This window comes from Kitasatospora sp. UYEF31, from assembly GCF_057291755.1.
This window is the reverse complement of record NZ_JBXAWK010000001.1, coordinates 114748-171706: the sequence shown is the minus strand read 5'-3', so window position 1 is coordinate 171706 and position 56959 is coordinate 114748. Positions and strand designations below refer to the sequence as shown.

Here is a 56959-nt window from a genome sequence, read left to right as displayed (position 1 = left end):
CGGGTTGATCTCGTTGATCGTCGCCTGGAGCGTCGCGAAGGGGCCGTCCACGACGGTGACCGAGTCGCCGACCTCGAAGTCGAGGACCTTGACCTCGGTGCGGGACTTGCCCGAACCGTCCGCGGAGGTCGCCTGCTCCTCCTCCGGCGCGAGGATCTTGAAGACCTCGTCGTGGGTGAGCGGGAAGGGCTCGTGCGCGTTGCCGACGAAGCCGGTGACACCCGGGGTGTTGCGCACGGCGCCCCACGACTGGTTCGTGAGGTCCATGCGGACCAGCACGTAGCCGGGGAACTTGTTGCGCTTGACGGTCTTGCGCTGACCGTTCTTGATCTCGACGACCTCTTCCATCGGAACCTCGACCTGGAAGATGTACTCCTCCACGTTGAGGGAGGTCGTGCGGGACTCGAGGTTGGCCTTGACCCTGTTCTCGTAACCGGCGTACGAGTGGATGACGTACCAGTCGCCCGGGGCGCGGCGCAGCGCCTCCCGGAAGTCCTCCAGCGTCTCCACCTGCTCGGCGTCGGGGTCGACCTCGGCCTCAACGGCGGCTTCGACCTCAGCCTCGACGGCCGGCTCCTGGGACTCAGCGTCCGCGTCGTCGCCCGTGGCATCGGAGGGCTTGTCATCCGCAGCGGCGACGATGTCGTCCTGCTCGGCGGCCTCGTCGGCCACAACGGCCTCGGCGACGGTCTCCTCGGGGGCGACCTCCGCCTGCTCGGACAGGGTCCCCGGCTCCTCGACGTCAGTTGCGTCGGGAGTCAGGTTCGGGTCTGACACGGTGGCTGCTTCTTCCTGGATGGAGTGCTGGATCTTGCCGCTCGAAGACACACGGCCGTCGACTTCGCCGGGCGTTAGCCGAAGACGGCGAGTGCCGCCTTGGCGAATCCGAAGTCGAGGAAGTACACGATCGCAATCATGACCAGACAGAAAATGATCACGACGTACGTGTAGGTGAGGAGCTGCTCGCGTGTGGGCCAGACCACCTTGCGCAGCTCGGCGATCACCTGCCGGTAGAACAGGGCCAGTCGCGCGAACGGGCCCTTCTTCTGCTCGGGCTTACCTGAACCGCCGACTGTCCGACGTGTCCGCCCGTTACCCGGGGGGACGCCGTCGGAATCGTCCTGCTCAGGCGTGGCCGTGGAGCCGTAGGCCTCCGTCACTCGTCCTCACCTGATCCGCTCCGGCGGGTCGCCGACAAGGCCGACGCCGCGCTAGCTGCCACTGGATTTCACGCGTGGAACTGCACACAGACCCCGGGGGCCCTGAGGGCCTTACCGAGGTCCGTGTATCGCAGGGCACGAGGGACTTGAACCCCCAACCCCCGGTTTTGGAGACCGGTGCTCTACCAATTGAGCTAGTACCCTTCGGTGGTTCCAACCTAGCCCACAGGCCGGGCGGTTTCCCACCGTGTTTCACCGACAGTCTATAAGAGCCACCATGTTGAGTGGTTGCTCGCCTGGCTGCCAGTGGATGAGTGTACGGGCTGTAGGGCCCCAGGTCGAACACGAGGTCCTGGTTGCCACACGTACGTGAAACCCGGCTGCTTCCTCGCGGGGTCGGGTGGGACGATGCTGCCCATGACGGCTCCTTCCTCCCCCTCCCCCGACAGTTCCCCTACGGCACGGCGTGTCTCCGCCCGGATCGGCGCTATCGCGGAGTCCGCGACGCTCGCGGTCGACGCCAAGGCCAAGGCCCTGAAGGCGGCCGGTCGGCCGGTGATCGGCTTCGGCGCCGGTGAGCCGGACTTCCCGACGCCGGGCTACATCGTCGACGCCGCGGTGGAGGCCTGCCGCGACCCGAAGAACCACCGGTACACCCCCGCCGGGGGCCTGCCCGAGCTGAAGGCCGCGATCGCCTCGAAGACGCTGCGCGACTCGGGCCTTGAGGTCGACGCCTCGCAGGTGCTGGTGACCAACGGCGGCAAGCAGGCCATCTACGAAGCGTTCGCCGCGATCCTCGACCCGGGGGACGAGGTCATCGTCCCCGCGCCGTACTGGACCACCTACCCCGAGTCGATCAGGCTCGCGGGCGGTGTGGCGGTCGATGTCGTCGCCGATGAGACCACCGGCTACCTGGTGTCCCTTGAGCAGCTCGAAGCGGCCCGTACGGAGCGCACGAAGGTCCTGCTGTTCGTCTCCCCGTCGAACCCGACCGGCGCGGTGTACTCCGCGGCGCAGGTCGAGGCCATCGGCAAGTGGGCTGTCGAACACGGCCTGTGGGTGCTGACCGACGAGATCTACGAGCACCTGGTGTACGGCGACGCGAAGTTCGTATCGATGCCGGCCGTGGTGCCGGAGATCCGCGACCGCTGCATCATCGTCAACGGCGTCGCCAAGACGTACGCGATGACCGGCTGGCGGGTCGGCTGGCTCATCGGTCCGAAAGACGTCGTGAAGGCCGCGACCAACCTGCAGTCGCACGCCACCTCCAACGTCTCCAACGTGGCCCAGGTGGCCGCGCTGGCCGCCGTCACGGGCGATCTGTCGGCGGTGCACGAGATGCGCACCGCGTTCGACCGGCGCCGCCACACGATGGTGCGGATGCTCAACGAGATCCCCGGGGTGTTCTGCCCCGAGCCTGAGGGCGCGTTCTACGCGTACCCGTCGGTCAAGGAGGTCCTGGGCAAGGAGATCCGCGGCAAGCGTCCGGCGACCTCCGCCGAGCTGGCCGCTCTGATCCTGGACGAGGTCGAGGTCGCCGTGGTGCCTGGTGAGGCCTTCGGCACTCCCGGCTACCTGCGGCTGTCGTACGCCCTGGGCGACGACGACCTCTCCGATGGTGTCTCGCGCATCGCGCAGCTGCTTTCCGAAGCGAAGTAGCCCTTCCACGCTGAAGGCCCGGTCCCTGGAACCCGGGAGGGCGGACCGGGCCTTCGGCGTACCGCCCACTGGACGAATTGCCTGCTTAGAACCCGATTGTCATCACCGGTTCGGGTTACGGATGCCCAACGCCCCCGGCTCGCCGGCCCGATCGGTCATCATCGGGGGATGGATCAGCGCGTGCGTGACGTGTCCCTACTCCCCAAGGCCCATCTCCACCTGCACTTCACCGGTTCGATGAGACCGTCGACGCTGCTCGACCTGGCCGACCGGTACGGCGTGCACCTGCCCGACGTGCTGACCTCGGGCACTCCGCCGAAGCTGCGGGCGACCGACGAACGCGGCTGGTTCCGCTTCCAGCGGCTGTACGACATCGCCCGGTCGTGTGTCCGCACTGCCGGCGATGTGCACCGGCTGGTCCTGGAGGCCGCCGAGGACGACCGGGCGGAGGGCTCAGGATGGCTGGAGATCCAGGTCGACCCCACGTCGTACGCCCCCCGGCTCGGCGGTCTGACACCGGCCGTGGAGACCATCCTGGACGCGGTTGAGGCCGCGACCCGGGAGACCGGTGTCGGGATCGCCGTCGTCATCGCGGCGAACCGGACGAAACACCAGATGGAAGCGCGCACCCTCGCCCGCCTCGCAGCCCAGTACACGGGCCGGGGTGTTGTGGGGTTCGGCCTGTCCAACGACGAGCGGCGGGGCCGGGCGGGCAGCTTCGAGAAGGCTTTTGAGATCGCCCGGCACGCCGGTCTGTTCGCCGATCCGCACGGCGGCGAGCTGGACGGACCGCGCAGCATCCGGGAGTGCGTGAACCTGCTCGGCGCCCGGCGGCTCGGGCACGGGGTGCGGGTGGCCGAGGACACGGAGCTGCTCGCCGAGGTCGTCCGCAAGCGCATCGTGTGCGAGGTGTGCCCCGCCTCGAATGTGGCACTCGGCGTCTACGACAACCCCGGAGAGGTGCCGCTGCGGACCCTCTTCGACGCCGGAGTGCAGATCGCTCTCGGTGCGGACGACCCGCTCCTGTTCGGTTCCCGGCTCGTGGCGCAGTACGAGACCGCCCGTACGGTCCACGGCTTCACGGACGCCGAACTCGCCACGCTGGCCCGGCAGTCGATCCTGGGATCGGTGGCGCCGTTCGAGGTCCAGCGGAAGCTGCTCGACGGTGTGGACGACTGGCTCGACTGAGGGAACGGAAGAGCCGGTGGGCCACCCTCAAGGTGAGAGCGGCCCACCGGCTCTGCGCACAGGGCCGTCAGACGGTCACCTTCACCGAGGCCTCAACTGGGGCCGCAACCGGGGTCTCAACCAGGGTCGCAACCGGGGTCACCGCAGCTGTGCCGACCCGGCTCACCTGCCGGGGCAGCAGCAGCGCGAACCCGGCGGCCAGCGCAGTGGCGGTCGCGCCCACCCACAGGGCCGGGGTCAGCCCGTCCAGGAAGGCCTCCGGTGAGGTGAAGCCGCCGTAGCTGGAGAACACCGAGGCCAGTACGGCGATCCCGAGCACCCCGCCGAGCTCGCGCAGGGCGTTGTTCGCGCCGGAGGCGATGCCCCGCTCGGCCGGACGGACGGCGCCCATCAGCAGGTTCGCGGTAGGTGCGAAGTACAGCGCCATGCCGGCGCCGGAGAGCACCAGGGCGGGCACCTGGGCGGCGTAGGACACGCTCGGGCTGGCGATCAGTGCGTACCAGGCCAGTCCGGTCGCGGACATCGTCAGGCCGGCGACGACCAGGGTCCTGCCGCCGAAGCGGGCCGACAGGAACCCGGTGAGCGGCGCGATCAGGACCGGCATCGCCGTCCACGGCAGGGTCCGGACGCCGGCTTCGAGCGGCGAGTAGCCCTGGACGCCCTGGAAGAACTGGGTGAGCAGGAAGATCGAGCCGAACACCCCGGCGAACATCAGCAGGCCCGAGGCGTTCACAGCCACCACCGCGCGGTTGCGGAAGAAGTGCATCGGCAGCATCGGCTGGGCCACCCGGCGCTCCCAGACCACGAAGGCCCCCACGAGGACGGCTCCGGCCACGATCGGGCCGGCGACATGGGCGCTGGTCCAGCCGTCGCCGTGGCCGCGCACCAGGCCGAATACGATGCCGAGCAGGCCCAGGCTGATCAGTCCTGTGCCGACAAGGTCGAGCCGCGGGTTCGCACCCTTGCTCTCGGCCAGTTTTGTCCAGGCGAGCGGCAGCAGTGCCAGGCCGATCGGTACGTTCAGCCAGAAGATCCACTGCCAGGAGCCGTGCTCCACGATCGCGCCACCGACCAGCGGGCCGACCGCGATGGACAGACCGTTGATGCCGCCCCAGACGCCCAGGGCGACCGCACGCTTCTCCGCTGACACGGCGGCAGTGAGTAGGGTCAGGCTGAGCGGCAGCAGGGCGGCGGCACCGACGCCCTGGACGGCGCGGGCGGCGATCAGCGCGCCGCTGCCCGGCGCGATCGCGGCGAGGGCCGAGGCCGCGGTGAACACCGCGAGGCCGAAGGTGAACATCTTGCGGCGGCCGAACCTGTCCCCCAGGGCCGCGCCGAGCATCAGGAGGACCGCGAAGGTGAGGGTGTAGCCGTTGACCGTCCATTCGAGCTCTTCGATGCCCGCGCCGAAGTCCGCCTTGATGGACGGCAGAGCGGTCGTGACGACCAGGTTGTCCAGGCCGGCCATGAAGACGGCCGCACCGGTGATTATCAGCGTCCACATGGCTTTGCGCGGCGCCTGGGTCTTGGTGCCTGCTCCGGTCGTGGTCACGACTCCCCCTTGCTAGTTATTGGTAACTAACTTGTCTTCTCGGACGAAAGCTCTGCTCAGGCAGTGCGATCGGATCGTTCAGTGCCGCTGCATGCACATCGGGCAGTGCGGGTGTTCACCGTGCGCCTTGGGGCCCAGGTCGTAGCGCTCGGCGGGCAGGTCGAGCGCGGCGACCACATTGCACATCATGCCCATGGCCATGAAGCCGACGGCCTCGTCGTCGTCGGCACCGGACAGTTCCTGGACGGTGCCGCGCATCCGCTCCCAGCTGACCCGGGCGATCGCCTGGATCTCCGGGTCCTGCGCGGAGGCGACGTACTGCTGCATCTGCATCAGGAGCGTTTCGCGGTCCGCGGCGAGAAGCTGCCCGTACGCCCGGCCCATGGCGTGCATGGCCTCGTGGCCGCGCAGCCCTTCGGCTGCCTTGGTGAAACAGTCCTCAACCCTCGCCGTGCACAGCTCGATCGCGGCGAGGAACAGTGCCTTCTTGGTCGGGAACAGCCGGAACAGGTACGGCTGAGACACCCCGACCCGGTTGGCGATGGTGGTGGTGGACGTGCCGTGCAAACCACCGACGGCGAACTCGGACAGTGCGGCACGGACGACGTCGACACGTCGTTCGTCTGCGCTCATCCGGATGGCGCCAGCTTTAGGTGCGGGGCTCATATCCAGTAAGTTAGCGGTCACTAACTTGACGTGTCAACGGGTCTTCCGTACGGAATTCCCGATCGTTGAACCGGCCTAGAGCTCGACGCCGACGAAGACCGGCTCGTTGACCAGTTCGACGCCGAAGGCGTCGCGGACGCCGTCACGGACCTCACGGGCCAGGGCGAGCAGGTCTTCGGTCTTGGCCGCGCCGCGGTTGGTCAACGCCAGGGTGTGCTTGGTGGAGATCCGCGCCGGTCCGGTGCCGTGGCCCTTGGTGAAGCCGGCCTTGTCGATGAGCCACGCGGCCGAGGTCTTGACCCTGCCGTCAGCAGCGGGGTGCTGTGGGACACGGACGTCCGTGCCGAGTTTTCCCTGTGCCCGGACTACGAGTTCGGCGAACTGATCCACAGTCAGGATCGGGTTCGTGAAGAACGACCCGGCACTCCAGGTGTCGTGGTCGTCGGCGTCCAGGACCATGCCCTTGCCGCGACGGAGCTCCAGAACGGCCTCGCGGGCGGCGGCGACCGGCACCCGCCCGCCCGTCTCAACTCCGAGTGTGGCGGCCAGCTCGCCGTATTTCACCGGGGCGGACAGACCACCCTGGTCAGTCAGCTGGAAGTGCACCCGCAGGACGACATAGCGGCTGTTGTTCTTGAAGATGCTGTGCCGGTAGGTGAAGCCGCACTCCGACGGGTCGAGCATGACCATCGACTTGCGTTCGCGGTCGTACGCCTCGACCAGCACGATCGTCTCCGCGACCTCTTGGCCGTACGCGCCGACGTTCTGCACCGGGGTCGCCCCCGTGCGGCCCGGAATGCCGGCCAGGCACTCGATCCCGGCCAGTCCCGCGTCGACGGCCTTGGTCACCACGTCGTCCCAGACCACACCGGCGTCGACGCTGAGCATGCCGTCGGCGTCTATCGTCAGGCCCGCGGTGGCGATCCGCACGACGACACCGTCGAAGCCGTCGTCGCCGATCACCAGGTTGCTGCCGCCGCCCAGGATCAGCAACGGCGTGCCGTGGTCGTCGGCGTCGCGCACCACGGACACGACCTCGGCCGTAGTGGCGGCCTTGTAGTAGCGCCGGGCCGGGCCGCCCAGACGCAGAGTGGTCAGGGGGGCCAGGGGCTCATCGTCATGGTGATGCACCCGCACAGAGTACGGGGGCATCAACGGTGACCGCTGTCAGACCAGCTGGACGACGGCGCGGGGTACTCCGAGGACCTTCGTGCCACCGCTGGTGACCGTCAGGTCGACCCGTACGCGACGGTCGTCGAGCTTCACCGCGACCTTGCCGGTGACCTCGATCAGCGCGCCGGGCTCATCAGTGCCCGTGGTGTCCGGAACGACGACCGGCTTGGTGAACTTGGTGCCGTACTCCACCACAGCGGCCGGGTCGCCGACCCAGTCGGTGACCACCCGGACCGCCTGGGCCATGGTGAACATGCCGTGCGCGATCACGTTCTCCAGGCCGACGCCCTTGGCGAAGGTCTCGTTCCAGTGGATCGGGTTCAGGTCGCCGGACGCGCCCGCGTAGCCGACCAGGCTCTTGCGGGTGACCGGGAAGGTCTGCGCGGGCAGCAGCGTGCCGACCTCGACGTCGTCGTACGAAATCTGTGCGGCCATGGCTTCAGACCTTCTCTGGGGCGCGGGCGACCAGCGTGGACCAGGCGCTGACGACATGCGAGCCGGCCGCGTCGGCGATGTCCGCGCGGATGGTGACGATGTCGTTGCCGGCCAGCGACTTGATGTTCTCGACCGTACTGACCACGGTCAGGCGGTCCCCCGCGACGATCGGCCGGGTGTACGCGAACTTCTGCTCGCCGTGCACCACCCGGGACCAGTCGAGGCCGAGTTCGGGGTCGGTGACGACCCGCTGGGCGGCGTCCAGGGAGACGATGACCACAAAGGTGGGCGGGGCGATCACGTCGCTGTGGCCGAGCTTCCGGGCTGCGGTCGGATCGCTGTACGCCGGGTTGGTGTCGCCCGCAGCTTCGGCGAACTCGCGGATCTTCTCCCGGCCGACCTCGTACGCCTCAGTGGGCGGGTAGGTCCGGCCGATGAACGTGGGGTCCAGCGGCATGCGCGGCTCTCCTTCACACGGGGGTGGGCACAGGTGGACTCTGGCACAGCGGCCCGGGACGCGGCGCGTGGGGCACCGGGTGCCAGGCAAAGCACGTGGTGCCCGGGGCACGGGGCCCGGGGCACGGGGCACGGAGCACGGAGCACGGAGCACGGAGCACGGAGCACGGAGCTGGATACGCGAACGAGGCCGCTCCCTGAAAACAGGGAGCGGCCTCGTCGTTGCTGTGGGACCTGCTAGGTCAGCGGGTCTCGCGGTGCGCGGTGTGCGAGTTGCACCAACGGCAGTGCTTCTTCATCTCAAGACGGTCCGGGTCGTTGCGCCGGTTCTTCTTGGTGATGTAGTTGCGTCGCTTGCACTCCACGCAGGCCAGCGTGATCTTAGGGCGAACATCAGTGGCAGCCACGGGAATGCCTTTCCTTGTTGATTGGTGATAACTCAGCAAGACAAACCGGTGCGAGGTTTCCCTCGACCGGCTTCCTTGGTAGCGGCGACCGGACTTGAACCGGTGACACAGCGATTATGAGCCGCTTGCTCTACCAACTGAGCTACGCCGCTGAGATGAACTGCGCCCTGCCCCACAGGCGGGACTGGAGCTTTTCACCAGAGCCCCCATGCGGAATCGAACCGCAGACCTTCTCCTTACCATGGAGACGCTCTACCGACTGAGCTATAGGGGCGAACGGGGAAAACCTTACACGGCCACCCGCCCGCAACGGAAATCCATTGCGGAACAGCTGCCAGCACGAGGTAGTACCCATGGTCTCACCTGCACAAACACCTGTTTCCGGCGGGGTTCGGCACCGGGCTCAGCGCAGGGCTGAGCGCAGAGCTGAGCGCAGGGCTCAGCGTGGAGTCCAGGAGCGGACGCACAGGTCCGCCGCAGCGGCCTGCGCGTAGAGCGCGGCAGCCAACCAGATCTTCGCCACAGCGTCCGGATCCGCGGCTGTCAACCGTCCGAAGACATCGCGCCCCCGGTCGGCGGCGGCCCGGAGCAGGGCGTCCAGGACCGCGGCCCCGGTGGGCAGACCGCTCCGGCGCAGCAGTGCGGCGTCGGCGCCCGCCGAGACGGCGGACAGGGCGAGGACCCGGCGCCCGCCGGCGACCGCCCGTTCCACGTGCCGGGTCAGCAGGTCCAGGCGCACGTCAGGGGCACTGTCTGCCGGGAGGTGCGGGAGGGGGCCCGGCTGGGGCAGATCGGCGTGCTGGAGGCGGTCCAGGCCGAGGTCGAGGTGGTCCTCTCCGTCGGGGAGGCGTACGGCGAGCACCCGCACGGCGGCTTTGCCCCCGGGCACCAGGCGGCCGATCAGCCGGAGGGGGAGTCCGGGCCGCGCGGCGAGCAGTCGCAGGTTGTCCCGGTAGGCCAGGACCGGGTGGTCGTGTGCGGCGAGCAGGTGGACGGTGGTGCCGCCGCAGTCGGCCAGCGTGGCGGCCCCCTCGGGTCCGAGGATGGTGACGTCGAGGAACAAGAGGTCGGAACCGGCCGGACGCTGGTCGGGTGCTTCCTGGAGGGCTGCGACGGCGCGGGCCGCCTGTTCGGCGACCGGGGTCTCCCACAGTCGCGTGAGCGGCGGTTCAGTCCAGGCCGCTCCCCCGGCCCGGACCCCGCGGACTCCGGCGCCCGCGCCGAGCCGGCCGGTGGGCGACACGGTGGCCCCGGAGAGGACAAGGCCCTGGCGGCCGAGGGACCGGTGGTCGATCGCGGTGTCGCCGAGCCGGACAGCCCGTCCTGCGGCACCGACGGCCCGGTCGGGACCGCCGGGGGCGACGTCGCCGACCGTGCGGACACGCCCGTCGGTGTCGGCGGTGTAGGTGACCGCTCCGGCGTAACCGCGGCTGGTCAGGACAGGTTCGGTGAACAGGCCGTAGAGGCGCAGGGATCCGCCGTTCGCGTAGGACTGCCTGGCGGTGCCCGCCGCAGCGGTGCCGGCGGCGTCCAGGAGGTCCCGGAGGGCGTCCACGAGGTCTGCGAGCCGGAAGCCGGGGTCCGCCTCCTGCGGCATCCGGGCAGTGTCGGCGCGGGCGGAGCGCAGTGCGGTGACCGTACGGACGGCTGCCGCCGAGCCGCGGTGCAGCCCGGCGAGGCGGGCGGTGTGCGCGGCGCGGAGGAGCCCCGCCTGGAGGACGGCCCCTGCGCCGGGGATTCCGGCGTCGAGCACGGCGGATCCGGCTGTCCACAGGCTGTGGACAGCCGGGTGCGTTTCAGCCGGCTCGGGCGGTACGGGGTCCGCCGGGCCTTCGGTCGTCACCAGCGGTTCAGCCGGCTCTGCGGATTTCGGCGACCCTGCGGATTCCGGCGGCTCCGCCGGCCCCGCGTGGGCGGGCGCGGCCGAGACTGCCGCAGCGCGGTGGACGCAGGCCGGTGCCAGCAGGCAGCCGCACACGACCGCGTCAGTCGTCCGTACGACCCCTTCTGTTGTCAGGAGCGTCAGTTCCGTCTCGTCGTCCACAGCGAGCCGGAAGGTCTGCCCGTCGGCGGTGACCGGCCTTCCGGCGAGTTTGACCACCGCCGCGTCGAGTCGTTTGCGCAGGCGTGGCGACAAGCCCTCAACGATCTCCGCCACCACTTCGAGGGCGACGGGAGGCAGCGTGGTCATCGGACCTTTTCTCCGATCCAGCGGGCGAGTTCGGTCGGGCTGAGCGCGGCCACCGGCATTCCGGCGGCGACCAGTTGCCCCGCGACCGCCGTCGAGTAGCGGGGTTTTCCGACGTCGTCCAGGCTCGCGCAGCCCAGGAGGTGGCAGCCGGAGCCGACGAGCGTGCGGACTTCGCTGAGCAGCCCGCCGAGCGGCCCGCCCTCCTCGAAGTCGCTGACCACCGCGATGAGCGTGCGGGACGGGACGGTGACCAGCTCGCGGGCGTGGCGCAGGCCAGCCGCGATGTGGGTGCCGCCGCCGACGCTGATTTCGAGCAGCAGCCCGAGGGGGTCGTGGACGTGGTCGGTGAAGTCGACGACCTCGGTCGAGAAGGCCAGGAAATGGGTTGTCAGGGCGGGCACTCCGGCCAGGATCGACGCGGTGAGCGCCGACCACACGGTGGAGGCCTCCATGGATCCGGAGACGTCCACCACGAGGATCAGCCGCCAGTCGGCGCTCCGCCGGGCCTTCGTCCGGAAGACCGGGCGTTCGGGTATGAGGGTGACGCTGCCGTCGGGTCGCGGGCGCGCGGTGGCGAGGTTGGCGCGGACCGTCCGGGCCAGGTCCAGGCCGCCGCCGGGCCGCCGGCTCGGCCGGGGCAGGGTGATGCCGGTGAGCGCGGGCCGGAGTTGCGTCGCGAGTTCGCGGGTGAGTTCGGCGACGATCCGGTCGACCAGCGGCCGGAGCCTGGCGATACGGCCTTCCGGCAGGCCGCCAGCGTGGGCGAGGATCATCCGCAGGAGGTCCACGGAGGGCCGGACCGCCGCCGGGTCGAGGCTGTCGAGCACGTCAGTACGCCCCGCTCCGACGGCTGCGGCGAGGACTTCCTCACGCACGTTCTCACCGAACAGGTCGGCGAGGTCCGTGGACCATTCGCGGACGCCCGGGTAGGAGCGTTCACGCGAGGCTCCGACGCCCAGGTCGCCCCGGGAGCCTTCCCCGCGCCCGGTGCCGTACAACTCGTCGAGGGCGGTGGCGAGTTGCCGGGCGGGGCCGTCGAGTTCGCGGCTCCGACGGCCGAGGATGAGACGCCAGCGGTCGGGCGGGGTTATCGAGTGACGCCCGTAGGGTTTTGTGGTCGGTTCGGGCTGAATCAGTTCTGATGTTTCATCAGGGAGCAGTCCGCGCGAGGAAAGCAGGGCCCGGGCGGCCTGGTCGGCACACGTCGCAGCGGCTAGCGCCGCCGGGTCGGTCTCCAGGCCGATGCGACCGCCGAGTTGCTCCTCTACCACCGCGCACAGGCGGTCCCGGGCGGCCGGGCTGAGCGCGTCGAATCCGCCACGTAGTGCCGGGAGTCGCGGCAGGAACTCCCCGTCGGGCAGTGCGCTGATCCGGTCGAGGAGGGGAGTGAGGGCGTCGGCTGCGGCGTCGAGCAGCGGGCCTGCCGCGATGAGCAGGCCGGTGAGGTTTCCGGTGAGCGCACGGCGGGCTTCCGGAGTGGTGGCGGTATCGACCCATGAGGCGATGCGGGTGCCGAAGACGGCGGCGTCCTCCTGCCCGAGGAGGGTTCGCACGGCTCCCGCCGCGCCGCGCATCAGCGGCGATCCGTCGGCGGACAGGCGGGCGAGGGCGTCGGCGAGGCGGACTCCGCCGGACACGTCGGCGCGGCGGGCGAGTTCGGCCAACGCACGGGCGTCGTCCAGGTCTTCGGAGCCGGTCAGCCCGTCGAGGGCGCGGACGGCTGCGGCAGCGAGGTCGTCGAGCACCGGGCCGGCTTCGGGCCGGGCCGCAAGCCCCGCGATGTGGCCGTTGCGCAGCCGGTCCACCAGGGCGGCCGCCTGGAGCAGTTCGGGGAGAGTGCCGGTTGCCGGGAGGGATTCCCGTACGTCATTGAGCAATTCGGCAGTCAGGCCGGGAAGTGCGCAGGAAGCCGCTTGTTCAAGGGCGTTGAGCAGCTGGCCCGCGGTCGGGCCACCGTCGGCGCGGGCCCGGTGGCGCTGCTCGCGGAGGACGCCTTCCGCTGCCTGTGCGGCGGTCACGCCGCGCATCCCCGCGAACTCCAGCATTGCGGCAGCCGTCGGGGTCCACGTCAGGGTCCAACGGCTGCCGAGGGCTTCGGTTCCCCCGACGCCTTGCACGTCGCGCCTTTCCCCGTACGGAATCCGACAGGTCGTCAGCTGTTGGAGCAGGACCTCGCGGCGCAGGTCCTGGCCACCGCGCAGCGGGTCGAGACGCAGTTCGCGGACTGTCGGGTCATGCGGACCCGGAAGGTTGAGGGCCCGCAGTTCGGCCTCGACGGCCGGAGCCAGGCCGCTGCGTGGCGCTTTTGCGGTGGGGCGGCCGACGCGCGTGCCGACGAGTACGCGCTCCAGCGCTTTGGCCACCGCCCTTCCCCGGCCCAGGGTTTCGCCGTGGGTGAGGACGGTTTCGACAGCTTCGACGAGCTCGCCGCGCCCCGGTGCGGGCAGGCCGCGCAGCCGGGCGAGGTCACCGGACACACGGACCAGTTCGCGGGCGTCCGGCGGCCCGGAGGGGTGGCCGAGGGCGCGCAGTTCGGCGCAGATACGCACCGCCGTACGGGTCAGTGCCTCATGGACGGCGGCAGGGTCGCCGGCAGCTTCGTAGACCTCCTGCTGCCACTCCGGGTCCCTGATGCCCGCCGGGTAGCCGGAGCGGCTGTCGAGGAGTGCGTGGGTGTACGGGATGAGGGAGGTGGTGACGTCTGCCTGCGCCGGTATCCGCGGTTGTTCGGATTCGGGGTCGGGTTCGGGGTCGGGTTCGGGGTCGGGTTCGGGGCGGGTGAGGTCGAGCAGCGCGGCGGCGTGGAACGATCCCACGACGGCGGCGACCCTGACCTCCCCGGCCTCCCGGACGCACTGCCGCATCCACGCTTCACGGCGCAGGTCCTGTCCGGTGGTCCGGCCGTCCTGCCGCAGCGCCCAGCCGACGGCGAGCGCGGCCCGGCGCAGCTGTTCCGGCGTCGAACCTGGAGCCGGGGCTTCGACGAGGCGGTCCCACAGATCGTCGTCCCGCCCGGACGCCCTCCTGCGCAGCGCCGCGTGGAGGGTCGACCGTACGACGTCCTGATGCGATGAGCCGGGGTGCGTTCGCCGGGAAAGCGCAGCTTCACCGGGGGGTTTTGGGGTTGTCCCCCGGGAAGGCGCAGTGTCTTCCGCCCGCAGGGCGAGCGGCAGGTCGCACGCGCGGGCGGGCACCCCGTGCCGGGCCGCCCAGCGCAGCGCCGCCAGCTCCGGGGAGAAGTCGGCGAAGGGATAGAAGCCGAGGCCGTACGGGCCGACCCCCGCCAGGGCGACGGGGGCCTTCGTATCCTCATGGGCCAGCCACTCCAGCCAGGGCTGCATCTCCACGGGGAGTTCGACCAGGAGCACGTCGGGTTGTGCGGCTTCGAGGATTGCCGGCATGGCGGCGGCGAGGGCCGGGGAGTGGTGGCGGACGCCGATCAGGTGGGGCGCCTCGCAGGCGACCAGCGTGTCGACGTCGCGGAGTTCCTCAGGCCAGGACATCGCGCAGGTCCCACAGCGTGCGCCAGGTCGCCGAACCCAGCTCGGCGCGGCGACGGACCGCACCGTCCCAGTAGCCCAGGAGCCGGGCCGCGTCGGCCGGGTCGTCCTTGCGGACGACTCCGAGGAGGTGGCCGGGCAGCAGCCCGAGCACGTCCCGGTCCGACGGGAAGTACGCGGAGGCGAGCCCCAGGGCGCCGGCCACCGCAACCGCTTCCGCGGTGCTGAGCACCGTGGACGGCCGCTCCACCTCCCAGCCCTCCGCCGAGCGTCCCGTACGGAGATCCCGGAACGCGGTGACCAGGGCCTCCAGGACAGCGTCGTCCACCGCGTAGGCCGCACCCGTGCGTTCGACCGTGATCGTCGCCTGGCGGCGGACCAGGTCGGTCTCGGCGTCCAGGTCGGCGATCGGGCCGACGGTCTCGAAGTTGAAGCGCCGTTTGAGCGCGGCCGACATCTCGCTGACGCCCTTGTCCCGCAGGTTGGCGGTGGCGATCAGCGCGAAGCCCGGGGCTGCGTACAGCTGCGCTTCGGCGGTTCCCGCGAGTTCCGGTACGGAGATGCGCCGTTCGGACAGCAGGGAAACCAGGGCGTCCTGGACTTCGGGCAGGCAGCGGGTGACCTCCTCGACCCGGGCCACCGCGCCGGTGGTCATCGCGGTGAGGACCGGCGACGGGACGAGGGCCGCCCGGCTGGGGCCCTGGGCGAGCAGCAGGGCGTAGTTCCAGCCGTACTTGAGCTGGTCCTCCGTGGTGCCCGCTGTCCCCTGGACGGTCAGCGAGCTGGTCCCGCAGACCGCTGCGGCAAGGAGCTCGGACAGCATCGACTTGGCCGTGCCCGGTTCGCCGACGATCAGCAGGCCGCGCTCCCCTGCGAGTGTCACGACGCAGCGTTCGACCAACGAGCGTTCGCCGACGAACTTCTGACTGATCGCCAGTTTTGTACGGCCGGCCGTCAAGGCTCCCTCGCTGCCCATCACGAAGATGACAACGGCCTGCGGGGTCAGCCGCCAGCCAGGCGGGCGCGGCCCTGTGTCGTACGCGGCGAGGAACTCCAGCTCCGCGGCGAACTTCTCCTCGGGCGGGACTATCTGCTGGGCGGGCTGTTGGGCTGTCTGCTTTGCGGTCTGCTGTGCCGTGCTCACTTGCGGCCCTTCCTGGGTGTCGTCTTCAGTTCTTCCAGACCGGGCGCGTCTCCGTCGTTGACCCGTTGCCAGGCCTGCCGGAACAGCTCCGCGACGGGCGTACGGACCAGGAGCGGCGTGTCGTTGAGCACCCGGCAATGGCCGTCCTTCCACGTCTCGACCGGCGGCGCGGGGTTCTTGTGCGCGTGCCAGCCGCCGGGCAGGAACAGGGTGCGCCCGGCACGGGCGCGCTTGGCCTCGACCACCAGGTCGGTGGCGGCGAGTTCGGTGCGGGACTTCTTGAGCCTGGCGGGCTTCCAACTGGTCCAGCGAGCCACGTTGCGGTCGCTCGGGTCCGGCAGGGTGAGCAGTTGGAGGTAAAGGGCCGCCGCGTCCGTAGTGATTCCGTACGCCGTCTCGACTTCCTGGACCAGCACGGGCACCGACAGTGTCGGGTCCTGTGGGTAGCCGGTGAACCCTCCGTCTTGTTCGAGAAGCCGGTCGAGGCCGTCGCCGAGCAGGGTGTGCACCACGTCGAGGTCGGTGCGGTCCGTGAGGCTCAGCAGCCGGGCCAGCTCCGGATCGTCAGGGCCACTGAAGGCGGCGGGACGGAAATGCAGGACCCGTGAGCCGTACCGGGCCCGGACCAGCAGCAGCGCGTCGCTGATGCGGACCAGGTCGTCGGCGCCCTCACCCCCGGTCTCCGGCAGCCCGGCGGCGAGCCGCAGCGACACCCAATCGTCTGTGGTCGTGCTGCCCGCGCACAGCCACAGACCGGGGTCGGCGATCCTGGTCCGCAGCGCCGTCACCGCATCGGCCAGCTTGGCCCGCAGCCCGTCACCGTAGGGCAGTCGGTAGGCCAGCCACCTGATCGTGTCGACGGCACCGCGCAGGTCGCCCGGGACCGTCGTGGGGTCTTCGGCGGTCAGCTCGCCGTCGGCGTCGGGGCGATGTTTGCTCGTCCCGGTGATCCACCGCTCGTGGGCCGGGTTGAGCAGCGCGTCGGCCGTGTGGACGCTGGGCTTCGTGCCGTAGTAGGAGCTGCCACCCGCCGCCTTCAGCTCCCGGGCCACCTCGTCGGACAGCCGGACGAGCCGCCCGAAGTGCTGCGTCCAGACCGCTGCCGCGGCGGCGATGTCGGGCCCTGCGGTCCACAGCTGTTCCGGCTCGGCGGGGACGAGCGCGTCGAGCGTTGCGTCCCGGTGCACACCGCTCCGCCGCGAAAGCAGGTTGCGGGCTATCTCGACTTCGACGGACTGGCAGCCGGTCGTCGCGCGGACGAGGTCGCAGCCGAAGTCGGTCTTGTCGTTGTACGAGTCGTGCGCCGGCAGTCCGGCGAGCAGCAGGGCGGCCTCGACTCGAGTGAGCCCCGTCGCTTCGGCGAACTCCGTGTCCAGCCCGGGGCGCCACGGGGAACCTCCGTGCTCGCGGGTCAGCCGGACGAGGGCCCGCACGTCCTCCGCCGGGGTCGTGTCCGCGCTCTGCCCGCCCGGGGGGCGCCCCCCGGACTCCCGGGTGAAACGTGTCTCGCTCTCGACGGTGAACCCGGCGACGCCCTCGAACTTCCCGGACGGGTCGTGGTCCAGCACCTCCCAGCGGCCCAGTTCCTGCTCGCGGTTCCAGCCGTAACGGGTTTGCGCCTTCCACAGGAAGACGATCGTGCGGTCGCCGTTGCGCAGCACCTGTCCGACGCGGTTCTTCGTACGGGGATCCTCGCTCAGGACGACCGTGCGGATCATTCCGTCGGGCCGGGCGAACACCCCTGAGTCGAATGCCTCCAGGACGGAGAGCAGCGCGTCACGGTGTTCGTCGGAGCAGCCCGGCAGGGCGGCCCGGACGGCCATCTGGCCTTGGATCCCGAGCATCGGCAGCCAGCCCTGGTCGCACTTCGGCACCGCCCCGACGGGGCCGTCCGCCCATCCCTCTGGCCATTCCCGGCCGTCGAGGAGCGCCTTGACCGCATAGATCTGCGGCAGGATCGTCCACCGGTGGGCGGAGCCGTAGTAGCTGTGGGAGGAAAGCTCGGTCAGGCCCTGGACAGCCGCGCGGATGACGTCGTCGTATGCGTTCGGGACGCCGGTGCCCACCAAGACGACGGGTTTCGACTCCCCGCTCTGCTTCTCCGGCACACCGAACGCGGCCAGCCGGTCGGCGGTCCGGCGGGCGGCGCGGACGATGCCGGCGACGCCCAGGGTCAGCCGGTCGTGGGTGATCCCGGCGAGGACCGCCGCACGGGGCAGCGGGTCGCGTCCGGGCCGTTCCTTGACGTCTTTTGGTACGGCCTTCTCGGCTGCGACGGCGTCCTGATGGATCCGGGTCGCCGCGGTCAGCATTGCTGCCGCCTGCTCGTCGGTGACGGCCCGCAGCACAGTCGAACCAGCCTCGTCGCGGGGGCTCATCGCGTGCCAGAAGGCGTGGTGCGGCAGGAGGTGTGTGCCGGCCCGGAAGTCGTTCCCGCCGTCGATGACGCTGAGCGCGGTCGCGCCGTCCCACAGGCGCAGGGTTCCGGTTGCGCTGCGTGTGACAACAGGGGCCGCTCCCCCGGGCAGCCGGAGCGCGCCCAACGGTGTGGCGTCGGCCTCCCACGAGTTCTCCGGAACGAGCGTGGCGGCGGACATGCGGACGGTGTTTCCATCGGTCGTGCCCGCGGTGACGGTGTCGCCGTCCCGGCGGGCCCAGCAGCCCAGGAGCCCGCCGCCGGTGCCGAACGGGCTTCCCTCCAGGCCCGGTTGCACCGGGAGGAGCTCGCAGGCGTGCGGCAGGAGCGTGCCGCCGTCGGCCACCGCCGCGGCGAGGAAACCCGGCAGCGACGCGCGGCCCCTGGCCCCGGTGGCCGGGTCGTATTCGACCCAGGTCCGGCCGGATCCAGGGGTTTCAAGCGCCCAGTACGACGTGCCGTCAGTGATGATGCGGCTCTCCCGGGGCCACACGGTGTCCCCGGCGTGGACGGCCCGGCCGCCCGTGGTCCGCCCCCCGCCTGGCAGCGGCACAGACTGTGGTTGACCGCCCGAACGGCCGTCCCGGAAGGAGTCGCCGCCGAGGGTGAAGACCTCGGTCGGCCGGTTCGACCAGTACGCCCGCTGCGTGGCGTCTTCGCGGACCCACCAGGTGACCAGCAGCTCACCGTCGACGTAGCGGAAGCAGGGGTGTGACTTGGCCCGCTGGTGCGCGGGAATGCGCAGTTCGTGTTCGAGCAGGACACCACGGGGGCCGACCACCACGGCCTTGTCGGCAGTGCTGAGGATGAGCTCCGGCCAGGATTCGAAGTAGTCCCGTACGGGCCCGCCCAGCCGTTCGACCGCTTCCTCCAGCGCCTGCCAGCCGAGCTCGTCGAAGATGCCGGCGCGCAGCGTGCGGGCGAGTCGCGGCACAGCGGAGACCGCCCGGACGCGGGCTGTGGTCTGCGGGGCGATCTCACCGCAGACCCGGGCGAACGGACGCATCCGGTCCAGGATTTCGTCAGTGGCCGGGATGCCCTCAGCCTGCTCCAGGGCGGTCGCCTGGGTGTCCAGCCAGTCGACGAGGATGCCACCGAGCAGCGGGTGCCCTGCTATCTGCCCGATCAGGTCCTGGGCGTCCGCGCTGCTGCGGAAGGCACCGACGGCGTCCTTCAGTAGCGGATAGAACCGTTGGTCGGCGGCGATCGCGACGAGGTCCTGGTGGTCCGTCCTGCCGTCTGTGAGCCAGGCGCCGAGAGTGAGGTGGGTACCGGACGGCGGGTCGGCCAGCGGGACACCCGCCGCCAGGAACCCGTCGATGAGGTCGATGTCCGTAGCCCGCTGACCGATCAGCTGGACGGGAACGCCGTCTGCCTTGAGCCGCGGGATCATCCGCGCCGCGAGCACGCGGGTCCCGGTCGTCCAGCCCTGCGGGCGGTACTGCCCCAGCCAGCGGACCAGCCACTCGGCGGCGCGGCCTGGCACGGGGGGCTCGCCGGTGGGCGGGTGCTTGGCGCCGGTGGAGGTCGGGAGCTCTTCGGCGCTGGTGGACGTGAGCGGTTCCTCGGCACCGGTGGACGTCAGCAGTTCGAGCCACAATGCCTCGGTCTCCGCCGCGTTCCCGTAACCCGGCGGGTTCGGCATGAGTTCCAGGAGCCGGTTTTTGATCCCGCCATCTGTCACGGCCATCGCGGACAGCGGCTGCCGGGTCGCCTTCCAGAACGTCAGCGGAGCCCGCGCGACTGATGGCGCGGCCAGCAACTCCTTGATGAATGCCTGCTGTTCGGCATCAACGTTGAGCCCACTCGCTTTGATCATCGAGCGGGCGTCCTCAGCAAGCCCCGCGAACGGCGGCATCCCCGCCGTGCAGCGCTCCAGGCACAGTCGCCGGAACTGCGGCCACGCCTGCGCCGGTCCGACGCGGCGGGTCAGGTCCTTTGCGTACTCCTTCAGCGCCTTTACGGTGAGCGCCCCGGCGAAGGCGAACTCCAGGAACACCGCGCGCAGCCGGTCCTCGTCGACGGGGAGGTTGTGCACCCGCTCGGCTTCACGGGCCTTGCCGAAGAAGGTCGCCGCGTAGGTCGCGTTGTCGTGCGCGAGGAAGATGCGCGCGGCCTGCTCATAGAACGTCGGTAGAAAATGCGGCACGGCCCGCCCGAGCCGACGGCCCAGTTCGTCGAAACCGTCCCTGGCGTGCCCCGGCTTGTTCTTCGCCTGCCGGTCGAGCCGTTCGATGTCCGGGACCAGCGCGAGCGCATGGTGCCCGTTGGCCGGGTCGTTGACCAGCGCCCACGCGGGGAAGCCGAGGGACTCACGGCGGACCTGGCCGACCTCGACCGGTTCGCCTTCGCGTTCGAGCCCGAGGAACCCGGCGGCCAGGTCCTCGGCGTCGCCCAGGGTCTGCGGGACCAGCCGGACTATTCGTCGTCCGCCCAGTGCCAGGTGGCCGTAGGTGCGAGCAGTCAGCCCGTCCACGTCGTCGCCGGACGCCGTGCCGGGCAGTAGCACCGCGCCCGCGTCCAACAGTGCGTCATTCATGCCGCCGCGCCTTTCTCTGCTTCACGGCCGGCGAACAGCACGGCCCCCATGCGCATGCCTTCGGACCAGGCGACAGGCCCGACGTCGGCGAGTTTCAACTGCTTCCCCGCGGCGTACCAGGACAACGCCCCGGTCTCCGTCTCGTAGTACGGATCGTGGTCGCCGAGCCACATGCGGGTCTCGACGGCACGACCGTCCTCGACCGTGGTGCACACCGCGTCGCCACCCCGGACTGCGTAACCGTGCTGTGTCGTGCGGGCGAGCAGGAAGCGCAGTTGGGCGTAGTGGCCGCCGTTGAACTCCCACACGGCGGTGCTCTGTGGATCTAGGTCAGCGGGCTTGGTCCACACCTCGCGGTACAACTGCCCGGCCTGCTGTTCGACGCCCAGCTCGACGGCGAACTCGCGCAGGTCGGCGAGGTCCGCCAGGAGCACCGGGTGTGGAATCCGCACGACGTCCGCAGTGATCCGTACGGTGTCCCCGTCCAGATCGACCACGCCGACGCCGCGCTCCGCGTCGGCGTCACGCAGGAAACCGGCTGTTCCCTCCACGTCGACCACCAGGTCGCGCAGCACCGTCCGCCAGGCGGGATCGGCCCAGACCTGGGCGAGCAGCGCGGCCGGGACCGGCAGTGAGCGGACCATCCACCGCTCGACGTTCTCCAAGCATTCACGTTCATGCCGTTGCAGCCAGTCGGTCAGCTGCCACAGGCTGAGGACCGCCGGGTCGTCCTTGAGTTTCGGCGGCACGGATTTCAGCCGCTTGCCGGCCTTGTTGCGACAGACGACGTGTCCGTCTTCCAGCGCGACTTCGTAGTCGCCGGTGCGCACCCAGCCCATGCCGACACTCCCCATGTGTGGTGGCGGCCCCCCAATCGGCGGAACCAGCCGAACACGACCAGGCACGGGCAACTCGGGGCAAGAGATGACAGCCCGTGCTCCGGCCGCGATCGGATGGCTGAAACGCTATCCCCATGCACCGACAACCAGGTGAAGCCCCTGGGTTCTCGCTGGACGCGGACCCTGCGGTACGTCACGCTCTGATAACAAGCACGGTTGGCGAACTCAGCTGACAAGCCCGGTCGACAAGCTCCATTGGCGAGTTCCGTTGGCGAGTTCCGTTGGCGAGTTTCAGTCGACAGGCTCGGTTGGCAGACTCGGTTCACAAAAACGCGACTCGGATCGGGAGGCAGGACCACAGTGGACGTCCTCGGCGGACTCATCGCCACGGCGATCGTCGTCGGCCTGGCCTTTGTCGCGGCCCACACCTTCCGGGGCAAGTGGCGACATGACAAACAACTGTTCGACGGCTCACCCCGGGTGGTGATCCCCAATCAGGGCGGCGCGACCCGCGCCGAACTCCTGGCCGGGCTGGCCGCGGACCACGGCTACACCAGGACGTACGAATGGGTGGCCGACGAAGACCAGGCCACCGACCTGGTCTTCGTCCTGCGTGAATGCCGGAGCGACGTGTAGGGCACTGGGGTACTGCGGCGCCGGTGACACTGGGGCGTTCGGTCGTTCGGTCGTTCGGTCTCGTACGGGTCGAACGTACGACGGTGTTTTCGATCCGGTGCGTGTGCGAGTGCGAGTGCGAGTGCTGAAGCGACGCGCGGGTCGACCGTACGACGGTCGTATCAGGCGACAGTCGGGCCAGACGGACTGTCAGGTTGCTGAGCCCGCTGCGGCGCCGGTCTTCAGGTCTGGCCCCCAACGGTCGAGGTCCGCCGGCAGGTCGAGCGGAAGCAACCCGCCCCGCGTGTCCTTCGGCCAGTCCTCGCGCGGCACACGCCACATCACCTCGAACTCGATGCCGTCCGGGTCCTTGGCGTACAGCGACTTCGACACCACATGGTCGGTCGCGCCGACGAGGGAGCCGCGCTTCTCGAGTTTCTCGGCGGTCTCGGCGAGCTCGCCGAGCGTGCCGACTTCCCATGCCAGGTGGTAGAGGCCGACGCCGCCCCGCTGCGGACCGGGCGCGTCCGTGCCGAGGGCGAAGAGTCCGAGGTCGTGGTCGTTGAGCGTACCCTCCGCGCTAAGGAAGGCGGCGCGCCCCGGCATTTCAACGTCGACCTTGAAGCCGAACACGTCGGTGTAGAACTCGACGGACCGGGCCACGTCGCGGATGTAGAGGACTGCGTGGTTGAGACGGCGCACGGACATGGCGCTCCTAAGGGGTTGTCGTGGTGCAGGGCTTGGTTGTTGTTGGGGTGCAGGGCTTAGTGGCTGTTGGAGTTCAAACCCTGGCAGGACCACCGCTGCGGGCCTTGCCGAGCATTCCGTCGGCGCTGTAGCGACCGGCGCCGACGGCGGCCAGCGTCAGCGCGGCCAGGCCGAGGACCAGGACGTACTCGTAGCCGCCCTTGTCCGCGAACAGTCCCTTGTCAGCGTGGACGAAGATCAACGCTCCGGCCATGTCGAGGAAGACCAGGAGGCCGACGACCGGTACGGCCAGGCCGGAGATCAACGCAACTCCGCCACCCAGCTCGACGACGACGGCGAACCAGGCGGAGAGGGTCGGCAGCGGCACGTCCATCGCCTTGAAGCTGTCGGCCGTGCCGCTGAGTCCCAAGGTGTTGAACTTCTGCCAGCCGTGCGCGATAAGCACGATGCCGAGTCCGACGCGGGCGGCAAGTAGGACGAGGTCGGTGACGGCGGCGGGGAGACGGAGGTTCATGGGGCCTTCCAGACAGGGCCGCGGCGCGGGTTCACGGCGCGGTGGAGTTTGATCGTTGTGGGGGTTGATCGTCGTGGAACTCGATCGTGGCGGGGTTCGATCGTGGCGGGGTTCGGTCGCGGCAAGGTTCGGTCGCGGCAAGGGAAGTTTTGATTGAGCCATCAACTATGCTCACCATAACCACTACTTGAGCTCTCAACCAAACAACTTGAGAGCTCAACGGAGAAGTAGGCTGATCGCATGACGGAACCCCGCTGGCTCGACGACGAAGAACAGCAGACCTGGCGGGCCTTCAGAGCCGCCACACACCTGCTCTTTGACCGGCTCGACCGCGAACTGCAGCACGACGCCGGGATCCCGCACGCCTACTTCCGGATCCTGGTGCCGCTCTCCGAGGCCCCCGACCGGGCGATGCGGATGAGCGACCTCGCGGACATGACCCTGTCCTCCCGCAGCCGCCTGTCCCACGCGGTCGCGAGCATGGAGAAGAGCGGCTGGGTCGAACGCGCTTCCTGCTCGACCGACAAGCGCGGCCAGAACGCGCGACTGACCGACGCGGGTTTGAAAGTGCTACACGAGGCGGCAGGAGGACACGTCGAAGGCGTACGGAAGCACTTGTTCGACCTGCTGAGCCCGGAGCAGTTGGTGGCGCTGCGGGGGATCAGCGAGACGGTGGCGGAGCATCTGGCCGGCGAGGAGCGCGGGGAATAGCTGCGGGGTGCGGAGCAGGGCTGCGGGGTGCGGGTGCGGGGTGCGGAGCAGCGCTGCCCTACGGGCGTCCGACGCCAATGAGCGGATCGGGGAGGTGCTGAGGAAGTGGGATTGGCCGGAGCCGCCCCACGCCGGTCCCACAACCGCTGGTCAGCACCCGGTTCACGGTGCGACAAAGTTGGATGAAAGCAGCTTTTCGAGCGGTGCCTACAGGGAGTGCCAGGTCCGAAAAACACAGAGCCCCCGATCAGCGTTTCCGCTGGTCAGGGGCTCTGTGTTGCAGTGTGGCGGGTATAGGGTTCGAACCTATGTAGGCATACACCGGCAGATTTACAGGCCGCACGAAAGATCAAAGCTTCAGGCTTCTGAACTGTGCAAAGAGCAAGTAGCGGAGCGGCTTCGCCGCGCTGCCCCACAGGTGCCCCACAACCTCGCGCATCGGCTTGGGTCGACTCACGCCGAACGCGGCACTCGTGTCATGTTCAAAGACCGCTGAACCATCGACTGATTAGTTGATGATTCAGCGGTCTTTTTCACGGCAGCTGTAGTTCGTGATGTTCGTGGTCACGTGGCCGCCTGTGGTGGGGTGTCGGCGTAGTCGTGCCAGCGGAGATGGCATGTTCGCGCCCGGTACTGGTGGCGACGGCGCCAGGCGGGCCAGTGGGACCCCGATGGGCGCCCAGCAGTGGAAGTAGGAGACGGTCCCGGTGTAGCGGTGGCGCCACGCAAGGCGAACCGAGAGCCCGCTGGAGCCCTGGCCCGCGGGTATGTCGTCGGCGACCACATCGAGCATGGCCCAGTCGTAGTCCCGCGCGCCCTTGGTCCCGGTACGGTCCGCATCCACGCCCAGGCCCCACGCGGGATCAGCTTGACGGCATCGGTGCAGGTCAAACGCCCGGCCGGGGTGGTGACCTTCAGGTTGGAGCGTACCGCGACCGCGTAGCGCAGGCCCAGGGTGCGGCAGGCGCGCCGCAGTGAGCGGGCCCCGTAGACCTCGTCGCCGGCGAAGAACGAGGCCCGCACTCCGGACGCGACGGCCTTGACCAGCATAGCCTCGGCCATCGCGGTCTTGGTGGAGAATTCCAACTCATCGGGAACACCGGCCAGTTCGCGTCGTTCCTCGTCCGCGGCCCAGTCCGTGCCCAGGTACAGGACGCGGTCGATGACGGTGTGGCCGCGGGCGCTGGCGAAGGTCAGGTGTACGGCGACCTGGCACAGGCCCACCCCGCCCAGCGGGCCGGAGTGCTGGTGGGCGGCTCCCACGGCGTCGGTCGAGGACTTCGCGTCCCCGGTCTCGTCCGCGATCAGCACCCCGTCGCCGTCGTCGAGTTGCGCGACGGCCCAAGCGGCGGCGGTGTCCAGGACTGCCTGCTCGTCCCAGCGGGCGCGGGAGAGCAGGTGCTGCAGGCGGTGCGGGCCGCTGTGCCCGAGCGCCTCGGCCAGCGTCCAGCAGTTGGCGCCCTCCAGTTCCATGAGCGGTCCCTCGATCATCTCCCGGAAGGTCCCACGGGACTCCCGGCGGGGAAAAGCGCAGGCCAGGCGGTTTGACAGGTCCTCGAAGAGCTCACTGTGGCGTTCATGCGCTACCGCTGCGGCGGCGGCCGCCGCGTACTGATGTTGTGTCACAACTCGTCATGATCGCGGTGGCCGTCATCGCGTTCAGCACCGACCCCCGACCCTCCCACCAGCGGGAACGCCGGCTGGATCACGAACTACAGCTGCCGTGAAGGTCCTGGGCTGTTGGTCACCAGCCCAGGCCGTCGCCGAGACAGTCTCGGCACAAAACTCGGGCGGTGCGACGACCACTTGAACCCCAGGAGCTATTTCCATCCTGAAGTTGCTGGTCGCAGAGGTGGCATGTTGTCTCAGGCAGCGTCTCGTCGACGACGACGGATCAGCGTGACCACAACGGCGCCGGCCCCGACCGCCGAGAACCCGTCGATGAGCAGGGTGTCGTTCGAGTTTTGCTGCGCGGAGCCGGTCTGGCTCCCGCCGAGACCTGCCCGCACCCCACCCACCGGGTGGCGCTTCCTCGGGGTCACCGGTGAGGCGGTTGTGGTCGGGGTGGGGGGCGGAGTCCGCTTCGGGTTCAGCTTGATGATCATGGACGAAACTTTGGAGGAGAAAGGACACACCGGGTACGACTGACTGACAATGTCGATGTTGTCCGCGCACATCACTGCCGAGTTGGTATCCACCAGAAGGTCCACCGAACGGTCGCCGGTGTCAGGCTTCTTGACAGTGAGGGAAAAGGTGATCTTCACTCCGGCGGCCGGAACGGTCCCATTCCAAGACAGAAACGTTTTCGACGAGTTATTTTCGTTGGCCACGAGCTCAATCTGTCCGTTGCTCGCCTTAGCGTCGTTGTTGTAGGTGGCATCGTCCAGCGCCGACTTTGTCAGCCTTGGGTTCGGGGGATTGGCCCAGCCCGCAGGCATCCCGTCCAGATAAATACTGGCCTCCCCCCTGGCGTCGGCCGGGTCTGTCGATTTGCCCTGAATCATGGTTAGCGTGTAATTGATCTTTTCCCCCTCCTTCGGGGAGGTAGGATCCGAGACCAGATCCCATGAGAAGTTCTGGCCGCCCGGCGCCCGCTGTCCAGACGGCAGGCCCTGAGAGCGCTGGGCAGTTTCGAGGGCGCTTCCAGACTTCCGATCCGCTGCGGCAGGTCGGTGAACGGCGTGCATTCCTCCCGAACCGGAACTGGGTACGGCGGCATGCACCGCGCCCGTCCCCAACAACACCGGTGGTACCGCATGCGCGACTCCCGTCAGGCCCAGCGCTACGGCCGCACCCAGGCAGGCCACCGCTAGAGCATTACGACCGCCTCTTCGGTGAAGCACGGTTGTGCGGTACATAACTTCCTCCATTGGTGTGAAACCTCTGCCTGATCAGCTAATGCGCTAGCAGATGGCAAGAATCACAGATGGAGGCCAGCCCTTTCGTGAAGAACATCCGCACATCGGATAAATCACCTGGATGGCCGATGTCTATCGATTGGGTGGGCGTTGTCAGGTTGGGTGGAGATCCTCTCCGGTGACGTGACCGTTTGACTGATCGGATCGTCGGTGAAGTTCCCACGAGATCAGGGCTTCGGCGTAGTCGAGTGATGTCCGGTTCGTGATCATGTGAGCCCAAGGAGGACGAGCGGGCGTTCTGTGTCGCGGGCGTTGTGTCGAAGAGCTGCGGCGATGCTGCCCGCTCCGGACAGGCGTAGGGCTCCGATGGCGAGGTCGCGCCACGTCGCCATGGCCCGGGGCGCGTTGCCGGTGCGCAGTTGTGAGGCGTCCTCGGCGAACGTCATGTCCCTTACTCAGGTTGAACTCGTGATGGCCGGATGGGGTGACAGGTCTTGATCCTCGCGGTATGCCGGAATCATGAAGTATCCGCAGGGGTCGGGTTGACGCCCCGACAGCAGAAGGCGCGCGAAGCGGCGGCTGGTGTCTCCCCTGGGGAAGCGTCCGTACGACCTGCGGTACGCCGCCCTAGTCGTTGTGGCTGAACTCCGGGGTGGACGCAACCGAGGTCGCCGAGCGAGCAGGGAACAGCGTGGCCGTACTGCTCGCGGTGTACGCCAATGAGCGGATCGGGGAGGCGCTCAAGAAGTGGGACTGATCGAAGCTGCCCCACACCTGCCCCACAACCGCTGGTCAGTACCCGATTCAGGATGAGGCCGACCGGGATGAAGGCCGCTTTTCGACGGGCGCTCTCGAAGGTTCCCGAACCGGAAAACACAGAGCCCCTGACCGCGTTTCCGCTGGTCAGGGGCTCTGTGTTGCAGTGTGGCGGGTATAGGGTTCGAACCTATGTAGGCATACACCGGCAGATTTACAGTCTGCTCCCTTTGGCCGCTCGGGCAACCCGCCATGCTGTCTCCGCTCGCGGCGACGTGAACAACAATAGCGGATGCCCAGGGGTGCTCCGCCACCCGGTATCGCCGACACGGTCGGAGCCGTCGCGTGGCAGGAATGACGGGCTCGGCACCGTGCGGCCCACGCGACTAACCTGGTGTCCAGCACGCGCGCCCGGCCGGTCCGGCGCGCGCGACCGACCGGAAATCCCAACCCGCAGAAAGCGACCCCCCGTGGCTGACTCTTCGTTCGACATCGTCTCCAAGGTCGACCAGCAGGAGGTCGACAACGCCCTCAACCAGACCGAGCGCGAGATTTCGCAGCGGTTCGACTTCAAGAACGTCGGCGCCCACATCGGCCGCTCCGGCGAGAAGATCGAGATGCGCGCGAACGGCGAGGACCGGGTCAACGCGATCCTCGACGTGTTCCAGAGCAAGCTGGTCGCGCGCGGCATCTCACTGAAGGCGCTGGACGCCGACAAGCCGTTCCTTTCCGGCAAGGAGTACAAGATCTTCGCGACCATCGTCGAGGGGATCTCGCAGGAGAACGCCAAGAAGGTCGCAAAGATCATCCGCGACGAAGGCCCCAAGGGCGTCAAGGCCCAGGTCCAGGGCGAAGAACTGCGTGTCACCTCGAAGAAGCGCGACGACCTGCAGGCCGTACAGGCGCTGCTCAAGGGCAAGGATCTGGACTTCGCGCTCCAGTACGTGAACTACCGCTGACGCTCGCCCGAAGATCGCGATGACCGAAATCGTGATCATCCGTCAAAGATGATCACGATTTCGGTCATCGCGATCTTCGGTGTGCCTCATGCGCCTTGCGCGGCCCACCCGCCCCGCGTGTCCCTGCACCCGCACAGCCGCACATCCACACACCCCCCAGCGCAGAGACGGTCAGCGCGAACCCTCCGGCGCCCCCTGCTGGCTGCGCTCAGGCACCGCCACCACCACCCCCGTCAGCACTGCGGTCATCCCCAGCGGCACCGAGGCGTCCGGGCGGGTCCCGGTGAATCCGTCGTACAGCACCCGCAGTGCGCCTTCGTACGCGAACGGGTCCATGCGCTGCCCGGTGGCGATGAGCGTGTCCGCGGTCTCGAGCATCCGCAGGATGTGCCCGCGGTAGTGCGCGATGCGGCCGGTGGGCGAGACGGGCCAGCGGGCGATGATCGTGCGGTACGTGTCGTCGAAGCGGCTGAGTGAGGCCGGCCGGGTGTACGCGCGGCCCAGGAGCGTCTCCTCGCCCTGCACCCGGTGGTGGATCACCCCTGGCTCCGGGATGCGGCCGAAGGCCCAGCCGTGGTCGTGCACCAGGCGCAGCCACAGTGACCAGTCGACCAGGACCTGCAGTTCGGGGTCGAAGCGGAACCACGACGCCGGGCCGAACACCGCCGGGTTGCGGCAGACCACCGATGAGGTGGGGATGTAGTTCGCGACCGCGAGCATGTCCGGGTCGTACGCGAAGTCGTAGCGGTGCGGCCCGGGGTCCGGGCGTTCCCCGCGGGCGGTCCGGTACCGGGCGAGCAGGCAGTCGGCATAGACGGCGTCACAGCCGGAGCGCTCCAGCATGGTGATCGCCCGGTTCAGGTGGCCGGGGAGGTAGACGTCGTCGTCATCGAGGAAGGCCACGTAACGTCCAGTGGCCAGGTCGAGGCCGGAGTTACGGGCCGCCGCCTGACCGCGGGCGCGGGCTGAGGACATGACCCGGACTGTGACGCCGGGGATGCCGAGCGGCAGAGCGGCGGCAATGTCTCCGCCGCCGTCGTTGACCACGACGATCTCGATCCCCGCCGGTCCGTTGCCGCCCACCTCCTGCCGGACGATGCTGTGCAGTGCGTCCGCGAGCAACCTTGGCCGGTCGCGGGTGGGAACGATGACGCTGACCGTGACCGGCACAGTGGCCCTCCGCTCGGTCGGGATAACCCGGAAACCCGGTGAGATGATCCAGATATCTGATCTTCAGTGTTCGGGTTCTGAGGGTTATCGGCGAGACGGTGCCAAAAGTGCAGGGCGTACGAGCAGATTCACCCGGTAGCCCCACCTGAACCATTCGAAGGGCCTACCGGAACGCCCGTTGGAGTGGCACGCAGCCTCCGGCCGAGCGGGGCTGGTCCGCCGGCCACTGGCCGGAATACGCACGGGACTGGTCCGCGGCGATCCGGAGCCGGCCCGCAGACGCCCGGCCGGCGCGCACCACGTCGGGGTACGTCAGCGCACCTCAGCGGCCGTTACCCGGCATCACTGGCCGCCACTGACCATCACCGGACGTCACTGGACATCACTAGACGCCACTGACCATCACCGGACGTCAACGCAGGTCAACGTGCGTAGAGGACGTACGGGTTATCGCTGTCGACGATGTCCTTGCCCAGCGGGAACAGCGACACCGGGATCATCTTGAAGTTGGCCAGGCCCAACGGGATGCCGATGATCGTGACGCACAACAGCAGGCCCGTGACCAGGTGGCCGATAGCCAGCCACCAGCCGAAGAAGATGACCCACACGATGTTGCCGAGCAGCGATCCCGCGCCGGCCGAGGGCTTGTCGACGATCGTTCTGCCGAAGGGCCACAAGGCGTATGCGGCGATCCGGAACGCGGCGATGCCCATCGGAATGGTCACCACGAGGAAGAACAGCAGGAAGCAGACAATGCCGGCGATGGCGTAGCCGATGGCCAGCCACAGGCCGCAGAGGAAGAACCAGATCAGGTTGAGGAGCAGGCGCACAGGAGTTCCCCCAGAGTGGAATCAATGATCAATTGCGGTTGCCGTACCCACCCGCTGGACCCGCGTATCCGCCCATCTCTTCGAGTCGGCGGATCCGGTCGGCCATCGGCGGATGGGTGGAGAACAACTTAGCGGCCCCACCGGCCCGGAACGGGTTGGCGATCATCAAGTGGCTGGCGGCCTCCAGCTGCGGCTGCGGCGGCAGCGGCTTGGCCTGGGTGCCGGCGTCGAGTTTGCGCAGGGCGGAGGCCAGGGCCAGCGGGTCGCCGGTGAGCTGGGCGCCGGAGGCGTCCGCTTGGTACTCCCTGGACCGGCTGACGGCCAGTTGGATGATCGACGCCGCGACCGGGCCGAGGATCATCATCAGCATCATCGCGAACAGGCCGGGGCCTTCGTCGTCGTTGCTGCGGCCGATCGGGATGAGCCAGGCGAAGTTCACCAGGAACATCACGACGCTGGCCAGCGCGCCCGCCACCGACGAGATGAGGATGTCGCGGTTGTACACGTGTGCGAGTTCGTGCCCGAGCACGCCGCGCAGCTCACGCTGGTCGAGCAGCCGCAGGATGCCGGTGGTGCAGCACACCGCCGCGTTGCGCGGGTTTCGCCCGGTGGCGAAGGCGTTCGGTGCCTCGGTGGGTGACACGTACAGCCGTGGCATGGGTTGCCGGGCGGAGGTGGAGAGCTCCCGGACGATCGCGTACAGCTGGGGGAACTCGGCTTCGCTGACCGGCCGGGCCTGCATCGAGCGGAGGGCGAGCTTGTCGCTGTTGAAGTACGCGTAGCCGTTGGTCGCCAAGGCGACCACGAAGCCGATGATCAACCCGTTGCGCCCCCCGAAGGCACTGCCGATGACCATGATGAGCGCGGACATGGAGCCGAGGAGTACGGCGGTCTTCAACCCGTTGTGGTGGCGGTGCACGGGGGTCCTCTCGGGGCGAGGCGTGGAGCTGTGGGCACGGCGGGGGCCTGTATTGCCGTACACCTGTCGAACGCCCTACTGAAGGGACGGGTTCCCCTCGTGCTGGCGTACGAACAACGCCTACCTGCGGTTCCCGTCAGAGCAGGCCCGTACACCTGTTCTTGATCATCGGACGAGCCCCGGCACGGAGAGCATCTGGAGCACCAGTTGTGGAGCCACCGAGAGGAGCACTCCGAGGGCGACCAGTGCGCTCAGTGCGGCCGCGACGGGCACGGAAGTGCCGGTGCCGGGCAGTGCCGCGCTGGGCGCCCGCGGCACGGGCGGCTGGAACAGCACCGCTGTCCACACCAGGTAGTAGTACAGCGCGATGACGACGTTGACCGCCATCACGACCGCGAGCCATCCGGTGCCCGCGCCGACGACCGCCTGGAAGACGGTGACCTTCGCGAACAGGCCCATGAGGCCCGGCGGCAGTCCGGCCAGGCACAGCAGGAAGAACGCCAGCGCGACGGCGACCCCGGGGCGGGCCTTCGCGAGCGCCCGGTAGTCCGCTACGTCGCGACCGCCGACGAGCACCACGACCGCGAACGCGCCGAGGTTCATCACCGCGTAGACGGCGAGGTACGCGACAGCGGCCGGGAGGGTCTCGCCCAGGTCGCCGCGCGCTCCGAACGGCACCAGGACGTAGCCCGACTGGGCGATGGACGACCAGGCGAGGAGCCGTACGACATCGGTCTGGCGCAGCGCGACCAGGTTGCCGACGGTCATCGTCACAGCGGCCAGCACACCCAGCGCCGGGCCCCACAGGTGTTCGTAGGGCCACAGCCCGATACCGGCGACCAGGAGCAGTGCGGCGAACCCCGCAGTCTTCGAAACGACGGACAGGAACGCGGCGACCGGCACCGGAGCGCCGCGGTAGGTGTCCGGCACCCAGAAGTGGAACGGGACGGCGGCGACCTTGAAGGCGAAGCCGGCCAGGGTGAGGATCGCCCCGGCGGAGGCGATGGTGTCGAACTCCGGATCGATGTCCGCCAGCGCCCCGCCCAACTGGTCGAGGTAGACCGCGCCGCCGCTCGCGCCGTACAGCAGGCTGACGCCGAAGAGCAGTACGGCCGTGGCGGCCACTGACATCAGGAAGAACTTCAGGGCGGCTTCGGCTGAGCGGCCGTCCCGCCGGATTCCGATGAGCGCGTACGCCGGGAGGGTGGTCGTCTCCAGCGCGACGACGAGGGTGAGCAGATCGCGCGCCGCGACGAGGGTTACCGCGCCGGTGACGGAGGCCAGGAGCAGGAAGTTGTACTCCCCCGTCGGTGCCTTGCGGTCCGACCCCGCACGTCCCGGAACTGAGCCGGCTGGAACCGGGCCGTCCGGAACCGGGCCGACGGAAACCGTGCGGTCCGACATCGAAAGCAACACGACGATCATCGACGCACCGAGCAGGACACCCTGCAGGATCAGCGTGAGGTCGCCGACTTCGTACGAGCAGAACAGCCGGTCGGGTGAACAGAAGGTCCGGCGGTCGGCACCGCGCAGCGGGATCAGGAGCAGGAGCGCGGTGCCGAGCCCGCCGAGGGCGACCCAGGGCAGGATCCGTTTGCGTTCCGGGCGCTTGTTCTCCAGCGCCAGGTCGGTGAGCAGGACGGCAAGCGCGGCGACAGCGACCACAAGCGGCGGTGCGACGGCCGTCCAGTCGATGTCCTGGACCATCGAAAGCGGGCCGTGAGTTGAGGCGAGATTCATGACGTCGCCCCCAGGAGTGCGCGGACGGCCGGATCGGTGACGGCGAGGACGGCGGCGGGCCACAGTCCGAGGATCAGGGTGAGGGCCACCAGCGGACTCCAGGCGAGGACTTCACCCCGCCCGACATCGGGAAGTTCAGCTGTCTGGACGGGCGGGCCCATGCACACCCGCCGGACGATCATCAGCATGTACCCGGCGGTCAGCACCGTGCCGAGCCCGGCGAAGGCCAGGAAAGTGCGGTACGCGGTGTGCGACAGCCCCGGCCCAGGTTCGTACGCGCCGTACATCGCGAGCAGTTCACCCCAGAACCCGGCGAGCCCCGGCAGCCCGAGCCCGGCCACCGCGCCGAAGGCGACGAGGCCGCCCAGTCGCGGAGCCCGCGCGTACAGGCTGCCGCCGATCTTCTCCAGGGTGGCGGTGCCGTGCCGGTCCTTGACCGCGCCGACGAGGAAGAACAGCAGGCCGGTGACCAGCCCGTGACCGATGTTGGCGAACAGCGCGCCGTTGATGCCGGTCGGGGTGAGTGTCGCGATGCCGAGCAGGACAAAGCCCATGTGCCCGACGGAGGAGTAGGCGATGATCCGCTTCAGATCGGACTTTCCATCTCGGACCAATGCCAGGCAGACGAGCGCTCCGTACACGATCCCGACCGTCCCGAAGGCGGCCAGATAGGGCGCGAGCGTGTGCGCGCCCTCCGGTAGCGCCGGGACCGCGATCCGGACGAGGCCGTACGTGCCCATCTTCAGGAGGACGCCCGCGAGCAGGACCGACCCGGCCGTCGGCGCAGCCGTGTGGGCGTCGGGGAGCCAGGTGTGCAGCGGCCACATCGGCGCTTTGACCGCGAGGCCGATGCCGACCGCCAGGAACGCCGTGAGCTGCACACCGCGGGACATGCCGGCGCCGTGGCCCCGCGCCAGTTCGACCATGTCGAAGGTGCCGGTCTTCGCGCCGATCAGCAGGAAGCCGAGCAGCATCAGCGCGGAGCCGAGCAGGGTGTAGAGGATGAACTGGTACGCGGCGGGACCGCGGGCGCCCGGCGCCCCCCACCGCTGGATGAGGAAGTACATCGGGATCAGCACGACCTCGAAGGCCACAAAGAACAGGATGAGGTCGAGGGCGGCGAAGGTGCCCAGGACGCCGGCTTCGAGGGTGAGCATCAGCGCGAGGAATGATTTTGCGCTGCCGCCAGGCGGAATTCCCCCGGGGGTACGGCCCGCGACTGCGGCCGCTGTAGGCGCAGTGCCCCCCGGGTGAGCAGAGGACAGGCTGTGGACGGCGCACAGGAAGGTCAGCAGCGCCGTCAGCACGATCAGCGGCAGCGAGATGCCGTCGACCCCCAGGTGGAAGCGCATCCCCAGGGCCGGGGCCCACGCGTGGTCGGTGCTGAACTGCATGCCTGACGCATGCCGGTCGAAGCCGATGGCCAGGGCCACGGCGAGGGCGAGCGCTCCCCCGGCCGCGCCGGTGCCGAACAGTCGGGCCTGTCGGTCCGTCAGTGCGGGCGCGGCGAGCAGCGTGCCCGCGCCGACCAGCGGCAGGGCGATGAGGCAGAGCAGGACGACGTTCACGGCCGACTCCCGTCGATCATGCTCGGAATACGGTGGTTCCGGCGGGAGGGCGGCGTTTCGAGCATGGTCGACGCCCAGGTGCGCCGGATGCGGGTGGTCACAGCAGCACCGCCACAGTCAGGATGACGACTCCCGCGAAGAGACCGGTCAGATACAGGCGTACGTTTCCGTTCTGCGTGCGGCGCAGCAGGCCGCCCAGGCTCCAGGACGCCTGCGCGGAGCCCCGCACGTATGTCTCGATGACCTCGCGGTCGACGAACCGGCTCAGCCGGGCCGCCGCGTACACCGGTGCGACGACAGTCGCGGCGTACAGCCGGTCCATGTCGAAACCGCGCAGGGCCGGACCGTGCAGCGGCCCGAGGAGGCGGGCGCCCGGATCGGCAGCCGGCTGACGACGCCACAGGAGCCAGGTCGCCAGGGCGCCCGCGACGATCAGCCCGGAGGAGACCAGTGAGGTCAACAGCTTCGGCGTCAGGTCGTCACCGCTGTCGAGCCAGCCCGGGATGCGGGTGTACACCGCGCCGAGCAGCACCGTCGGGACGGCGAGGACGATGAGCGGCCAGCGCATCGCGGCCGGCCCTTCGCCGTGGGTTCCGTCGCCGTGGGTTCCGTAGTCGGCGGCGTCCGCGTGGGCCGGGACCTCTGAGCCTGCGGCGTCCGCGTGCCCGGGGACTTTCTGGCCCGCGATGTCCGGCGCCGGGCTGAAGAAGGCCCGGAGCCAGAGCCGTGTCGCGTACGCCGCCGTCACGGCGACGGTGAGCAGCCCGGCGATCAGCACCAGCCACCCGGCGAAGACCGTCGTGCCGTCGCCTTCCGCGGCGTGTTCGGCCGCGCCGAGCACGGCTTCCTTGCTGAAGAATCCGGCGAACGGCGGCAGTCCGGCGAGCGCCGCGAGGCCGAGTGTCATGGTCCAGAAGGTCACGGGCGCTTTGGCCCGGAGGCCGCCCATCGCGGCGAGCGCGCCGGTGCCCGCCGCGTGGATCGCAACGCCCGCCGCGAGGAACAGCAGCGCCTTGAAAGCACCGTGGGACAGCATGTGGAAGAGTGCCGCGCTGCGTCCGCCGACGGCCAGGCCACCGGTCATGTAGGCGAGCTGGCTGACGGTCGACCAGGCGAGGACCCGTTTGAGGTCTTCCTGGGCCAGTGCCGCGAGCGCCGCGCCGAGCATGGTGACCGAGGCGATCACCGCCAGGACCGTCACCGTCACGGCCGAGTGCGTGAACACCGGGTAGAGCCTGGCGGTGAAGTAGACACCCGCCGCGACCATCGTCGCCGCGTGGATCAAGGCGCTGACGGGTGTCGGGCCTGCCATCGCGTCCGGCAGCCAGACCTGCAGCGGCAGTTGCGCGGACTTGCCGACGACCCCGCACAGGAGCAGCAGCGAGGCGACGGTGACCGTGGTGGAGTCGGTCGCCGGCAGCGATCCGACGACCTCGCGGATGTCGAACGAACCGGCGGCCGTGCCGAGCACGAGGATGCCGATCAGGAAGGGCACGTCACCGAGCTTGGTGACGACAAAGGCCTTTATCGATGCGCTGCGGGCGGCTTCGGTCTCCCAGTGGTGGCCGATCAGGAAGTACGAGCAGATGCCCATGACCTCCCAGCCGACGAGCAACACCATGAGGTCGCCGGTGAAGACGACGAGCAGCATCGCGGCGCTGAACAGGGAGACGAGGGCCGCGTACGAGGAGTAGCGCGGGTCTTCCCTGAGGTAGGCGGTGGAGTACACCTGGACGAGCAGCGCGACGACGGTGACCAGGACGGCCGCGAGTGCGGCCTGGCCGTCGACGTAGAGGCTGAGGTTGATGTCGGTCGCGCCGGTCGGTGTCAGGCGCACGGACGACTCGACCGGGTGCCCGGTGCAGACCCGCCGGGCGAGCAGGACGCTGAGAACGAATGCGGCGAGCAGCGGGAGGATCGCGAAGACCCGGGCGAGCGCGGGGGTGCGGCGGCCGGACGCGAAACCGAGCAGCGCGCCGAGCGCCGGCAGGCCGACGGTCAGGGCGGCGGTGGTGGTCACCGGTCCACCTCGTTCAGCTCGGCCGGTCCTGTACGCTCCGTCGGCTCCGCGGACTCTGTCGGCTCGTCCGTTTCGTTGAGCTCGCGCAGGTCGTCCACGTCGGAGGTGCCCCGGTTGCGGAACACCATGAGCACGATGGCCAACCCGAGTCCGATCTCCGCCGCTGCGATGGTGATGATGAAGAGGGTGAGCGCCTGACCGGCGTGCAGGGTGTCCCGCAGCCACATGTCGAAGGCGACGAGGTTGATGTTGACAGCGTTGAGCATGAGCTCGACGGACATCAGGACGAGGATCGCGTTGCGCCGCGCGAGCACGCCGTACAGGCCGATGCTGAAGAGCAGGGCCGCCAGGACCGCGGGGTAGATCACATGCACGACGCACCCCATGTCGGGGGTCCTGGGGTCGGCCCCCAAAATGGCGCGGCTACGACGTGCATTCCGTCAGTCCTTTCCGGATCTCGTACGGGACAGAATGACCGCTCCGACCAGCGCGGCGAGCAGCAGGACCGACAGGACTTCAAACGGGAGTACCCAGGTACTGAAGATGCTCTCCCCGGTGACTCTGGCTACTCCGGCGGTGTCGTCGCCGAGGTGCATGTAGGTCGACCGGAAGGCGTCCACGACAACGGTCACCAACGTGGCCGCCGAACCGAGCGCGACGGCCAGTGCGGGCAGGCGCAGCGGCGGGTCCTCGCTGCGGCCGATCGGCGCTTTGGTCATCATCAGGCCGAAGAGCAGCAGGACGACGACGGCGCCCACGTAGATCAGCACCTGCACCCAGGCGATGAATTCGGCGGTCAGCAGCAGGAACTCCGCGGCCAGTCCGCCGAGCGTCACCACCAGCCACAGGGCGGCGTGCACGAGCTGGCGGGTGGTCACCACCAGGAGGGCCGAGCCCAGGACGACGACACCGACGAGGACAAAGGCGATCTCGACCCCGGTGGGGGAAAGGAAACCGGGGTCTGCGGAAGCGACGGTGTTCACGCCCCGGGCTCCCCCGGCTGCTCCTCCGGCTGCCCGGGTGCCTGCCCGACGGCCTCAGCCGACCCAGCCGACCCAGCCGCCGAAGCCGCCTCCGCGGCCTCCACGGCCTTGGCCGCCTCCGCCCGCTTCTTGTCGGCGGACTTCTTCGCCATCGTCAGTTCCTTCGGCTCCTCGGCGCGTTCGTCGAGCGCGGGGGGCGCGGGCACGGTGGCCATCCAGTCCCCCAGCCGGTCCTTCTCGTGCAGCATGTCCTTGATGTCGAACTCGGCGAACTCGAACTCGGGCGTCCAGAAGAGGGCGTCGAAGGGGCAGACGTCGACGCAGATCCCGCACCACATGCACAGTGAGAAGTCGATCGCGAAGCGGTCGAGGACGTTGCGCGAGCGGTCCCGGCCGCCGGGGGTCGTGGCGGGCACGACCTCCTTGTGCGAGTCGATGAAGATGCACCAGTCCGGGCACTCGCGGGCGCACAGCATGCAGGAGGTGCAGTTCTCCTCAAGGAGCGCGATGACACCGCGAGAGCGCGGCGGCAGCTCAGGCCGCACCTCCGGGTAGGCGTGTGTGACCGACGGCTTGACCATGGTCTTGAGCGTTGTCGCCAAGCCTTTGATCAGCCCGGCGCCGGGGACGGGCCTGGAGGGGACAGCGCTGGAGGAGACAGCGCCGGAGGGGACAGGACTGGAAACGGGATCGTTCATGAGATCGCCACCTTCACCACACCGGTGAGTACGAGTTGGGCCAGGGCAAGGGGGATCAGACCGGTCCAGGCCAGCTTCATCAGCTGGTCCTCGCGCAGTCGGGGGTAGCTGACCCGCAGCCAGATCACGACGAACGCCAGCGCCCCGGTCTTGAGCAGCATCCACAGCCAGCCGAGTGTGTCGGCGTACGGGCCGTGCCAGCCGCCGAGGAACATCACCGCGGTCAGTGCGCTCAGGACCAGGATCCCGGCGTACTCCGACAGCAGGAACAGCGCGAACCGCAGCCCGGTGTACTCGGTGTACGCGCCGAAGATGATCTCGGAGTCGGCCACCGGCATGTCGAACGGCGGGCGTTGCAGTTCGGCCAGCCCCGCGGTGAAGAACACGAGGCCGCCGACCGCCTGCCACGGCAGCCACCACCACTCCCACGCGCCGAGGATCGACACGAGCGAGAGCGATCCCGCCGCCATCGCGACGGAGGCCGCCGCGAGCAGCATGGGGAGTTCGTACGCCATCAGCTGGGCGGCCGTGCGCAGCGCGCCGAGCAGGGAGAACTTGTTCGCCGAGGCCCAGCCGCCCATCAGGGTGCCGAGCACGCCGACGCCCATGACCGCCAGGATGAAGAAGATCCCCGCGTCGACCGTCCGGCCCACCATGCCCTCGGGGCCGATGGGGATGGCGATCAGCACGACCATGTACGGGATCAGCGCGACTGCCGGTGCGAGCTTGAAGATTCGTTTGTCCGCCCCGGCGGGGACGATGTCCTCCTTCTGGGCGAACTTCACCCCGTCCGCGACGAGCTGGGCCCAGCCGTGGAAGGCTCCCGCGTACATCGGTCCGACCCGGGCCTGCATGTGGGCCATGACCTTGTGTTCTGTCTGCCCGATGACGAGCGGCAGCACGAGGAACGCCACAAGGACCAGGGCGAGCCGCAGCAACACGTCAAGCACGGTCATGCCCCGCCTCGCTCTCCGGTCACGTGATGTTCCTGCTTAACAAGTGTGCAGAGCGAAGCGTAGTGGGACTGAGGGGGCGTGGCCGAGTGCGGCGGCCGGTCAACCCGGAAGGATCAAGGCTGCGCGGTAGCCGGACCGGCAGGCGGACCAGCGGCGGGAGCGTCAGTCGGCGGATCAGCCTGCGGCTGCTGGCTCGCGCTCCCCTGCGCCACGCTGCGGGCCCGGCGGGGCCGTTCGGCGCGGGCGGGGCGATCGGCGGGCGTCCCCTCCCCGCCTGCTGAATCTGCCTCAGGTTCCTGCTTGTCAGGCCCCCACGTGCCCGGTTCCGGGACGCCGGGCGGCAGCATCCGCCGCCGGCCGGTCGCCGGTGTGTTCTCGGACGACTCCCCCGGCTCCTTCGCGCCGGGCCAGGCCTTCGCCACCCGGGCGGCGAGGATGAAGTCCTTGCGCAGCGGGTGTCCCTCGAAACCGTCGGGCAGCAGCAGCGGGTCGAGCCCCGGGTGCCCGTCGAAGCCGATGCCGAACATCTCGTGGGTCTCGCGCTCGTGCCAGGCGGCCCCGGCGTAGACATCGACGACCGAGGCCAGTCGCGGGTCGGCTTTGGGGATTCTGGTACGGAGCATCAGCCGGCGGACGTCCGGCAGTGCGGCGACGTGGACGACGACGGCGAAGCCGTGGTCGAGCTCGTCGACGCCGGTGAGCCAGTCGAAGAAGCCGCAGCCGAGTCCGTCGCGTACGGCGGTCAGTGCGGCGGCCCAGTGCACGGCGGCCACATCGACAGTGGTCAGGCCGTAGGAGTCGCCGGTGACCACGACCATGCCGCCGAGGGCGTTCCGTACGTCATCGGGGTTGAAGGTCTTCACGCGCCGGCTCCGGAGGGCGGGGCCACCAGTGGCCGGGACAGTGCTTTGTCGGGTACGGCGTAGCGGGTCGCGAGCGACTCTCCGGCGATCTTGTCCTGGAGTTTGAGGATGCCCTGGAGCAGCGCCTCGGGCCGGGGCGGACAGCCGGGCACGTACACATCGACGGGGATGATCTGGTCGACGCCCTTGGTCACCGAGTAGGAGTCCCAGTAGGGGCCGCCGCAGTTGGCGCACGAGCCGAACGAGATGACGTACTTCGGCTCGGGCATCTGTTCGTACAGGCGCTTGATGGCGGGGGCCATCTTGTCCGTCACCGTCCCGGACACGATCATCAGGTCGGCCTGCCGGGGGCCCGGCGCGAACGGGATGACGCCCAGTCGGATGAAGTCGTGCTTGGCCATCGAGGACGCGATGAACTCGATCGCGCAGCAGGCCAGGCCGAAGTTGAACACCCACAGGCTGTACTTGCGGCCCCAGTTGAGGACCACCCGCATGGGCGCGGGGGCCAGTCGCGAGAGCACACCGAGCCTGGGATTCCCGAAACCGGGCATCGGCAGGTCGACCGGCTGTGATTCCGTCAGCCCTCCGGCCACTGGAACTACGTCCATGTCAGGACACCCTTCCGCCACGCGTACAGGAGTCCGACCGCCAGGAAGCCGACGAACACGAACATCTCGACCAGCGTGGTCGCGCCGAAGCCGGGGGCGGCGAACACCGTCGCCCACGGGAACAGGAACATCACGTCCACCGCGAAGATCACATACAGGTAGGCGTAGACGTAGTACCGGATGTGCGTCTGTGCCCAGCCCTCGCCGACCGGGTCGACGCCGCACTCGTACGTCAGGAGCTTCTCGCGGGTGGGGACGTTCGGGCGCAGCAGCCGGCCGCCCAGGAACGCCGTGGCGACGAACGCGCACCCGACGAGAAGGACCAGGCCGACCAGTGCGTACGTACTGAAATAGCCGTTCCCGCTCATCCGGACTCCCGCCTTTTACGCATCAGGGACCAAAGTCTAGGGGCCGCCGGAGTTCTAGGGGGCAGGTGGGGACAGCCCTACCTCCAAGACACCGACCGGCCTCATGGGATCTTGAGCGGCGGAACAGCAGAGTGGACCCAAGACTCCACAACCGCCCTGAATGAGGTCCCCGTCATGTCGAACACGGCACTTCTCCCCGCCGCACCCCGGCCGCGTGCCGGGTTCTGGAAGGCACCGTTCGAGGCCCGGGTGTGGGCCGAGAGTCTGTACCTGTTCCTCAACCTGCCGCTGGGTGTGATCGGCTTCATCCTGGCGATCACGTTCTTCGTGCTGGGTGTCGGCACAACCGCGGTGTTCCTGATCGGCCTGCCGATCCTCGCCGGGCTGCTGATGTTCGCTCGCGGCTGGGGCGCGATGGAGCGGGGCCGGGCCCGCGGGCTGCTCCGGGTGGATGTCCAGGATCCCCGTCCTGCGGTGCGCAGGGGCAGCGGCTTCGGCGGCTGGATCAAGTCGCGGCTCGGTGACCAGGCCGGGTGGCGGGCCTGGCTCTACATGATCATCGGTCTGCCGTGGGGCATCTTCTCCTTTGTCACCACGGTCTGCTTCTGGGCTGTGCCGGTCGCCGCGATGGGATCCCCGCTGATCCAGTACATCCTCAACCACACCCTGGACGAAGAGGAAGACTCCCCGATCGTCTTGGGTCACGCGCTGAACAGCTACTTCTGGTCCTGGGGCCGGGCGGCGGCCGGCCTGCTGGTCTTCTTCGTCACCCCGTACGTCATCCGCGGTCTGGCCGCGGTGGACAAGGCGATGGTCCGTGCCCTGCTCGGTCCGGGCAGCCTGACCAAGCAGGTCGAGGACCTGACCGTCAGCCGTGGCGCGGCACAGGACACCGCCGCGGCCGACCTGCGCCGGATCGAGCGGGACCTGCACGACGGCGCCCAGGCCCGGCTGGTGGCGCTGGCCATGGACCTCGGTCTGGCCAAGGAGAAGATGACCTCCGACCCGGCAGCCGCCGAGCGGATGGTCGGTGAGGCGCACGCCGAGGTGAAGGTGGCCCTGCAGGAACTGCGCGACCTGGCCCGGGGCATCCACCCGGCAGTCCTGACGGACCGTGGCCTGGACGCGGCCCTGTCGGCGATCGCGGTCCGCTGCACGGTGCCGGTCAACGTGGACGTGTCGCTGGACCGGCGGCCGAGCGGCCCGGTCGAGTCGGTGGCCTACTTCACCGTCTCGGAGCTGCTGACCAACATCTCCAAGCACAGCGGCGCGAACGTGGCGTCGGTGACTGTGCGGACTGAGAAGAAGCACATGTTCATCGTGGTGGCGGACAACGGCCGGGGCGGCGCGGCGGTCGGCAAGGGTTCGGGCCTGGCGGGTCTGACCGAGCGGGTCCGGAGTGTCGACGGCACGTTGCAGGTGGACAGCCCGGAGGGCGGCCCGACGACGATGACGGTGACACTGCCTTACTGACACCGACTCTGAACAGTGCCCGGTCGCGTTCAACAAGGTGGCCGACCACTGTCGTCATTTCACGAAAAATCCACGCGTACGGCCAACCCGCCCCCCGGGTTGGCCGTTGCCGTTGCCCGTCCCCCGTGCGCCCGCGCGATCGAGGCGACGATCGACAGGCCGAGCCCGGTGCCCTCCCCCGGCGCGTGCCGACGCGGCTGCATCCGGCGGAACGGTTCGAACAGCTGTGGCACGATGTCCGCCGGAACCACCGGGCCCGTGTTGGTGACGGTCAGCCCCGCGGCGTCCACGGTGACGCCGATCCGTCCGCCGTCGATGTTGTACGCGGCCGCGTTGGCGAGCAGGTTGCGCACGAGGTGGCCGAGGAGGACGTGGTCACCGGCAACGGTCAGCGGCGCGAGGGTCTGTTCGACGGTCAGGTCCCCGAAGTCGCAGTTTTCGACCATCGCCGCGGCTACTTCGTCGAGTCGTACGGGTTCGCGCCGTTCCAGCCCCTGGTCACCGGCGGCCAGCAACAGCAGACCTTCGATCAGCTGTTCACTGCGTTCGACCACGCCCAGCATCTGGACGCGCGTGCGTTCGACCCGGCGGGGATCGGGGTCGGTCAAGCCGATCTCGACCGCCGCCCGCTGGACGGCCAACGGCGTACGGAGTTCGTGCGCGGCGTTGGCCGTGAACCGTTGTTGGGCCGCCACCAGCGCCTGGATGCGGTCGAGCATCTCGTCGAAGGTGTCGGCGAGATCCTTCAGCTCGCCGGGCGGGGCTTTGAGCGCGATGCGCTCGTGCAGGTTCTCCCCGGACAATCGGCGGGCGCTCGCCGCGATGGTGTGCACCGGGCGCAGCACCCGTCCGGCCATCCAGTAGGCCAGTACCACCGACAGCACCGCGAACACCGCGAGCGCGATCAGCGAGACGGTGAGCAGCCGCTCCAGGGTGGTCGACTCGACGGCCGTCACCAGCTTGGCCATCGAGGTACGGCTGCCCGGTGCGATCGGCGCCGCGGGTGACGTCGACAGGGTCTGGCTGGACTGGAAGTCCATACTGTCCGGCAGCGCCGGTCCGCGCTGGGCGACGGTGATGGACCTGGCGAGCTGCGGTTGCAGCCCCCGCCCGACGAGCACGTACACCAGCGCTATCAGGCCGCCGCCGGCAAGCAGCAGCAGCCCGCCGTACAGCGCGGTGAGCCGGGTGCGTTCGGTGAATCTCAGTGGGGCGAGCCGCCGTCCGATGCGCCTCATGCGGCACCCGTGATCCGGTACCCGGCCCCCGAGACGGTCTCCACCACCGGTGGTTCCCCCAGCTTGCCCCGCAGCTTGCTGACGGTCACCCGTACGGCATTGGTCCGGTAGCCCGTCCCCTCCTCCCACACCTGTTCGATGAGGTCGTCGTGGCCGACGGCCGCGCCCTCGGCGCGCATCAGTGCTTCGAGTACGGCGAACTCCTTGGGTGAAAGGTGCAGGTGCCGGCCGTCCCGGCCAGCCTGGCGGCGGGCGGTGTCCAGGGTGATCCCGGCCCGTTCGAGGACGGGCGGCAGCGCCGGCCTGGCGCGGCGCCCCAGGGCCAGCACCCTGGCCAGGAGTTCGTCGTACGCGAACGGTTTGGTCAGGTAGTCGTCGGCCCCCAGGCCGAGCCCCTCCACCCGGTCGCGCACCGTTCCCGACGCGGTCAGCATCAGCACCCGGGTGACCAGACCCCGCGCGACCACCCGGCGGCAGACCTCATCGCCGTGCACCCCGGGCAGGTCGCGGTCGAGCACGAGTACGTCGTACTCCATCGTTTCGATCTTCCGCAGGGCCTCGTCGCCGTCGGACGCCACATCGACCGCTATGGCCGCGCGGCGCAGCCCGTCAGCGATGAGTTCGGCGAGGAATGCCTCGTCTTCGACTACCAGTACACGCATGTGTTCCATATGTACCGGTTGGTGGGTTTCGAAAAGTTAAGCGGTTCCGGAGAGGGAAGCGAAACACGGGTTCCCGGCAGGGTTCGGACCAGCTGTTCCCTCGTGCCTCCCATGACTGGAGAATCCATGATCCTGCTCCGTAAGCGCGCTTTCGCCCTCGTCTGCGGCGTAGCCGCACTGGCCTTCCCGCTGACCGCGTGCGGCGGTGACTCGGACAACAAGGCTGACAAGAAGTCCGACGTCAAGGCGGAGTCCCAGACCGACAGGAACATGGACGGCGCGCTGAAGATGGCGCAGTGCATGCGCGGGGAGGGTATCGACATGCCCGACCCGAAGCCCGGCACCGACGAACGGAGCCTGACCCTCAACAGCGGTGGCAAGTCCCAGGAGGACATGTCCGCGGCGTTGAAGAAGTGTGGACAGGCCTCCGGCACCAACGGGGGCAACACCGACGCCAACGGTGAACTCACCCAGGAGTTCAAGGACCAGGCGCTGAAGTACGCGCAGTGCATGCGCACGAACGGCGTCGACATGCCCGACCCGGACTTCGACAGCAAGATGTCCAAGGCGATGCAAATGCCGCAGGACGAAGCTGGCAAGAAGAAGCTCGATGACGCGAACAAGGCCTGCGCCGCCGACGAGCCCAAGCGATGAAGCGCAAGGCACTCATCGGCGCTGTGGTGGCGGTGGTCCTGGCCGGAGGCGGCTCGGCGGCCTACACGGCGATGGCCGATGACAACTCCTCGACCGTACAAAAAAATCCCCGGCTGCTCCCCGCCACCGTGCCTGTCCAACGCGGCGACCTGAGCGACAGCACGTCGGTGGACGGCACGGTCGGCTTCGCCGCCGAGCACAAACTGAACGCGGGCGCGGCCGGAACCTTCACCTGGGTGGCCCCGGGCGGTTCGAGCGTCGAGCGGGACGGGCGTCTTTACGACGTCAACGGCCGTACGGTCCGCTTGATGTTCGGCGACGTCCCGATGTACCGCCCGCTGAAGGACGGCGACAAGGGCGCAGACGTCAAGCAGTTGGAGCAGAACCTCAAGGCGCTGGGCTTCGCCGACGGCCTCAAGGTGGACGACACCTTCACCTCGGGCACGGCCGACGCGGTCAAACGCTGGCAGAAGGCCCACAAGCAGGAGCAGACCGGCACGGTCGGCCAGGAGGACATCGCGTTCGAGCCCGGTCCCGTACGGATAAAGACGCAGGACTCCAAAGTCAGCGACCAGGCCGCTCCCGGGAAGCCCGTCTACACGGTCACCTCCGCCGAGCGGATCGTCACGGTCAAGCTCAAGACCGAGCAGCAGAGGCTCGCGCAGCCCGGCACCAAGGTGACCGTGGACCTCCCAGGGGGTGGCACGGCGACCGGCACGGTGCTGTCCGTCGGCAACGTCGCCGCAGCACCGGACCCCGACCGGCCCGGCGGCGAATCCAAGGTCGAAGCGGTCGTCGAGCTGGACGACAAGGCCAAGGCTGCGAGTGTCCCGGACCAGTCGCCGGTCTCGGTCAAGCTGATCGGGCAGACCCGCAAGGGTGTGCTGTCCGTGCCCGTCGGAGCGCTGCTCGCCCGCCCGCAGGGCGGCTTCGCCGTCCAGGTCGTCGAGAACGGTCTAGCCCGCGATGTCCCGGTGGAACTGGGCCTGTTCGGCAAGGGCAGGGTCGAAGTCTCCGGCGCGGGCCTGACCGCGGGCATGCAGGTCGGGGTGCCTTCACCATGAGTGCCGACATGCCGGCCGACGCTCCGGCCGAGGTGAACGTCGTCGAGTTGACCGGCGTACGGAAGGACTATCCGGGCGGGGTGGCGGCTCTCGCCGGTGTCGATCTGACCATCGCCCGCGGCGAGTTGCTCGCCATCGTCGGCCCGTCCGGGTCCGGCAAGTCGACGCTGCTGAACATCATCGGCACGCTGGACCGCCCGTCGGCGGGGACGGTACGGATCGCCGGCCACGACGTCAGCGCGCTCAAAGACCGCGCGCTGTCGGCGCTGCGTGCCCGGCACCTCGGTTTTGTGTTCCAGTCCTTCCACCTCGCCGCCGGGGTCTCGGCGTTGGACAACGTCGCGGACGGGCTGCTCTACACCGGCCGTTCGGTGCGCGAACGCCGCGCCGCGGCCCGTACGGCATTGGACCGGGTCGGTCTCGGCGACCGGCTGCGGCACAAGCCGCACGAGCTGTCCGGCGGTCAGAAGCAACGGGTTGCCATCGCCCGCGCGGTGGCCGGCGATCCGGACCTGCTGCTCGCCGACGAGCCGACCGGCGCGCTGGACACGAAGTCCGGGATGGCCGTCATGGACCTGCTGCGTGAACTCAACGCCGCAGGCACCACCGTCGCCGTGATCACCCACGACCAGGAGATCGCCGCTTCGCTGCCCCGCCGGGTGCGGGTGCGCGACGGGTTGATCCTGCGGGACTCGACACGGGACTCGACACGGGACTCAACACCGGGCTCGTCAGCGCACTCAACACCGGACTCGTCAGCGGAGGTCGCGGCATGAAGCACGCGTTGACCTCATCCCGCCTGCGCCCGTCCCGGCTGCGGTTCGGCGACGTCCTGCGGGCCGGCTCGGCGGGCATGCGCAGCCGCCCGATGCGCGTCGTGCTCTCCGCACTCGGCATCGCCATCGGGATCGCCACCATGATCGCCGTGGTGGGCGTCTCCGCCTCCGGCAAAGCCGATCTACTGCAACACCTGGACAAGCTCGGCACCAACATGCTGGTCGTGAAACCGGGACAGTCGATGTTCACCGGCGGCAAGGCCAAGCTTCCCGAGGAGTCGGTCGGCATGGTCGGCCGGATCGACGGCGTCGAACACGTGGTCGCGACCGGGGACGTGGAAGCGTCGGTCCGGCGTACGGAGAAGATCTCCAAGGACCAGACCGGCGGGATCGGCGTCCGCGCCGTCACCGGGGACCTGCTCGGCACGCTCCGCGGGAGGATGCTCAGCGGCAGCTGGCTCAACAACGCGACCGGCCGCTATCCCTCGGTGGTGCTCGGCCCGGTGGCCGCGCAGCGCCTGGGCATCACCGCGCCCGGGCAGCAAGTGTTCATCGGCGACCGGTACTTCACCGTGGTCGGCATCCTCGACGACTTGCCGCTGTCCCCGGAAGTCGAGCGCTCCGCGCTGATCGGCTGGGACGCGGCCAAGGAGTTCCTGGCCTTCGACGGCCACCCGACGGCGGTGTACGAACGGTCCACCGACGCTTCGGTGCATGACGTACTGAAGCTGTTGCCGCGGACGGTGGACCCCAAGGAGCCGCAGAACGTCCAGGTCACCAACCCGTCGCAGGCGTTGCAGGCCAAGGCCGCGACGGAGGGCGCGTTCTCGACGCTGCTGCTCGGCCTGGGCGGGGTGGCATTGCTCGTCGGTGGTGTGGGAGTCGCCAACACGATGATCATCTCGGTCCTTGAGCGCCGCAGCGAGATCGGCCTGCGCCGCTCCCTGGGCGCGACCCGCGGCCAGGTGCGGATCCAGTTCGTCACCGAGTCTCTGCTGCTGTCCTGCCTGGGCGGCATCGCCGGGGTGGCTCTGGGCGCGGCGGGCACGGCCGCGTACGCGGCCGCGAACGGGATGCCGGCGGTGATCCCCGGCTGGGCGGTGGCCGGTGGCCTGGGCGCGACGCTGGTCATCGGCACGGTCGCGGGGATCTACCCGGCGGTGCGGGCGGCGCGGCTGTCGCCGACGGTGGCGTTGCAGGCTGCGTGACGGGCTGCGTTGCAGGCTGCGTGACGGGCTGCGTTGCAGGCTGCGTGACGGGCTGCGTTGCAGGCTGCGTGGCGGGTTGAGCGCCACTTCGCGGGTTTTCACGATTCCCGTGTAGGTCAGGGGCTGTTTTCAGGCTCTCACCTACACGGGAATCTTGAGTTCAACTGCGCCAAGGTTGTCTGCCGACCAGAGTCGGGCACACCGTTTTTCAGATCACCCGGATGAGTGGCAAATCTCCCCATCCCTCGCGGAAAGCGTTCGGTTCAGCTCGTTTGAAGCAAACCGAACACTTTCGGGGGAACCCCAGTGAGAGCGTGCCGTCGGCGGCCTTCACTCCCCGGTGCAGCAGCAACTTCCCGTCGGCACCCTGCGTCCACAGGTCGACACGACTGTCCCCGTCCACATCACCCAGTGCGATGAGTTGCCGCACCCTGGACCAGTCAGTCGCGTAGGCCGGTGCCGTCGCGATGAGTCCTGCTGCCAGAGCCGCGCCCACCACTACGGTCACCCCACCCCGCCCCCATCAGCAAGACTGTCCCCCGCGGGGAACACGGGGCTCCCCGCTGAACGGAGAGGGCGGCACAGCGTGCGCGTGGTGATCGCGGAGGACTCGGTCCTCCTACGGGACGGCATCGCCCGGTTGCTGGTGGACCGGGGGCACGAAGTAGTGGCCGCCGTCGATGACGCCGAGCAGCTGCTGGTCAAGGCCGCGGAGCTGCGGCCGGACGTCTGCGTGGTGGATGTGCGGATGCCGCCGACGTTCACCGACGAGGGCATCCGGGCCGCCGTGCGGATGCGCACCGAGCTGCCTGAGATCGGGGTGCTGGTGCTGTCGCAGTACGTCGAGGAGGAGTACGCCACCGAGCTGCTCGCCGGGAACACCAGCGGGGTCGGCTACCTGCTGAAGGACCGGGTAGCGGACATCGGGGACTTCGTCGCCGCGGTGGTCCGGGTCGCCGGGGGCGGAACCGCGCTGGATCCGGAGGTCGTCTCCCAGTTGTTGGGCCGCAGCCGCAAGCACCACGTGCTGACGGCGCTGACCCCACGGGAGCGGGAGGTTCTGGGCCTGATGGCCGAAGGGCGTACCAATGCGGCCATCGCGCAGGCCCTGGTCGTCTCCGACGGAGCAGTTGAGAAACATGTCAGCAACATCTTCAGCAAGCTGCGCATGCCACCCAGTGAGACCGATCACAGAAGAGTGCTGGCGGTACTCGCGTATCTCGGATCCTGACACGATGACGATGAATTACTAGACACATGCAAGCATTTTGGCGTCCGGACGGGACTGACACGACTGTAAGAATCCCCCGTCCGGGTACACCGGTCCGGATATGGCATGACATGTCATCCCGACCGGGCCCGGCCCGGGGGCATCTCCAGGCCACAGCGACACCCTGGGGCGCGGTCAGGCTCCCCTTAGTTCCGCCGTACGATGCAACTGCTGTTCCCCCTGTTACTTCGATGCGCCAACGCGGCAGGCGCATCCCCCAGGGGGCAAGAAGTGACGCGACATCCGCGCGGGGCGCGGTCGGCCAGCTTTTCTCCGCGAAGTCGGGCGCCGGACCCGACGGAGCGAAGCGGAGTCGGGGCCGCTCAAACGCCCGACTCCGAGCGGAGCCATATACACAGCCGCAGCGCCGAGGAGGTCCAGACGTCGTGACACCGACGACCAAGCAGGTCAAGCAGCTTGACCGCGTGATCATCCGCTTCGCGGGTGACTCAGGTGACGGTATGCAGTTGACCGGCGACCGTTTCACCTCCGAGACGGCGTCGTTCGGCAACGACCTGTCCACCCTGCCGAACTTCCCCGCGGAGATCCGGGCGCCAGCAGGCACGCTGCCGGGTGTCTCCAGCTTCCAGCTGCACTTCGCCGACCACGACATCCTCACCCCGGGCGACGCCCCGACGGTGCTGGTGGCGATGAACCCCGCTGCGCTGAAAGCCAACATCCACGACCTCCCGCGCGGCGCGGAGATCATCGTCAACACCGACGAGTTCTCCAAGCGCGCGCTCGCCAAGGTCGGCTACAGCGCCAACCCCATCGAGGACGGCTCCCTGGACGCGTACAGCGTCCACGCCATCCCGCTGACGACGCTGACCGTCGGCTCCCTCTCCGAGTTCGCGATCTCGAAGAAGGACGCCGAGCGGGCGAAGAACATGTTCGCCCTCGGCCTGCTCTCCTGGCTGTACCACCGGCCGACCGAGTCGACCGTCGCGTTCCTGCGGAAGAAGTTCGCCAAGCTCCCGGTCATCGCCGAAGCCAACGTGACGGCCTTCCGGGCCGGCTGGAACTTCGGTGAGACGACCGAGGACTTCGTGATCTCGTACGAGGTCGCGCCGGCCAAGCAGGAGTCCGGCACCTACCGGAACATGAGCGGCAACCTCGCCCTGTCCTACGGCCTGGTGGCCGCCGGACAGCTGTCGGGCCTGCCGGTCTACCTCGGCTCGTACCCGATCACCCCGGCCTCGGACATCCTCCACGAGCTGTCGAAGCACAAGAACTTCGGCGTGCGCACGTTCCAGGCCGAGGACGAGATCTCCGGCATCGGCGCGGCCCTGGGCGCGTCCTTCGGCGGCGCGCTGGGCGTGACCACCACGTCCGGGCCGGGTGTGGCCCTGAAGTCCGAGGCCATCGGCCTGGCCGTGTCCATGGAACTGCCGCTGCTCATCGTGGACATCCAGCGCGGCGGCCCGTCCACCGGCCTGCCGACCAAGACCGAGCAGTCCGACCTGCTGCAGGCCATGTTCGGGCGCAACGGCGAGGCCCCGGTGCCGATCGTGGCCCCGGCCACCGCCGGCGAGTGCTTCGACGCGGCCATCGAAGCGGCCCGGATCGCACTGAAGTACCGTACGCCGGTCTTCCTGCTCTCCGACGGCTACCTCGCCAACGGCTCCGAGCCGTGGAAGGTCCCGGACGTCGACGAACTGCCCGACCTCAAGGTCGCGTTCGCGACCGAACCCAACCATGAGCTCGAGGACGGCAGCAAGGTCTTCTGGCCGTACAAGCGCGACCCCGAGACGCTCGCGCGTCCGTGGGCCGTCCCGGGCACGCCCGGTCTCGAACACCGCCTCGGCGGCATCGAGAAGGCCGACGGTACGGGCAACATCTCGTACGACCCGGACAACCACGACTTCATGGTGCGCACCCGCCAGGCCAAGGTCGACGGGATCGCCAAAGACATCAAGCCGCTGGAGGTCGACGACCCGACCGGCGACGCCAAGGTCCTGGTCATCGGCTGGGGTTCGACCTACGGGCCGATCGCCGCCGGTATCCGCCGGGTCCGCGCCGGTGGCGGCCGGGTCGCCCAGGCGCACCTGCGCCACCTCAACCCCTTCCCGGCCAACACGGCCGAGGTGTTGAAGGCGTACGACAGAGTCATCGTCCCGGAGATGAACCTGGGCCAGTTGGCCCTGCTGCTCCGCGGCAAGTACCTCGTCGACGCCATGCCGTACAACCAGGTCCGCGGTCTGCCGTTCAAGTCCGAGGAGCTGGCCGCCGTGATTCAGGGAGTGATCGACGGTGTCTGAAGCAGTCGTTGCGGAGGGCCTCGGCCCGCGCGGTTTCGCATCGCTGTCCCTGGTGCCCAAGACGGACACCAAGCAGACGATGAAGGACTTCAAGTCCGACCAGGAGGTCCGCTGGTGCCCGGGTTGCGGTGACTACGCGATCCTCGCCGCGGTCCAGGGCTTCATGCCCGAGCTCGGGCTGAAGAAGGAAAATGTCGTCTGGGTGTCCGGGATCGGCTGCTCCAGCCGTTTCCCGTACTACATGAACACCTACGGCATGCACTCGATCCACGGGCGGGCCCCGACGATCGCGACCGGCCTGGCCTCGTCGCGGCGTGATCTTTCGGTGTGGGTCGTCACCGGTGACGGCGACGCGCTCTCCATCGGCGGCAACCACCTGATCCACGCGCTGCGGCGCAACGTCAACCTGAAGATCCTGCTGTTCAACAACCGGATCTACGGCCTGACGAAGGGTCAGTACTCCCCTACGTCGGAGACCGGCAAGGTCACGAAGTCCACGCCCATGGGCTCGCTCGACCACCCGTTCAACCCGGTGTCGCTGGCGATCGGCGCGGAGGCGACGTTTGTCGCCCGTACGCTCGACTCGGACCGCAAGCACCTCACCAGCGTGCTCCGGGCGGCTGCCGAGCACGAAGGCACCGCACTGGTGGAGATCTACCAGAACTGCAACATCTTCAACGATGACGCGTTCGAGCCGCTGAAGAACCCGGACACCCGGGACAACGTCACCATCCGGCTGGAGCACGGGCAGCCGATCCGCTTCGGGTCCGAAGGCCAGTTCGGTGTCGTACGGGGCGCCTCCGGCTCCCTGGACGTGGCCGAGGTCGCGACGGTCGGCGAGGACGCCCTGGTCATCCACGACGCCCACGCGGAGAACCCGGAGCTGGCGTTCGCGCTGTCCCGGGTCGGCGACCTCACGTCGAACACCCACACTCCGATCGGCGTCTTCCGCGACGTCAAGCGGGCCGTGTACGACACCCTGATGGCCGACCAGATGGACCTCGCCCTGGAACAGCAGGGCCCCGGCGACCTCGCCGGGCTCCTCGCGGGCAACGACAACTGGACCATCGGCTAGAAGACGAAGTCGTCGGCGGAGGCCCCGCGGACTGTGCTGACCAGCACAGTCCGCGGGGCCTTCCAGCATTTCGGGTACGGATTTCCCCCAGGCACCTGTCCGCATCCGCGCGTGCGCGTAGTGTCGTGACCGGAGTCCGGCAAGCGCAGATTCTGAACCGGCTCCGACCGCTGTTCCCTGGGGAGGAATCCGTGTCTGAAAACCACGCAGCCGAAACCGTCACCACAGATCGTGCCCAGGATTCACGGGCGGCAGCCCGCGCCGAGGCGATCCGGCGCTGGGAGGTCCTCGAAGTCCCGCCGGACTGCTACCACGAGGTCGCGGCCCTGGCCTCCCGGCTGTTCACCGTGCCCTACTCCGTCGTCACCGTCATCGACGAGGACAACATCTGGTTCCACGGCCGGCACGGCGTGGACCTGGAGAGCATCCCCATCGCCCCCGGGCTGTGCCACGCGGTGGTCGAGTCCGGCAATCCGATCCTGTTCGAAGACGCCAGGCTCGACCCCCTCGCCTGCGTCAACCCGCTGGTGGCCGGGGAGTTCGGCCTGCGTTTCTACGCCGGGACACCGCTGCGCACCGCCGACGGGCACAACGTCGGCACACTCGCCGTGTTCGACACCGAACCGCGGGAGACCTCGAAGGAGCAGACCGACCTGCTCGACGCCCTCGCCGCTCTCGTCGTGCGCGAGTTCGAACTCCGGCTGGCCGCCCGGGTTTCCGTGGCCACCGAGCAGGAGGAACGACTGGCCGCCGAGATGGAAGCCCAGCAGACCCACGGCAAACTCGTCGACCTGGAAGGGGCCCTCGGCACGCACGGGCTGATCGGCCAGGCGATGGGCATCCTCATGGCCCAGCGCAAGATCACGTCACAGGACGCCTTCGCCACCCTGCGGAAGGCCTCACAGCACAACAACATCAAGCTCGCGGAGGTCGCCCGCAACCTGGTGGTCAACGTGGAACGGCAACTGGGGCGCTGAGCCCGGCGCACTGTCCGGTGCGCTGTCCGTCTCACTGAAGACTCCAGGCCGGGCGGCCTCTCGTGCAGCCCGGCCTGGAGTCTTTCGCCGTTGCCCGTCAGACCAGCGCGATCTCCCGGCTGCGTGCGATACCGATCCACTCCGTCAGCCGCCGGTCCAGCGGCGTACCCGGGCACAGCCGCCCGGGACACGCGCCGTACAGCACGATCACGTAGGTCATCCCGCCCTTTCGGACGACCGCGACAGCACAACTGCGCACCCCCGCGTTCCGGAGTCGACGCACCGTCGTCCGCCAGCGGGGTTCACAGTCCAGGTCGGGGCATTCGATCACGGTGTCGTTGCGCAGCACCTCACCCACCGGCCCGTTGTGGTCCTGTAGTTGGGCGTTGAACATCGCCCGCAAGTCGAGGCCGGTGGAGATCTCCACGCAGCGGTCGTCACGGTCCCACGCGGCTACGGTCGCGTCGCACGCGTCGCTGATGTCGGCGAGCGCCAGTTCGGCGACGGCGGACAGGAGAACCGACGGGTCGACTGGGGCGCCCGCGGGCCGCGGGGCGTCGAACGATCGGGAAGGGAAGGGGATCACAGTCATGGCCACACCTGAGGCTGAGTGCGGGCGTCTCGGCACCGGGCGCCGGCACTGGATGTGCGCGAGGCGTCCGGGGGTGGCTGACTGTCCAACCGCCCTCAGGATAGAACCACTTCCGGCCTGCGTGTCCCCTTTCCAGCAAAAGAATCACGCCTGCGGGCCCTGGCTCAGCAGGTCACGTCCCGGTCGGCCATCCGGGACCAGGCCGCCGACAGGAACACCGCTGCGTAGGCGGCCTGCACAGCGAGGTTCTTCAGGATGCCGCCCGTCGGCACGGGATCGCGGAGCAGGTCGCCGAACGACAGCCAGTGGTGCGAGAACAGCCACGGCTGGATGCCGCTGAGCTGCGGGATCGACTCGATGATCGCCGAGGCGATCACCAGGCCGACGGTGACCGCCATCGCCGCCACCGGGACGGTGGTGACTGTGGAGACAAAAAGCCCGATCGCGGCGAGACCGAGCAGGGACGCCGCCACGCACAGGGCGATCAGCAGGGTCCGGATGAAAGCCTCGGGCAGGCCGATGGTGTCGCCGGACAGGAGGGGGACCCGCCCCATCGGGAACAGGGCCGCGCCGACGGCCAGGCCGGACAGCGCGACTGTCAGCGTGGCCGCGAAGCAGAAGGCCACAACGGCCGCGAGCTTGACCGTGAGCAGCCGGATCCGCCCGGCGGGGGCGACCAGGAGGTAGCGCAGGGTGCCACTGCTGGCCTCCCCGGCGATCGCGTCGCCGGACACCACACCTACGGTCATCGGCAGGAAGAAGGGCAGGGTGACGGCCAGCGAGGTGAACACCAGGAACAGGCCGTTTCCGGTGATCTGGCCGATGAACTGCATCGCGCCGCCGTCGCCGGAGCCGTTGTTGGAGCTGTCGGTGAAATACCGCAGGGCCACGCCGATGAGGACCGGGACCAGCGCCAGGAAGCCCAGCATCGCGGCCGTGCGGGGCCGGCGGAAGACCAGTCGCAGCTCGCTGGCCAGGAGTCCGTTCAGGCGCGGCAGCTGAAGGCCCGACGACCGTACTTTTCCTTGCGCGTCCACGGCGGCGGCCTGACCGCCCGGGTGACCGGCCGGGGGTACGGACGTCGCCCCCCGGACGGGCTCAAGAGTCGTCGACATCAAAACCCTCCCCGGTCAGGGCGACGAACGCGTCCTCAAGGGAGGCGCCCACCAAGGTGAAGGACCGTACCCGGACATCCGCGCGGACCAGGGCCGCGCACAGTTTGTCCGGCTCGCGGTCGCCGAGTTCGGCTTCCACACCCGCCGCGGTGACGGTCACGTCGTCTATCCCGGCGGCGGCCAGGACCTCCACGGCACGGTTTTGATCGGGGGTCTGGACGACCAGTCGGCCGCGGGTACGGCTGCGGAGTTCCTCCACGGTTCCCTGGGCGACCAGCCGGCCCCGGGTCATGATCGCGGCGTGTGTGCAGACCTGTTCGATCTCGTCGAGCAGGTGCGAGGACAGGAACACCGTGGTTCCCTCAGCCGCCAGGGACCTGATCAGCGTGCGGATCTCGCGCATGCCCTGCGGGTCGAGCCCGTTGGTCGGCTCGTCGAGGACCAGCAGGTCGCGGGGCTGGAGGAGCGCCGCGGCGAGGCCGAGCCGCTGCTTCATGCCGAGGGAGTACGTACGCGCCTTGCGGTTCGCGGAGGCGGCCAGACCCACACGCTCCAGCGCGTAGTCGATGCGGGCCGTGCGGGTGGCGGGGTCGGCCATGCGGTCCGCGGAGTCGAACCGGGCCAGGTTCTCCCGGCCGGTCAGGAAGCCGTACAGAGCGGGGCCTTCGATCAGCGCGCCGACCCGCGGCAGGACGGCGTTGCCCGACTGCGGCATCGGCGCGCCGAGCAGGGAGACGGTGCCCGCGGTGGGGCGGATCAGGCCGAGGAGCATCCGGATCGTCGTCGTCTTGCCCGAGCCGTTGGGGCCGAGGAAGCCGAACACCGCGCCGGTGGGGACGGTGAGGTCGAGGCCGTCCACGGCGGCCCGGCTGTACTGTCGGCCGGCTCGAAGCCGGACGTCAGGCTGCTCCTGACTCCGCTTCACTGTGTCAGCGGCAGCGCCCGGCCTCGCCGACAAAAGCCGGGGCCGGCCGTAGCGCTTGGTCAGACCCCGGGTGACGACGGCGGCGTCGCCGGTCGTCTCGGTGAGCGGCGGCCGGACCGCCGTGGACGTACTCACTTCTGTGCCGCCGTCTTCACCAGGGTGTCGCCGTCGACGGCGCCGGCCAGGACCCGGCCGTCGTCGGTGAGCAGCACGGACACCAGGCGGGTGGTGAACAGCCTGCCGCCGTCCACCTGCGTGCCGGCCTTGTTCAGCAACGTCGACATGGGGTCGGCCCCCTTGCCGCCGTGTTTGCCGTCAATGTTGCCGACGCCCGGGATTCCGGCTTTGGGCAGGGCTCCGGCGGGGAGTTCGACCACTGTGGCCCAGCCCCCACCGTGCATCTTGGGCATGCCCTTGGACGCCCAGTCCTTCATGTCCGGCAGCACCGACGGAACCCCGCCGGCCTTCCCGGGCGAGTCCTTGGGCGCCTCCACCTTCTTCTC

The 56959-nt window shown here is 69.1% G+C and carries 51 protein-coding genes and 4 tRNA genes (2 of these 55 running past the window's edge); 14 read left to right on the top strand and 41 right to left on the bottom strand.

Annotated elements, in window-relative coordinates; all coding sequences use genetic code 11:
• From nusG to AC0Z36_RS00785, 3 genes are all read right to left on the bottom strand, one after another.
• Positions 1–777, bottom strand: the 5' portion of a protein-coding gene (gene nusG, locus AC0Z36_RS00795) for a transcription termination/antitermination protein NusG (protein WP_485460620.1). Its footprint begins 87 nt before the window's first position; only the first 777 of its 864 coding nucleotides appear in the window; the start codon lies at positions 775–777; its stop codon lies off the left edge, out of view.
• A gap of 74 nt (positions 778–851) precedes the next feature.
• Entirely contained in the window at positions 852–1160 is a 309-nt protein-coding gene (secE, locus tag AC0Z36_RS00790) for a preprotein translocase subunit SecE (RefSeq protein ID WP_485460619.1), read from the bottom strand.
• A gap of 131 nt (positions 1161–1291) precedes the next feature.
• Positions 1292–1364 (bottom strand) — tRNA-Trp (locus AC0Z36_RS00785).
• 213 nt (positions 1365–1577) lie between these two features.
• Here AC0Z36_RS00785 and AC0Z36_RS00780 point away from each other — a divergent pair.
• Complete coding sequence (locus AC0Z36_RS00780) at positions 1578–2819, top strand: pyridoxal phosphate-dependent aminotransferase (protein ID WP_485460618.1); 1242 nt, start codon at positions 1578–1580, stop codon at positions 2817–2819.
• Between the two features lie 168 nt (positions 2820–2987).
• Positions 2988–4007, top strand: a complete 1020-nt coding sequence (locus AC0Z36_RS00775; protein WP_485460617.1) for an adenosine deaminase — start codon at positions 2988–2990, stop codon at positions 4005–4007.
• 67 nt (positions 4008–4074) lie between these two features.
• On the opposite strand, the gene AC0Z36_RS00770 is transcribed toward AC0Z36_RS00775, so the two are convergent.
• The 13 genes from AC0Z36_RS00770 to AC0Z36_RS00710 all read right to left on the bottom strand — a co-directional run bounded on the left by AC0Z36_RS00770 (position 4075) and on the right by AC0Z36_RS00710 (position 21325).
• Positions 4075–5511 carry a DHA2 family efflux MFS transporter permease subunit gene (locus AC0Z36_RS00770; protein WP_485460671.1) on the bottom strand — a complete coding sequence of 479 codons (1437 nt, stop codon included), beginning with the start codon at positions 5509–5511 and terminating at the stop codon, positions 4075–4077.
• Positions 5512–5637: 126 nt separating this feature from the next.
• Complete coding sequence (locus AC0Z36_RS00765; RefSeq protein WP_485460616.1) at positions 5638–6225, bottom strand: TetR/AcrR family transcriptional regulator; 588 nt, start codon at positions 6223–6225, stop codon at positions 5638–5640.
• A 75-nt stretch (positions 6226–6300) separates the two neighbouring features.
• Positions 6301–7356 carry a UDP-N-acetylmuramate dehydrogenase gene (locus AC0Z36_RS00760; RefSeq protein WP_485460615.1) on the bottom strand — a complete coding sequence of 352 codons (1056 nt, stop codon included), beginning with the start codon at positions 7354–7356 and terminating at the stop codon, positions 6301–6303.
• 36 nt (positions 7357–7392) lie between these two features.
• Positions 7393–7833 carry a MaoC family dehydratase gene (locus tag AC0Z36_RS00755; protein WP_485460614.1) on the bottom strand — a complete coding sequence of 147 codons (441 nt, stop codon included), beginning with the start codon at positions 7831–7833 and terminating at the stop codon, positions 7393–7395.
• A 4-nt stretch (positions 7834–7837) separates the two neighbouring features.
• Positions 7838–8290, bottom strand: a complete 453-nt coding sequence (locus tag AC0Z36_RS00750; protein ID WP_485460613.1) for an FAS1-like dehydratase domain-containing protein — start codon at positions 8288–8290, stop codon at positions 7838–7840.
• Between the two features lie 241 nt (positions 8291–8531).
• Complete coding sequence (gene rpmG, locus AC0Z36_RS00745) at positions 8532–8696, bottom strand: 50S ribosomal protein L33 (protein WP_485460612.1); 165 nt, start codon at positions 8694–8696, stop codon at positions 8532–8534.
• A 76-nt stretch (positions 8697–8772) separates the two neighbouring features.
• A tRNA-Met gene (locus AC0Z36_RS00740) sits at positions 8773–8848 on the bottom strand.
• Positions 8849–8897: 49 nt separating this feature from the next.
• Positions 8898–8970: transfer RNA gene (locus AC0Z36_RS00735), tRNA-Thr, on the bottom strand.
• Between the two features lie 165 nt (positions 8971–9135).
• Positions 9136–10887 (bottom strand): hypothetical protein, encoded by a 1752-nt coding sequence (locus AC0Z36_RS00730; protein ID WP_485460611.1) that lies wholly within the window; start codon positions 10885–10887, stop codon positions 9136–9138.
• Entirely contained in the window at positions 10884–14390 is a 3507-nt protein-coding gene (locus AC0Z36_RS00725; protein ID WP_485460610.1) for a DUF5682 family protein, read from the bottom strand. Before AC0Z36_RS00725 ends, AC0Z36_RS00730 begins: the two co-directional genes overlap by 4 nt.
• Positions 14377–15531 carry an ATP-binding protein gene (locus AC0Z36_RS00720; RefSeq protein ID WP_485460609.1) on the bottom strand — a complete coding sequence of 385 codons (1155 nt, stop codon included), beginning with the start codon at positions 15529–15531 and terminating at the stop codon, positions 14377–14379. The genes AC0Z36_RS00725 and AC0Z36_RS00720 overlap by 14 nt, the downstream gene beginning before the upstream one ends.
• Positions 15528–20486 (bottom strand): hypothetical protein, encoded by a 4959-nt coding sequence (locus tag AC0Z36_RS00715; RefSeq protein WP_485460608.1) that lies wholly within the window; start codon positions 20484–20486, stop codon positions 15528–15530. Before AC0Z36_RS00715 ends, AC0Z36_RS00720 begins: the two co-directional genes overlap by 4 nt.
• A complete protein-coding gene (locus AC0Z36_RS00710) occupies positions 20483–21325 on the bottom strand; it encodes a DUF4132 domain-containing protein (RefSeq protein ID WP_485460607.1) in 843 nt (280 codons plus the stop codon). The genes AC0Z36_RS00715 and AC0Z36_RS00710 overlap by 4 nt, the downstream gene beginning before the upstream one ends.
• Positions 21326–21685: 360 nt before the next feature.
• On the opposite strand from AC0Z36_RS00710, the gene AC0Z36_RS00705 reads away from it, so the two are divergent.
• Positions 21686–21961, top strand: a complete 276-nt coding sequence (locus AC0Z36_RS00705; RefSeq protein WP_485460606.1) for a hypothetical protein — start codon at positions 21686–21688, stop codon at positions 21959–21961.
• A 189-nt stretch (positions 21962–22150) separates the two neighbouring features.
• Here the strand turns inward: AC0Z36_RS00705 and AC0Z36_RS00700 are convergent, their stop codons facing one another.
• Positions 22151–22648: a VOC family protein gene (locus AC0Z36_RS00700; protein ID WP_485460605.1), complete on the bottom strand. Its 498-nt coding sequence runs from the start codon at positions 22646–22648 to the stop codon at positions 22151–22153.
• Between the two features lie 73 nt (positions 22649–22721).
• The gene (locus AC0Z36_RS00695) at positions 22722–23162 is read right to left on the bottom strand and encodes a DoxX family protein (protein ID WP_485460604.1); all 441 of its coding nucleotides are present in this window, start codon (positions 23160–23162) and stop codon (positions 22722–22724) included.
• Between the two features lie 240 nt (positions 23163–23402).
• Between AC0Z36_RS00695 and AC0Z36_RS00690 the strand changes: the two genes are divergently transcribed.
• Positions 23403–23873: a MarR family winged helix-turn-helix transcriptional regulator gene (locus AC0Z36_RS00690; RefSeq protein WP_485460603.1), complete on the top strand. Its 471-nt coding sequence runs from the start codon at positions 23403–23405 to the stop codon at positions 23871–23873.
• A 564-nt stretch (positions 23874–24437) separates the two neighbouring features.
• Here AC0Z36_RS00690 and AC0Z36_RS00685 read toward each other — a convergent pair.
• The 4 genes from AC0Z36_RS00685 to AC0Z36_RS00670 all read right to left on the bottom strand — a co-directional run bounded on the left by AC0Z36_RS00685 (position 24438) and on the right by AC0Z36_RS00670 (position 27739).
• Positions 24438–25499, bottom strand: coding sequence for an IS701 family transposase (locus AC0Z36_RS00685; RefSeq protein WP_485460602.1), 1062 nt, complete (start codon positions 25497–25499; stop codon positions 24438–24440).
• Positions 25500–25738: 239 nt separating this feature from the next.
• Entirely contained in the window at positions 25739–26731 is a 993-nt protein-coding gene (locus AC0Z36_RS00680) for a hypothetical protein (protein ID WP_485460601.1), read from the bottom strand.
• A 266-nt stretch (positions 26732–26997) separates the two neighbouring features.
• Positions 26998–27177: a hypothetical protein gene (locus AC0Z36_RS00675; protein ID WP_485460674.1), complete on the bottom strand. Its 180-nt coding sequence runs from the start codon at positions 27175–27177 to the stop codon at positions 26998–27000.
• A 479-nt stretch (positions 27178–27656) separates the two neighbouring features.
• A tRNA-Tyr gene (locus AC0Z36_RS00670) sits at positions 27657–27739 on the bottom strand.
• A 218-nt stretch (positions 27740–27957) separates the two neighbouring features.
• Between AC0Z36_RS00670 and AC0Z36_RS00665 the strand changes: the two genes are divergently transcribed.
• The gene (locus tag AC0Z36_RS00665; RefSeq protein ID WP_485460600.1) at positions 27958–28446 is read left to right on the top strand and encodes a YajQ family cyclic di-GMP-binding protein; all 489 of its coding nucleotides are present in this window, start codon (positions 27958–27960) and stop codon (positions 28444–28446) included.
• A 171-nt stretch (positions 28447–28617) separates the two neighbouring features.
• On the opposite strand, the gene AC0Z36_RS00660 is transcribed toward AC0Z36_RS00665, so the two are convergent.
• The 13 genes from AC0Z36_RS00660 to AC0Z36_RS00600 form a co-directional block, all read right to left on the bottom strand.
• Positions 28618–29616 (bottom strand): glycosyltransferase family 2 protein, encoded by a 999-nt coding sequence (locus AC0Z36_RS00660; RefSeq protein WP_485460599.1) that lies wholly within the window; start codon positions 29614–29616, stop codon positions 28618–28620.
• Positions 29617–30038: 422 nt separating this feature from the next.
• A complete protein-coding gene (locus AC0Z36_RS00655; RefSeq protein ID WP_485460598.1) occupies positions 30039–30446 on the bottom strand; it encodes a YccF domain-containing protein in 408 nt (135 codons plus the stop codon).
• A gap of 28 nt (positions 30447–30474) precedes the next feature.
• On the bottom strand, positions 30475–31365 hold the full coding sequence (gene htpX, locus AC0Z36_RS00650; protein ID WP_485460597.1) for a zinc metalloprotease HtpX: 891 nt from the start codon (positions 31363–31365) through the stop codon (positions 30475–30477).
• 165 nt (positions 31366–31530) lie between these two features.
• Positions 31531–33105: an NADH-quinone oxidoreductase subunit N gene (locus AC0Z36_RS00645; RefSeq protein ID WP_485460596.1), complete on the bottom strand. Its 1575-nt coding sequence runs from the start codon at positions 33103–33105 to the stop codon at positions 31531–31533.
• Positions 33102–34673 (bottom strand): complex I subunit 4 family protein, encoded by a 1572-nt coding sequence (locus AC0Z36_RS00640; protein ID WP_485460595.1) that lies wholly within the window; start codon positions 34671–34673, stop codon positions 33102–33104. Before AC0Z36_RS00640 ends, AC0Z36_RS00645 begins: the two co-directional genes overlap by 4 nt.
• Positions 34674–34770: 97 nt before the next feature.
• Complete coding sequence (locus AC0Z36_RS00635; protein WP_485460594.1) at positions 34771–36693, bottom strand: NADH-quinone oxidoreductase subunit 5 family protein; 1923 nt, start codon at positions 36691–36693, stop codon at positions 34771–34773.
• A complete protein-coding gene (gene nuoK / locus AC0Z36_RS00630) occupies positions 36690–37067 on the bottom strand; it encodes an NADH-quinone oxidoreductase subunit NuoK (protein ID WP_485460670.1) in 378 nt (125 codons plus the stop codon). Before nuoK ends, AC0Z36_RS00635 begins: the two co-directional genes overlap by 4 nt.
• Before the next feature lie 66 nt (positions 37068–37133).
• Positions 37134–37676: an NADH-quinone oxidoreductase subunit J family protein gene (locus AC0Z36_RS00625; protein WP_485460593.1), complete on the bottom strand. Its 543-nt coding sequence runs from the start codon at positions 37674–37676 to the stop codon at positions 37134–37136.
• Positions 37673–38257 (bottom strand): NuoI/complex I 23 kDa subunit family protein, encoded by a 585-nt coding sequence (locus AC0Z36_RS00620; protein WP_485460669.1) that lies wholly within the window; start codon positions 38255–38257, stop codon positions 37673–37675. Before AC0Z36_RS00620 ends, AC0Z36_RS00625 begins: the two co-directional genes overlap by 4 nt.
• A gap of 113 nt (positions 38258–38370) precedes the next feature.
• Positions 38371–39330 (bottom strand): complex I subunit 1/NuoH family protein, encoded by a 960-nt coding sequence (locus tag AC0Z36_RS00615; RefSeq protein WP_485460592.1) that lies wholly within the window; start codon positions 39328–39330, stop codon positions 38371–38373.
• A gap of 113 nt (positions 39331–39443) precedes the next feature.
• Positions 39444–40193 (bottom strand): NADH-quinone oxidoreductase subunit C, encoded by a 750-nt coding sequence (locus AC0Z36_RS00610; protein WP_485460591.1) that lies wholly within the window; start codon positions 40191–40193, stop codon positions 39444–39446.
• On the bottom strand, positions 40190–40801 hold the full coding sequence (locus AC0Z36_RS00605; protein ID WP_485460590.1) for an NADH-quinone oxidoreductase subunit B: 612 nt from the start codon (positions 40799–40801) through the stop codon (positions 40190–40192). The genes AC0Z36_RS00610 and AC0Z36_RS00605 overlap by 4 nt, the downstream gene beginning before the upstream one ends.
• Positions 40792–41169: an NADH-quinone oxidoreductase subunit A gene (locus AC0Z36_RS00600; RefSeq protein ID WP_485460589.1), complete on the bottom strand. Its 378-nt coding sequence runs from the start codon at positions 41167–41169 to the stop codon at positions 40792–40794. Before AC0Z36_RS00600 ends, AC0Z36_RS00605 begins: the two co-directional genes overlap by 10 nt.
• Before the next feature lie 174 nt (positions 41170–41343).
• On the opposite strand from AC0Z36_RS00600, the gene AC0Z36_RS00595 reads away from it, so the two are divergent.
• A complete protein-coding gene (locus AC0Z36_RS00595; protein ID WP_485460588.1) occupies positions 41344–42642 on the top strand; it encodes a sensor histidine kinase in 1299 nt (432 codons plus the stop codon).
• Between the two features lie 59 nt (positions 42643–42701).
• Here AC0Z36_RS00595 and AC0Z36_RS00590 read toward each other — a convergent pair whose 3' ends face one another.
• Both AC0Z36_RS00590 and AC0Z36_RS00585 read right to left on the bottom strand, forming a co-directional pair.
• The gene (locus AC0Z36_RS00590) at positions 42702–43880 is read right to left on the bottom strand and encodes a sensor histidine kinase (RefSeq protein WP_485460587.1); all 1179 of its coding nucleotides are present in this window, start codon (positions 43878–43880) and stop codon (positions 42702–42704) included.
• A complete protein-coding gene (locus AC0Z36_RS00585) occupies positions 43877–44542 on the bottom strand; it encodes a response regulator transcription factor (RefSeq protein WP_485460586.1) in 666 nt (221 codons plus the stop codon). The genes AC0Z36_RS00590 and AC0Z36_RS00585 overlap by 4 nt, the downstream gene beginning before the upstream one ends.
• Positions 44543–44653: 111 nt before the next feature.
• Here AC0Z36_RS00585 and AC0Z36_RS00580 point away from each other — a divergent pair, with 111 nt between their 5' ends.
• The 8 genes from AC0Z36_RS00580 to AC0Z36_RS00545 all read left to right on the top strand — a co-directional run bounded on the left by AC0Z36_RS00580 (position 44654) and on the right by AC0Z36_RS00545 (position 53824).
• Entirely contained in the window at positions 44654–45196 is a 543-nt protein-coding gene (locus tag AC0Z36_RS00580) for a hypothetical protein (RefSeq protein ID WP_485460585.1), read from the top strand.
• Positions 45193–46260, top strand: a complete 1068-nt coding sequence (locus tag AC0Z36_RS00575; protein WP_485460584.1) for a peptidoglycan-binding protein — start codon at positions 45193–45195, stop codon at positions 46258–46260. The genes AC0Z36_RS00580 and AC0Z36_RS00575 overlap by 4 nt, the downstream gene beginning before the upstream one ends.
• Entirely contained in the window at positions 46257–47036 is a 780-nt protein-coding gene (locus tag AC0Z36_RS00570) for an ABC transporter ATP-binding protein (protein ID WP_485460583.1), read from the top strand. Before AC0Z36_RS00575 ends, AC0Z36_RS00570 begins: the two co-directional genes overlap by 4 nt.
• Positions 47033–48244: an ABC transporter permease gene (locus tag AC0Z36_RS00565; RefSeq protein ID WP_485460582.1), complete on the top strand. Its 1212-nt coding sequence runs from the start codon at positions 47033–47035 to the stop codon at positions 48242–48244. The genes AC0Z36_RS00570 and AC0Z36_RS00565 overlap by 4 nt, the downstream gene beginning before the upstream one ends.
• Before the next feature lie 586 nt (positions 48245–48830).
• Positions 48831–49475, top strand: a complete 645-nt coding sequence (locus tag AC0Z36_RS00560; protein ID WP_485460581.1) for a response regulator transcription factor — start codon at positions 48831–48833, stop codon at positions 49473–49475.
• Positions 49476–49900: 425 nt separating this feature from the next.
• The gene (locus AC0Z36_RS00555; protein WP_485460580.1) at positions 49901–51772 is read left to right on the top strand and encodes a 2-oxoacid:acceptor oxidoreductase subunit alpha; all 1872 of its coding nucleotides are present in this window, start codon (positions 49901–49903) and stop codon (positions 51770–51772) included.
• Positions 51773–51851: 79 nt separating this feature from the next.
• On the top strand, positions 51852–52847 hold the full coding sequence (locus tag AC0Z36_RS00550) for a 2-oxoacid:ferredoxin oxidoreductase subunit beta (protein WP_485460668.1): 996 nt from the start codon (positions 51852–51854) through the stop codon (positions 52845–52847).
• A 191-nt stretch (positions 52848–53038) separates the two neighbouring features.
• Positions 53039–53824: an ANTAR domain-containing protein gene (locus AC0Z36_RS00545; protein WP_485460579.1), complete on the top strand. Its 786-nt coding sequence runs from the start codon at positions 53039–53041 to the stop codon at positions 53822–53824.
• 97 nt (positions 53825–53921) lie between these two features.
• Here AC0Z36_RS00545 and AC0Z36_RS00540 read toward each other — a convergent pair whose 3' ends face one another.
• From AC0Z36_RS00540 to AC0Z36_RS00525, 4 genes are all read right to left on the bottom strand, one after another.
• A complete protein-coding gene (locus AC0Z36_RS00540; RefSeq protein ID WP_485460578.1) occupies positions 53922–54416 on the bottom strand; it encodes a hypothetical protein in 495 nt (164 codons plus the stop codon).
• Positions 54417–54580: 164 nt separating this feature from the next.
• Complete coding sequence (locus AC0Z36_RS00535) at positions 54581–55531, bottom strand: ABC transporter permease (protein WP_485460577.1); 951 nt, start codon at positions 55529–55531, stop codon at positions 54581–54583.
• Complete coding sequence (locus AC0Z36_RS00530; protein WP_485460576.1) at positions 55515–56591, bottom strand: ABC transporter ATP-binding protein; 1077 nt, start codon at positions 56589–56591, stop codon at positions 55515–55517. Before AC0Z36_RS00530 ends, AC0Z36_RS00535 begins: the two co-directional genes overlap by 17 nt.
• Positions 56588–56959, bottom strand: the 3' end of a protein-coding gene (locus AC0Z36_RS00525; RefSeq protein ID WP_485460575.1) for a LolA family protein. It continues 780 nt past the right edge of the window; the window shows 372 of its 1152 coding nt (coding positions 781–1152); its start codon lies off the right edge, out of view — the gene reads right to left on this strand; the stop codon is at positions 56588–56590. The genes AC0Z36_RS00530 and AC0Z36_RS00525 overlap by 4 nt, the downstream gene beginning before the upstream one ends.

What these genes read in the sequence shown, in the direction of transcription:
- AC0Z36_RS00725 (WP_485460610.1), bottom strand. Translation starts at nt 14,390, where the DNA reads ATGTCCTGGCCTGAGGAACTCCGCGACGTCGACACGCTGGTCGCCTGC.
- AC0Z36_RS00680 (WP_485460601.1), bottom strand. Translation starts at nt 26,731, where the DNA reads ATGTACCGCACAACCGTGCTTCACCGAAGAGGCGGTCGTAATGCTCTA.
- AC0Z36_RS00615 (WP_485460592.1), bottom strand. Translation starts at nt 39,330, where the DNA reads ATGACCGTGCTTGACGTGTTGCTGCGGCTCGCCCTGGTCCTTGTGGCG.
- AC0Z36_RS00780 (WP_485460618.1), top strand. Translation starts at nt 1,578, where the DNA reads ATGACGGCTCCTTCCTCCCCCTCCCCCGACAGTTCCCCTACGGCACGG.
- AC0Z36_RS00595 (WP_485460588.1), top strand. Translation starts at nt 41,344, where the DNA reads ATGTCGAACACGGCACTTCTCCCCGCCGCACCCCGGCCGCGTGCCGGG.
- AC0Z36_RS00585 (WP_485460586.1), bottom strand. Translation starts at nt 44,542, where the DNA reads ATGCGTGTACTGGTAGTCGAAGACGAGGCATTCCTCGCCGAACTCATC.
- AC0Z36_RS00540 (WP_485460578.1), bottom strand. Translation starts at nt 54,416, where the DNA reads ATGACTGTGATCCCCTTCCCTTCCCGATCGTTCGACGCCCCGCGGCCC.
- AC0Z36_RS00580 (WP_485460585.1), top strand. Translation starts at nt 44,654, where the DNA reads ATGACTGGAGAATCCATGATCCTGCTCCGTAAGCGCGCTTTCGCCCTC.
- AC0Z36_RS00535 (WP_485460577.1), bottom strand. Translation starts at nt 55,531, where the DNA reads ATGTCGACGACTCTTGAGCCCGTCCGGGGGGCGACGTCCGTACCCCCG.
- AC0Z36_RS00700 (WP_485460605.1), bottom strand. Translation starts at nt 22,648, where the DNA reads ATGTCCGTGCGCCGTCTCAACCACGCAGTCCTCTACATCCGCGACGTG.
- AC0Z36_RS00645 (WP_485460596.1), bottom strand. Translation starts at nt 33,105, where the DNA reads ATGAATCTCGCCTCAACTCACGGCCCGCTTTCGATGGTCCAGGACATC.
- AC0Z36_RS00715 (WP_485460608.1), bottom strand. Translation starts at nt 20,486, where the DNA reads ATGAATGACGCACTGTTGGACGCGGGCGCGGTGCTACTGCCCGGCACG.
- AC0Z36_RS00770 (WP_485460671.1), bottom strand. Translation starts at nt 5,511, where the DNA reads ATGTGGACGCTGATAATCACCGGTGCGGCCGTCTTCATGGCCGGCCTG.
- AC0Z36_RS00675 (WP_485460674.1), bottom strand. Translation starts at nt 27,177, where the DNA reads ATGACGTTCGCCGAGGACGCCTCACAACTGCGCACCGGCAACGCGCCC.
- AC0Z36_RS00605 (WP_485460590.1), bottom strand. Translation starts at nt 40,801, where the DNA reads ATGGACGTAGTTCCAGTGGCCGGAGGGCTGACGGAATCACAGCCGGTC.
- AC0Z36_RS00690 (WP_485460603.1), top strand. Translation starts at nt 23,403, where the DNA reads ATGACGGAACCCCGCTGGCTCGACGACGAAGAACAGCAGACCTGGCGG.
- AC0Z36_RS00575 (WP_485460584.1), top strand. Translation starts at nt 45,193, where the DNA reads ATGAAGCGCAAGGCACTCATCGGCGCTGTGGTGGCGGTGGTCCTGGCC.
- AC0Z36_RS00600 (WP_485460589.1), bottom strand. Translation starts at nt 41,169, where the DNA reads ATGAGCGGGAACGGCTATTTCAGTACGTACGCACTGGTCGGCCTGGTC.
- AC0Z36_RS00750 (WP_485460613.1), bottom strand. Translation starts at nt 8,290, where the DNA reads ATGCCGCTGGACCCCACGTTCATCGGCCGGACCTACCCGCCCACTGAG.
- AC0Z36_RS00755 (WP_485460614.1), bottom strand. Translation starts at nt 7,833, where the DNA reads ATGGCCGCACAGATTTCGTACGACGACGTCGAGGTCGGCACGCTGCTG.
- AC0Z36_RS00565 (WP_485460582.1), top strand. Translation starts at nt 47,033, where the DNA reads ATGAAGCACGCGTTGACCTCATCCCGCCTGCGCCCGTCCCGGCTGCGG.
- AC0Z36_RS00710 (WP_485460607.1), bottom strand. Translation starts at nt 21,325, where the DNA reads ATGGGCTGGGTGCGCACCGGCGACTACGAAGTCGCGCTGGAAGACGGA.
- AC0Z36_RS00620 (WP_485460669.1), bottom strand. Translation starts at nt 38,257, where the DNA reads ATGGTCAAGCCGTCGGTCACACACGCCTACCCGGAGGTGCGGCCTGAG.
- AC0Z36_RS00765 (WP_485460616.1), bottom strand. Translation starts at nt 6,225, where the DNA reads ATGAGCCCCGCACCTAAAGCTGGCGCCATCCGGATGAGCGCAGACGAA.
- AC0Z36_RS00695 (WP_485460604.1), bottom strand. Translation starts at nt 23,162, where the DNA reads ATGAACCTCCGTCTCCCCGCCGCCGTCACCGACCTCGTCCTACTTGCC.
- AC0Z36_RS00570 (WP_485460583.1), top strand. Translation starts at nt 46,257, where the DNA reads ATGAGTGCCGACATGCCGGCCGACGCTCCGGCCGAGGTGAACGTCGTC.
- AC0Z36_RS00775 (WP_485460617.1), top strand. Translation starts at nt 2,988, where the DNA reads ATGGATCAGCGCGTGCGTGACGTGTCCCTACTCCCCAAGGCCCATCTC.
- AC0Z36_RS00590 (WP_485460587.1), bottom strand. Translation starts at nt 43,880, where the DNA reads ATGAGGCGCATCGGACGGCGGCTCGCCCCACTGAGATTCACCGAACGC.
- AC0Z36_RS00730 (WP_485460611.1), bottom strand. Translation starts at nt 10,887, where the DNA reads ATGACCACGCTGCCTCCCGTCGCCCTCGAAGTGGTGGCGGAGATCGTT.
- AC0Z36_RS00550 (WP_485460668.1), top strand. Translation starts at nt 51,852, where the DNA reads ATGAAGGACTTCAAGTCCGACCAGGAGGTCCGCTGGTGCCCGGGTTGC.